This window comes from Tritonibacter litoralis (assembly GCF_009496005.1).
GTDB lineage: Bacteria > Pseudomonadota > Alphaproteobacteria > Rhodobacterales > Rhodobacteraceae > Epibacterium > Epibacterium litoralis.
This window is the reverse complement of the sequence record NZ_WIBF01000004.1, coordinates 1-54,498: the sequence shown is the minus strand read 5'-3', so window position 1 is coordinate 54,498 and position 54,498 is coordinate 1. Positions and strand designations below refer to the sequence as shown.

General features: G+C 55.8%; 62 protein-coding genes (1 of these 62 only partly in view). 14 read left to right on the top strand and 48 right to left on the bottom strand.

Going from position 1 to position 54,498, the window contains the following annotated elements; all coding sequences use genetic code 11:
- Positions 1 to 535, bottom strand: the 5' portion of a protein-coding gene (locus GFB49_RS08210; protein ID WP_153215383.1) for a YitT family protein. The gene continues 110 nt to the left of window position 1, outside the view; 535 of the gene's 645 nt are visible here — the first part of the coding sequence; its start codon is at positions 533 to 535; its stop codon lies beyond the left edge, outside the window.
- 269 nt (positions 536 to 804) lie between these two features.
- Between GFB49_RS08210 and GFB49_RS08205 the strand changes: the two genes are divergently transcribed.
- Positions 805 to 1,914 carry a glycine cleavage T C-terminal barrel domain-containing protein gene (locus GFB49_RS08205; RefSeq protein WP_153215382.1) on the top strand — a complete coding sequence of 370 codons (1,110 nt, stop codon included), beginning with the start codon at positions 805 to 807 and terminating at the stop codon, positions 1,912 to 1,914.
- Between the two features lie 18 nt (positions 1,915 to 1,932).
- Here GFB49_RS08205 and GFB49_RS08200 read toward each other — a convergent pair whose 3' ends face one another.
- The 5 genes from GFB49_RS08200 to rpsM all read right to left on the bottom strand — a co-directional run bounded on the left by GFB49_RS08200 (position 1,933) and on the right by rpsM (position 4,986).
- Positions 1,933 to 2,340 (bottom strand): hypothetical protein, encoded by a 408-nt coding sequence (locus GFB49_RS08200; RefSeq protein WP_153215381.1) that lies wholly within the window; start codon positions 2,338 to 2,340, stop codon positions 1,933 to 1,935.
- Positions 2,341 to 2,516: 176 nt separating this feature from the next.
- Complete coding sequence (gene rplQ, locus GFB49_RS08195) at positions 2,517 to 2,939, bottom strand: 50S ribosomal protein L17 (protein ID WP_153215380.1); 423 nt, start codon at positions 2,937 to 2,939, stop codon at positions 2,517 to 2,519.
- Between the two features lie 141 nt (positions 2,940 to 3,080).
- A complete protein-coding gene (locus GFB49_RS08190) occupies positions 3,081 to 4,097 on the bottom strand; it encodes a DNA-directed RNA polymerase subunit alpha (RefSeq protein WP_153215379.1) in 1,017 nt (338 codons plus the stop codon).
- A 115-nt stretch (positions 4,098 to 4,212) separates the two neighbouring features.
- A complete protein-coding gene (gene rpsK, locus GFB49_RS08185) occupies positions 4,213 to 4,602 on the bottom strand; it encodes a 30S ribosomal protein S11 (protein ID WP_153215378.1) in 390 nt (129 codons plus the stop codon).
- 15 nt (positions 4,603 to 4,617) lie between these two features.
- On the bottom strand, positions 4,618 to 4,986 hold the full coding sequence (gene rpsM / locus GFB49_RS08180; protein WP_343032517.1) for a 30S ribosomal protein S13: 369 nt from the start codon (positions 4,984 to 4,986) through the stop codon (positions 4,618 to 4,620).
- 495 nt (positions 4,987 to 5,481) lie between these two features.
- On the opposite strand from rpsM, the gene GFB49_RS08175 reads away from it, so the two are divergent.
- Positions 5,482 to 5,865, top strand: coding sequence for a BLUF domain-containing protein (locus GFB49_RS08175; protein ID WP_194269294.1), 384 nt, complete (start codon positions 5,482 to 5,484; stop codon positions 5,863 to 5,865).
- A 166-nt stretch (positions 5,866 to 6,031) separates the two neighbouring features.
- Complete coding sequence (locus tag GFB49_RS08170; protein ID WP_153215375.1) at positions 6,032 to 6,463, top strand: BLUF domain-containing protein; 432 nt, start codon at positions 6,032 to 6,034, stop codon at positions 6,461 to 6,463.
- 45 nt (positions 6,464 to 6,508) lie between these two features.
- Here GFB49_RS08170 and GFB49_RS08165 read toward each other — a convergent pair whose 3' ends face one another.
- The 3 genes from GFB49_RS08165 to rplO all read right to left on the bottom strand — a co-directional run bounded on the left by GFB49_RS08165 (position 6,509) and on the right by rplO (position 9,044).
- Positions 6,509 to 7,090 carry an adenylate kinase gene (locus tag GFB49_RS08165; protein WP_153215374.1) on the bottom strand — a complete coding sequence of 194 codons (582 nt, stop codon included), beginning with the start codon at positions 7,088 to 7,090 and terminating at the stop codon, positions 6,509 to 6,511.
- On the bottom strand, positions 7,087 to 8,451 hold the full coding sequence (secY, locus tag GFB49_RS08160) for a preprotein translocase subunit SecY (protein WP_153215373.1): 1,365 nt from the start codon (positions 8,449 to 8,451) through the stop codon (positions 7,087 to 7,089). Before secY ends, GFB49_RS08165 begins: the two co-directional genes overlap by 4 nt.
- Before the next feature lie 122 nt (positions 8,452 to 8,573).
- A complete protein-coding gene (rplO, locus tag GFB49_RS08155) occupies positions 8,574 to 9,044 on the bottom strand; it encodes a 50S ribosomal protein L15 (protein ID WP_153215372.1) in 471 nt (156 codons plus the stop codon).
- A gap of 210 nt (positions 9,045 to 9,254) precedes the next feature.
- On the opposite strand from rplO, the gene GFB49_RS08150 reads away from it, so the two are divergent.
- The gene (locus GFB49_RS08150; RefSeq protein WP_153215371.1) at positions 9,255 to 9,755 is read left to right on the top strand and encodes an SMI1/KNR4 family protein; all 501 of its coding nucleotides are present in this window, start codon (positions 9,255 to 9,257) and stop codon (positions 9,753 to 9,755) included.
- A gap of 250 nt (positions 9,756 to 10,005) precedes the next feature.
- Here GFB49_RS08150 and GFB49_RS08145 read toward each other — a convergent pair whose 3' ends face one another.
- A complete protein-coding gene (locus GFB49_RS08145) occupies positions 10,006 to 10,560 on the bottom strand; it encodes a hypothetical protein (RefSeq protein WP_153215370.1) in 555 nt (184 codons plus the stop codon).
- A 266-nt stretch (positions 10,561 to 10,826) separates the two neighbouring features.
- Complete coding sequence (locus tag GFB49_RS08140; protein ID WP_153215369.1) at positions 10,827 to 11,039, bottom strand: DUF1127 domain-containing protein; 213 nt, start codon at positions 11,037 to 11,039, stop codon at positions 10,827 to 10,829.
- A gap of 790 nt (positions 11,040 to 11,829) precedes the next feature.
- Between GFB49_RS08140 and GFB49_RS21375 the strand changes: the two genes are divergently transcribed.
- The 5 genes from GFB49_RS21375 to GFB49_RS08115 all read left to right on the top strand — a co-directional run bounded on the left by GFB49_RS21375 (position 11,830) and on the right by GFB49_RS08115 (position 18,130).
- A complete protein-coding gene (locus GFB49_RS21375; RefSeq protein WP_153215368.1) occupies positions 11,830 to 12,363 on the top strand; it encodes a calcium-binding protein in 534 nt (177 codons plus the stop codon).
- Positions 12,364 to 12,700: 337 nt separating this feature from the next.
- Positions 12,701 to 14,695, top strand: a complete 1,995-nt coding sequence (locus GFB49_RS08130; protein ID WP_153215367.1) for an acyltransferase family protein — start codon at positions 12,701 to 12,703, stop codon at positions 14,693 to 14,695.
- Between the two features lie 42 nt (positions 14,696 to 14,737).
- Positions 14,738 to 15,559: a sulfotransferase family 2 domain-containing protein gene (locus GFB49_RS08125; RefSeq protein ID WP_153215366.1), complete on the top strand. Its 822-nt coding sequence runs from the start codon at positions 14,738 to 14,740 to the stop codon at positions 15,557 to 15,559.
- Between the two features lie 32 nt (positions 15,560 to 15,591).
- A complete protein-coding gene (locus GFB49_RS08120) occupies positions 15,592 to 16,917 on the top strand; it encodes an O-antigen ligase family protein (RefSeq protein ID WP_153215365.1) in 1,326 nt (441 codons plus the stop codon).
- A 10-nt stretch (positions 16,918 to 16,927) separates the two neighbouring features.
- Complete coding sequence (locus GFB49_RS08115) at positions 16,928 to 18,130, top strand: polysaccharide biosynthesis/export family protein (protein ID WP_153215364.1); 1,203 nt, start codon at positions 16,928 to 16,930, stop codon at positions 18,128 to 18,130.
- Between the two features lie 118 nt (positions 18,131 to 18,248).
- On the opposite strand, the gene GFB49_RS08110 is transcribed toward GFB49_RS08115, so the two are convergent.
- The 8 genes from GFB49_RS08110 to GFB49_RS08075 all read right to left on the bottom strand — a co-directional run bounded on the left by GFB49_RS08110 (position 18,249) and on the right by GFB49_RS08075 (position 28,260).
- Positions 18,249 to 19,091 carry a sulfotransferase family protein gene (locus tag GFB49_RS08110; protein ID WP_153215363.1) on the bottom strand — a complete coding sequence of 281 codons (843 nt, stop codon included), beginning with the start codon at positions 19,089 to 19,091 and terminating at the stop codon, positions 18,249 to 18,251.
- A gap of 25 nt (positions 19,092 to 19,116) precedes the next feature.
- Positions 19,117 to 20,151 carry an acyltransferase family protein gene (locus GFB49_RS08105; protein WP_153215362.1) on the bottom strand — a complete coding sequence of 345 codons (1,035 nt, stop codon included), beginning with the start codon at positions 20,149 to 20,151 and terminating at the stop codon, positions 19,117 to 19,119.
- The gene (locus GFB49_RS08100; RefSeq protein ID WP_153215361.1) at positions 20,148 to 21,074 is read right to left on the bottom strand and encodes a glycosyltransferase family 2 protein; all 927 of its coding nucleotides are present in this window, start codon (positions 21,072 to 21,074) and stop codon (positions 20,148 to 20,150) included. The genes GFB49_RS08105 and GFB49_RS08100 overlap by 4 nt, the downstream gene beginning before the upstream one ends.
- On the bottom strand, positions 21,071 to 22,093 hold the full coding sequence (locus GFB49_RS08095) for a glycosyltransferase family 2 protein (protein WP_153215360.1): 1,023 nt from the start codon (positions 22,091 to 22,093) through the stop codon (positions 21,071 to 21,073). Before GFB49_RS08095 ends, GFB49_RS08100 begins: the two co-directional genes overlap by 4 nt.
- Positions 22,090 to 23,298: a glycosyltransferase gene (locus GFB49_RS08090; RefSeq protein ID WP_153215359.1), complete on the bottom strand. Its 1,209-nt coding sequence runs from the start codon at positions 23,296 to 23,298 to the stop codon at positions 22,090 to 22,092. Before GFB49_RS08090 ends, GFB49_RS08095 begins: the two co-directional genes overlap by 4 nt.
- Positions 23,285 to 24,340 (bottom strand): acyltransferase family protein, encoded by a 1,056-nt coding sequence (locus GFB49_RS08085; RefSeq protein WP_153215358.1) that lies wholly within the window; start codon positions 24,338 to 24,340, stop codon positions 23,285 to 23,287. Before GFB49_RS08085 ends, GFB49_RS08090 begins: the two co-directional genes overlap by 14 nt.
- 56 nt (positions 24,341 to 24,396) lie before the next feature.
- Positions 24,397 to 26,673, bottom strand: a complete 2,277-nt coding sequence (locus tag GFB49_RS08080; RefSeq protein WP_153215357.1) for an AAA family ATPase — start codon at positions 26,671 to 26,673, stop codon at positions 24,397 to 24,399.
- Positions 26,674 to 26,907: 234 nt separating this feature from the next.
- Entirely contained in the window at positions 26,908 to 28,260 is a 1,353-nt protein-coding gene (locus tag GFB49_RS08075; protein ID WP_194269292.1) for a lipopolysaccharide biosynthesis protein, read from the bottom strand.
- Between the two features lie 178 nt (positions 28,261 to 28,438).
- On the opposite strand from GFB49_RS08075, the gene GFB49_RS08070 reads away from it, so the two are divergent.
- Together GFB49_RS08070 and GFB49_RS08065 are read left to right on the top strand one after the other, a co-directional pair.
- Positions 28,439 to 30,445: a family 16 glycosylhydrolase gene (locus tag GFB49_RS08070; protein WP_194269291.1), complete on the top strand. Its 2,007-nt coding sequence runs from the start codon at positions 28,439 to 28,441 to the stop codon at positions 30,443 to 30,445.
- Between the two features lie 62 nt (positions 30,446 to 30,507).
- Complete coding sequence (locus tag GFB49_RS08065) at positions 30,508 to 31,359, top strand: sulfotransferase domain-containing protein (protein WP_194269290.1); 852 nt, start codon at positions 30,508 to 30,510, stop codon at positions 31,357 to 31,359.
- A gap of 88 nt (positions 31,360 to 31,447) precedes the next feature.
- On the opposite strand, the gene GFB49_RS08060 is transcribed toward GFB49_RS08065, so the two are convergent.
- From GFB49_RS08060 to rpmC, 14 genes are all read right to left on the bottom strand, one after another.
- On the bottom strand, positions 31,448 to 34,186 hold the full coding sequence (locus GFB49_RS08060; protein WP_153215353.1) for a S8 family serine peptidase: 2,739 nt from the start codon (positions 34,184 to 34,186) through the stop codon (positions 31,448 to 31,450).
- Between the two features lie 412 nt (positions 34,187 to 34,598).
- Positions 34,599 to 35,273 carry a sugar transferase gene (locus GFB49_RS08055; protein WP_153215352.1) on the bottom strand — a complete coding sequence of 225 codons (675 nt, stop codon included), beginning with the start codon at positions 35,271 to 35,273 and terminating at the stop codon, positions 34,599 to 34,601.
- 452 nt (positions 35,274 to 35,725) lie between these two features.
- The gene (locus GFB49_RS21370; RefSeq protein ID WP_153215351.1) at positions 35,726 to 38,575 is read right to left on the bottom strand and encodes a family 16 glycosylhydrolase; all 2,850 of its coding nucleotides are present in this window, start codon (positions 38,573 to 38,575) and stop codon (positions 35,726 to 35,728) included.
- 392 nt (positions 38,576 to 38,967) lie between these two features.
- Positions 38,968 to 39,156, bottom strand: coding sequence for a 50S ribosomal protein L30 (rpmD, locus tag GFB49_RS08045; RefSeq protein ID WP_008559881.1), 189 nt, complete (start codon positions 39,154 to 39,156; stop codon positions 38,968 to 38,970).
- Positions 39,157 to 39,170: 14 nt separating this feature from the next.
- Complete coding sequence (gene rpsE, locus GFB49_RS08040; RefSeq protein ID WP_153215350.1) at positions 39,171 to 39,749, bottom strand: 30S ribosomal protein S5; 579 nt, start codon at positions 39,747 to 39,749, stop codon at positions 39,171 to 39,173.
- A 151-nt stretch (positions 39,750 to 39,900) separates the two neighbouring features.
- The gene (rplR, locus tag GFB49_RS08035; protein ID WP_153215349.1) at positions 39,901 to 40,260 is read right to left on the bottom strand and encodes a 50S ribosomal protein L18; all 360 of its coding nucleotides are present in this window, start codon (positions 40,258 to 40,260) and stop codon (positions 39,901 to 39,903) included.
- 11 nt (positions 40,261 to 40,271) lie between these two features.
- Entirely contained in the window at positions 40,272 to 40,805 is a 534-nt protein-coding gene (rplF, locus tag GFB49_RS08030) for a 50S ribosomal protein L6 (RefSeq protein WP_153215348.1), read from the bottom strand.
- A gap of 11 nt (positions 40,806 to 40,816) precedes the next feature.
- The gene (gene rpsH / locus GFB49_RS08025; protein WP_153215347.1) at positions 40,817 to 41,209 is read right to left on the bottom strand and encodes a 30S ribosomal protein S8; all 393 of its coding nucleotides are present in this window, start codon (positions 41,207 to 41,209) and stop codon (positions 40,817 to 40,819) included.
- Between the two features lie 12 nt (positions 41,210 to 41,221).
- On the bottom strand, positions 41,222 to 41,527 hold the full coding sequence (gene rpsN, locus GFB49_RS08020; RefSeq protein ID WP_153215346.1) for a 30S ribosomal protein S14: 306 nt from the start codon (positions 41,525 to 41,527) through the stop codon (positions 41,222 to 41,224).
- Between the two features lie 19 nt (positions 41,528 to 41,546).
- Positions 41,547 to 42,110: a 50S ribosomal protein L5 gene (rplE, locus tag GFB49_RS08015; RefSeq protein WP_153215345.1), complete on the bottom strand. Its 564-nt coding sequence runs from the start codon at positions 42,108 to 42,110 to the stop codon at positions 41,547 to 41,549.
- Positions 42,110 to 42,415: a 50S ribosomal protein L24 gene (gene rplX / locus GFB49_RS08010; protein ID WP_153215344.1), complete on the bottom strand. Its 306-nt coding sequence runs from the start codon at positions 42,413 to 42,415 to the stop codon at positions 42,110 to 42,112. Before rplX ends, rplE begins: the two co-directional genes overlap by 1 nt.
- 2 nt (positions 42,416 to 42,417) lie before the next feature.
- Positions 42,418 to 42,786, bottom strand: a complete 369-nt coding sequence (rplN, locus tag GFB49_RS08005; RefSeq protein WP_005621870.1) for a 50S ribosomal protein L14 — start codon at positions 42,784 to 42,786, stop codon at positions 42,418 to 42,420.
- Positions 42,787 to 42,886: 100 nt separating this feature from the next.
- Positions 42,887 to 43,117 carry a 30S ribosomal protein S17 gene (gene rpsQ, locus GFB49_RS08000; protein WP_153215343.1) on the bottom strand — a complete coding sequence of 77 codons (231 nt, stop codon included), beginning with the start codon at positions 43,115 to 43,117 and terminating at the stop codon, positions 42,887 to 42,889.
- Positions 43,118 to 43,129: 12 nt separating this feature from the next.
- Positions 43,130 to 43,330, bottom strand: coding sequence for a 50S ribosomal protein L29 (gene rpmC / locus GFB49_RS07995; RefSeq protein WP_153215342.1), 201 nt, complete (start codon positions 43,328 to 43,330; stop codon positions 43,130 to 43,132).
- Positions 43,331 to 43,623: 293 nt separating this feature from the next.
- Between rpmC and GFB49_RS07990 the strand changes: the two genes are divergently transcribed.
- On the top strand, positions 43,624 to 43,953 hold the full coding sequence (locus GFB49_RS07990) for a DUF2322 family protein (RefSeq protein ID WP_153215341.1): 330 nt from the start codon (positions 43,624 to 43,626) through the stop codon (positions 43,951 to 43,953).
- A 77-nt stretch (positions 43,954 to 44,030) separates the two neighbouring features.
- On the opposite strand, the gene GFB49_RS07985 is transcribed toward GFB49_RS07990, so the two are convergent.
- Positions 44,031 to 44,651, bottom strand: coding sequence for a TIGR02466 family protein (locus GFB49_RS07985; RefSeq protein WP_153215340.1), 621 nt, complete (start codon positions 44,649 to 44,651; stop codon positions 44,031 to 44,033).
- A 157-nt stretch (positions 44,652 to 44,808) separates the two neighbouring features.
- Between GFB49_RS07985 and GFB49_RS07980 the strand changes: the two genes are divergently transcribed.
- Together GFB49_RS07980 and GFB49_RS07975 are read left to right on the top strand one after the other, a co-directional pair.
- Positions 44,809 to 45,627, top strand: coding sequence for a DUF2189 domain-containing protein (locus tag GFB49_RS07980; RefSeq protein WP_153215339.1), 819 nt, complete (start codon positions 44,809 to 44,811; stop codon positions 45,625 to 45,627).
- A 98-nt stretch (positions 45,628 to 45,725) separates the two neighbouring features.
- A complete protein-coding gene (locus GFB49_RS07975) occupies positions 45,726 to 46,193 on the top strand; it encodes a hypothetical protein (protein ID WP_194269289.1) in 468 nt (155 codons plus the stop codon).
- Positions 46,194 to 46,275: 82 nt separating this feature from the next.
- On the opposite strand, the gene rplP is transcribed toward GFB49_RS07975, so the two are convergent.
- From rplP to GFB49_RS07905, 14 genes are all read right to left on the bottom strand, one after another.
- Complete coding sequence (gene rplP / locus GFB49_RS07970) at positions 46,276 to 46,689, bottom strand: 50S ribosomal protein L16 (protein WP_153215337.1); 414 nt, start codon at positions 46,687 to 46,689, stop codon at positions 46,276 to 46,278.
- Positions 46,690 to 46,701: 12 nt separating this feature from the next.
- Positions 46,702 to 47,418 (bottom strand): 30S ribosomal protein S3, encoded by a 717-nt coding sequence (gene rpsC, locus GFB49_RS07965; RefSeq protein ID WP_153215336.1) that lies wholly within the window; start codon positions 47,416 to 47,418, stop codon positions 46,702 to 46,704.
- Positions 47,418 to 47,798 (bottom strand): 50S ribosomal protein L22, encoded by a 381-nt coding sequence (gene rplV, locus GFB49_RS07960; protein ID WP_153215335.1) that lies wholly within the window; start codon positions 47,796 to 47,798, stop codon positions 47,418 to 47,420. The genes rpsC and rplV overlap by 1 nt, the downstream gene beginning before the upstream one ends.
- 3 nt (positions 47,799 to 47,801) lie before the next feature.
- Positions 47,802 to 48,080 carry a 30S ribosomal protein S19 gene (gene rpsS / locus GFB49_RS07955; protein WP_153215334.1) on the bottom strand — a complete coding sequence of 93 codons (279 nt, stop codon included), beginning with the start codon at positions 48,078 to 48,080 and terminating at the stop codon, positions 47,802 to 47,804.
- A 3-nt stretch (positions 48,081 to 48,083) separates the two neighbouring features.
- Positions 48,084 to 48,926: a 50S ribosomal protein L2 gene (gene rplB / locus GFB49_RS07950; protein WP_153215333.1), complete on the bottom strand. Its 843-nt coding sequence runs from the start codon at positions 48,924 to 48,926 to the stop codon at positions 48,084 to 48,086.
- A 239-nt stretch (positions 48,927 to 49,165) separates the two neighbouring features.
- Complete coding sequence (locus GFB49_RS07945) at positions 49,166 to 49,588, bottom strand: SMI1/KNR4 family protein (RefSeq protein WP_153215332.1); 423 nt, start codon at positions 49,586 to 49,588, stop codon at positions 49,166 to 49,168.
- Positions 49,589 to 49,663: 75 nt separating this feature from the next.
- Complete coding sequence (locus GFB49_RS07940; RefSeq protein ID WP_194269288.1) at positions 49,664 to 49,975, bottom strand: hypothetical protein; 312 nt, start codon at positions 49,973 to 49,975, stop codon at positions 49,664 to 49,666.
- A 115-nt stretch (positions 49,976 to 50,090) separates the two neighbouring features.
- A complete protein-coding gene (locus GFB49_RS07935; protein WP_153215330.1) occupies positions 50,091 to 50,897 on the bottom strand; it encodes an alpha/beta hydrolase in 807 nt (268 codons plus the stop codon).
- 124 nt (positions 50,898 to 51,021) lie between these two features.
- Positions 51,022 to 51,228: a cold-shock protein gene (locus tag GFB49_RS07930; RefSeq protein ID WP_153215329.1), complete on the bottom strand. Its 207-nt coding sequence runs from the start codon at positions 51,226 to 51,228 to the stop codon at positions 51,022 to 51,024.
- A gap of 253 nt (positions 51,229 to 51,481) precedes the next feature.
- Entirely contained in the window at positions 51,482 to 51,778 is a 297-nt protein-coding gene (locus GFB49_RS07925) for a 50S ribosomal protein L23 (protein ID WP_153215328.1), read from the bottom strand.
- Positions 51,775 to 52,392: a 50S ribosomal protein L4 gene (gene rplD, locus GFB49_RS07920; protein ID WP_153215327.1), complete on the bottom strand. Its 618-nt coding sequence runs from the start codon at positions 52,390 to 52,392 to the stop codon at positions 51,775 to 51,777. Before rplD ends, GFB49_RS07925 begins: the two co-directional genes overlap by 4 nt.
- Positions 52,389 to 53,093, bottom strand: a complete 705-nt coding sequence (gene rplC, locus GFB49_RS07915) for a 50S ribosomal protein L3 (protein ID WP_153215326.1) — start codon at positions 53,091 to 53,093, stop codon at positions 52,389 to 52,391. Before rplC ends, rplD begins: the two co-directional genes overlap by 4 nt.
- A gap of 18 nt (positions 53,094 to 53,111) precedes the next feature.
- Positions 53,112 to 53,426, bottom strand: coding sequence for a 30S ribosomal protein S10 (gene rpsJ / locus GFB49_RS07910; RefSeq protein ID WP_008207555.1), 315 nt, complete (start codon positions 53,424 to 53,426; stop codon positions 53,112 to 53,114).
- Between the two features lie 237 nt (positions 53,427 to 53,663).
- Positions 53,664 to 54,263, bottom strand: a complete 600-nt coding sequence (locus GFB49_RS07905) for a hypothetical protein (protein ID WP_153215325.1) — start codon at positions 54,261 to 54,263, stop codon at positions 53,664 to 53,666.
- Between the last annotated feature and the right edge of the window lie 235 nt (positions 54,264 to 54,498).

Below are 54,498 nucleotides of genomic sequence, written 5' to 3'. Positions count from 1 at the left end.
CCGCCGCCACAAAGGAATAGGCCACCTGTGTGGGCTCAAGCACAAAACAGGCCGCGAGAAAGATCAGCCCATCCACCCCCAGTTGCACCCAGCCCGCCTTGATCCCGGTCTTTTGCTCGATCACCAGAGACAGGATCGACAGCCCCCCGGCCGATGCATTGTGGCGAAACACGGCCAGAACCCCAATCCCGATCAACACGCCTCCCAAAAGCGCCGCGAGAGGGCGTCCAGGGTCCGCAATCAGCACCACACGGCCCAAAGCTTCCACCGAAAGGGAAATCCCGATCACAACGATCAACGTGCGAAGGGTAAACACCGGCCCGCGACGCCCCCATGCGAGCACAAGAAACGGAGCCCCAACCGCAAAGAACAAGACCCCGAACTCCCAGGGCAAAACATAGGACAGCAACAGCGCCAACCCCGCCGCCTGCCCGGTCACCAAACCGGCCGATTTTAAGAACAAGATGCCAAGCGCACAGAGGATCACCCCGATGGTGAGCCCCTGGACGTCAAATAGTCCACGTTTTCCTGTCATGGCTGATCCTTTTGAGGAGGAGGAAAATAGGTCAGCAATACTGATCTACATACCTCGCTCCCCTGGCCAGCGCAAGCGTCCTCCGCAGGATTGCTCATCCCGTTGTGCGGCTGGGTGCCGAACAAACCTTTGCATCCCATGATCTGCCCGCATAACAGGCACTTTATTAACGCAATGAGCAGGAAACAGGCAGCGGACAACTTGCAGTTTCCCCCCACAGGTGACAGAGAACGCCCCTGACACATCAGCCCATAGAACCGGAGATCCCCATGGCTTTTGCAATCGGAATTGGCCCCAATATCCGCAAATCCGCCTATTTCGACGCCACCGTTCGCGACGGGGTACGCAGCTTCTCGGTCTATAATCACATGTATATCCCAGCGCATTTCGGTGATCCCGAGGCGGAATACGACCGGTTGATCAATGGCGTCGCCATGTGGGATGTAGCCGCCCAGCGTCAGGTGCAGATCGCCGGACCCGATGCCGGCAAGCTGGTGCAATATCTGACACCGCGCGACCTGTCGAAGACTCAAATCGGTCAGGGGCGTTACGTGCCGATCTGCGACCACGACGGGTGGCTGATCAATGATCCGGTGCTGCTGAAACTGGCCGAAGACCGTTATTGGCTCTCTGTCGCCGATTGTGACATCCACCTGTGGGCCGCTGCCATTGGCCGCGAGAAGGGCTGGGATGTCGAAGTCAGCGAACCCGATGTCTCTCCGCTGGCCATCCAGGGCCCCAAGGCGGTTGAGGTCACCGCCGCCTTGTTTGGCGACTGGGTGCGCGACATGAAATACTTTGGTTTCAAGGAATGCACGCTTGAAGGCATCCCCCTTGTTCTCGCCCGCTCCGGCTGGTCAAAACAGGGCGGGTATGAGCTCTATCTGATGGACCGCAGCCAGGGGACCACGCTTTGGGACATTGTAAAAACCGCTGGTCAGCCCTGGGACATCGGCCCCGGTGCGCCCAATGATATCGAACGCCTCGAAAGCGGCTTGGTGTCATATGGTGCGGACATCCGCTGGCAGGACCACCGCGCGACCCCTTATGAAATCGGCCTGGGGGCTCTGGTCTCTCTGGACAGCCATGATTTCATCGGTCGCGACGCCCTGCGCGCGCACGCCAGCAAAGGACCTGCCCGCCAACGGGTGGGGCTGGTGATTGCGGACAATCCCCCCCTGCCCGGCCACCCGCTGCCTTTGCTGCAAAACGGGGTCGAGGTCGGCCATGTGGCGGAATTTGCGTATTCAAAACGGTTCGGCGGAACCATCGGCCACGCCCTAATCCGCTCTGATCTGGCAGAGGCAGCCGAAGGTTTGGAAATCATCGTGGAGGACAAGACCTATACCGCCACGCTCCACGCCATTCCGTTTGTCTAACAAAGCGCTCGAAGCGGTTTACCGCTTCAGCTTTACCCCGCGCGAAATGGTCAGGAATCCAAGGCCTAGAAGCCCGTGAATGACCATCGCGCCCCAGGTGTGAAAACTGATCCATAGGGCGGGCGCAAAAAGGGCGGTAAACGCTGCCCCCGCCAGCCCGATCAGATGAAACCCGGCCAACAGAAGCGCCATCTGACGCCCTACAGGGCTGCGCACGCCCGGCCAGAAAATCACCCAGGCCCCCATCAGCCCCAACGACAGCAAAGCCGCCCCCAGAAATCGCGCCGACACCCGAACCTCGGGTGGCATTTCTGCCAGCTGCTCTGCTGACAGCGACGAAAACCCACCGGAAATCAGCGCGTTGAGGCCTAACACCGCCTCCAACACCGCGTGGATTGCAAAAACTACAAGGGCAAGGGATTTCATTGGACGACCTTTGCGACAAGACAACATGCCATTTGGGTATCCCTGATTTTGCCATCGGCCAAGCGTTTCCGCACAACTCGGACAATATGACTTACATCCAGGAACATAACACAAACGAAAAACCCCGCTCTGTTGCCAGAGCGGGGTCAAGTTCAGGTCAGTCACCTGAGATCTATTTATTCGTCAGCCGCAACTTCTTCTGCAGCCAGGCGGGCTTTGTCGGCCGCGCCTTTGGCGTCCAGATCACGATCAACAAATTCGATGATCGCCATCGGAGCCATGTCGCCATAGCGGAAGCCAGCTTTCAGGATACGGACATAGCCGCCCTGACGGTCTTTGTACCGGGGGCCCAGAACGTCGAACAGTTTCGCAACATATTGGTCCTGCTTCAGCTTGGACGCGGCCTGACGGCGGGCGTGCAGATCGCCGCGTTTTGCCAGAGTGATCATCTTTTCGATGATCGGGCGCAGTTCTTTTGCTTTGGGCAGGGTTGTTTTGATTTGCTCGTGCTCGATCAGCGAGCCGGCCATGTTCGAGAACAGGGCTTTACGGTGCTCATGAGTACGGTTCAGGCGGCGGTAACCACGTGCGTGACGCATTGTTAAAATCCTTATCTTGCGTGTTTTGCTTTGTCAGGCAGCTGATGCGTGTCAGCCACTCACCTTGGGGCAGATGCCCATATTGTCCCCGGCCAACCCCGGGAATTTGTGAAGGGGGCCATTGGCCCCCCTCGGATTGGATTAGAAGCTGTCTTCGAACTTCTTCGCCAGATCTTCGATGTTGTCCGGCGGCCAGTCCTCGACGTCCATGCCCAGGTGCAGACCCATGCCTGACAGCACTTCTTTGATTTCGTTCAAAGATTTGCGGCCAAAGTTCGGAGTGCGCAGCATCTCGGCTTCGGTCTTCTGGATCAGATCGCCAATATAGACAATATTGTCGTTCTTCAGGCAGTTTGCAGAGCGGACAGACAGTTCCAGCTCGTCCACTTTCTTGAGCAGAAGCGGGTTGAACTCGAGACCATCGTCTTCGTCGGCGCGGCCTGCGGATTCCGGCTCGTCAAAGTTGACAAAGATCGACAGCTGGTCCTGAACGATACGGGCCGCAAAGGCCAGTGCGTCATCCGGAGAGATGGAACCATCGGTTTCCACCTTCAGGGTCAGCTTGTCATAGTCCAGAACCTGACCTTCACGGGTCGGCTGAACGTCATAGGCAACCTTTTTGACCGGCGAATAGATCGCATCGATCGGGATCAGGCCGATGGGTGCGTCTTCGGGCTTGTTCTTCTCGGCAGAGACATAGCCTTTGCCGGTGTTCACAGTCAGCTCCATGAACAGATCCGCGCCATCGTCCAGGTGGCAGATCACATGTTCACGGTTCAGAACCTCGATCCCGGCGGTTTCTGCGATGTCACCTGCGGTCACAATTGCGGGACCTTTGGCCGAAATCGACAGGCGCTTGGGGCCTTCGACTTCCATGCGCAGTGAAACCTGTTTGAGGTTCAGGATAATGTCAGTCACGTCTTCACGAACGCCAGCAACGCTGGAGAACTCGTGTAGGACGTTGTCGATCTGAACGCTGGTGATGGCGGCGCCTTGCAGGCTGCTCATCAGGACGCGGCGCAGCGCGTTGCCCAGTGTCAGACCAAAGCCGCGTTCCAGCGGTTCAGCGATAATGGTGGCTTGACGTGCGGGGTCGTTGCCTGGCTTAATTTCAAGCTGCGTCGGCTTGATAAGCTCTGCCCAGTTCTTGTGGATCATGCGTTCCCTCCATTCCTGTCCGACTCCCATGTCCCAAAAGAGACGGACGCCCGAGGTTTTTGTGAAGCACGCCAAGGCCCCGCAAAACGCAGGACCTCAGCAGGTTTTTTTGTTGTTATACGCGGCGACGCTTTGGTGGGCGGCAGCCGTTGTGGGCGATCGGGGTCACATCACGGATCGAGGTGATGTTGAAACCGATGGCCGCCAGGGCGCGCAGTGCGGATTCACGGCCGGAACCGGGACCTTGCACTTCCACTTCCAGGGTCTTCACGCCATGCTCTTGCGCTTTTTTGCCTGCATCTTCTGCAGCCATCTGCGCGGCATAAGGTGTGGATTTACGCGAACCTTTGAAGCCCATGGAACCAGCCGAGGACCAGGAAATCGCGTTACCCTGAACGTCAGAGATCAGGATTTTGGTGTTGTTGAACGAAGAGTTCACATGTGCAACGCCAGAGGCGATGTTCTTGCGCTCTTTACGCTTTGTACGAGTCTTTTCACGTGCCATTGATCAAACCCTCCCTTACTTCTTCTTACCAGCGATGGCCTTTGCAGGGCCTTTGCGGGTACGAGCGTTGGTGTGGGTACGCTGACCGCGAACGGGCAGGTTACGACGGTGACGCAGACCACGGTAGCAGCCCAGGTCCATCAGACGTTTGATGTTCATCTGAACTTCACGACGCAGGTCACCTTCTACGGTGTAGGTCGCGTCGATGTGCTCACGAATGGCCAGGACTTCGGCGTCCGACAGTTCGTTTACACGACGGGTGACGTCGATGTTTACAGCTTCGCAGATGGCTTTGGCCGATGCGGGACCAATACCGGTGATATAAGTGAGGGCGATCGGAACCCGCTTTGCAGTCGGGATGTTTACGCCGGCGATACGTGCCACGTTATACGTTCCTTTTTCAGTTGCGGTTCCGTAGCTCCAGAACCTTTTTTCACAACATAAGCCCGAAAGCGTCCTGCCTTCGGGCCTAACGAATATCTTCTGGCTCTCCAAATGGATCCGAGGTGCCAGATCAAGATGATTCTCATTGAGGAATTCTGCTTAGGAGGTTCTATGATGGCCGTCAAGAGTGAACAGACAATCACGTCAGAGAACCCGTCAGACGGCAAATGCATCTTAATGCATTTGGGGTGTAGGCAGTGTATACTGCGTTTTGATCACTTGCAAATGAAGTATCCTCAACACACTCTTCAAAAATCTTAAATTAGCCCCGCCGAGCGGCCATTTTTCATTGTTAATCGGAACAACTTGAAGTAGTTCTGCGTATAATAAGTAGAAAAATTAATGATACCTCCAACAGATGGTTTTAAGGTGATAAGATCCTTTTTCAAAGCCAAGGCTCGGTTTCCTGTTTTCTCGGTCCATGATTTAGACATCATGCGCGCCGCACTTCGTAACAACGAACGCGACGGAATTACCGGTTTTTTGCTCCGCGATGGAAATACGTATTTAAACGTCGTTGAAGGGCCAAAAGACAAGGTCGAGGCGATGCTGGCGCGAGTGGCCAACGACCCGCGTGCCTTTGGGTTTGAGATCTTGTCTTTCGCCAAAACCGAAGACCGACAATACCCCGCATGGTCGATGAGCTATCACGAACACAATCAGCCAAAACCCTTGCACTGCCCCATTCAAGATTTCCTGTCTTGCCCTGAAACACATGCCGTTGATACGGCTTTGGCGGCGATGCAGTCCTTGGGATTACGGCAAATTTCAATTGACCTTCAGTCCAACAGTCAAATTCAAACCCGTCAAACCGCTTGAAACGCGGAAACGACAGGCGGCAATTTGCGCCGCGTAAAATGCTTTGCGGATTTACCCTGTCAAAATTGGCCCATCCGGCCGGTTTATCGCTCACATTACGGCAAACGACATTGAATCAGGCTACATTTGTTGCATTCTTTTGATTCAGCCAAGATTGGCACATCCAATGTTGTTTCGGCTTCTCTACCGGGCAAAGGCCAACTATCCGCCCTTTACCTTTCACGATCTGGATATCCTTAGAACCGCCACGGCGTTTAACAGCGCCAATGATGTGACCGGTTTTTTGATCCGCGATGAATATGAATACTTCCAAGTTCTGGAAGGGGAGCGGCAGGTCCTGCTGGACCTTGCCCATCGCATCGCCAAAGACGGGCGTATCTATGGCTACACTGACATCTGGTCAGGTGAAATCGAAGCGCGCCTGTTTGATCTGTGGTCAATGGGGTTTCACATCCTTGGTCAGGCCGACAATGGCCTGCCCTATCGCCTGTCACTGCTCACGCCTTGGACCACCCCGACATTGAAGCAGCGGGCCATTCGCGACATCGCCCAAGTGGCGATCGACAAATACCAAGGGGCCACCTCAGGTCATTCCTGATGGCAGCCCCTTGTTGTTCTGTGGCCTAGATGCTGTCTGGCTGGGTTACTTGCCCAGGATCCAGTCGATGGACGTCTTAACCTCGTCAATCGACGCCAGACCGTCCACGCGCTGCAGGTTGCCCTTGGCGTAGTAGTAACCGATCAGCGGCGAGGTCTTTTTGTAGTATTCCATCAAGCGGATCTTGACGCTTTCTTCGTTGTCATCAGCGCGCACCGGCTGACCCGCAGCGCGGGCTTCTTCGGCGCGGTTGACGATCCGCTGTACCAGCGTCTCATCATTCACCTGCATCTCGATGACGCTGTCGATCTTCAGCTCCATCTCGAGCATCAGCTTTTCCAACGCATCCGCCTGCGGCAGCGTGCGGGGGAAGCCATCAAAGATAAAGCCGCCCTCGGAGCCTTTTTGCATCTTCTCACGGATCAGGCCGATGACGATCTGGTCGGTGACCAGCTTGCCCTCTGCCATGATCGCCGCAACCTTCTTGCCCATTTCAGAGCCAGACGCCTGCGCCTCCCGCAGCATGTCACCAGTGGAGAGCTGCACCATGTTGCGCGACTCTACCAGGTTTTTAGCTTGCGTTCCTTTACCCGCGCCAGGCGGGCCCAAAAGAATAATATTTGTCATCGACGTGCCGGTCCCCGTCTCGTCCGTTTCTTGTTACGCCCACGCAGCTGGCTCTTTTCAATCAGGCCTTCGTATTGATGCGCAAGCAAGTGGCTCTGCACCTGTTGAATGGTGTCCATTGTAACCGAGACCACAATCAGAACCGAAGTGCCACCAAAGTAGAACGGAATTGTAAACTGGCTACGCAAAATCTCTGGCAAGAGACAAACTGCCGCAAGGTAGGCGGAGCCCAAGACCAACACGCGATTGACCACATATTCCATATATTCGGCTGTTTTTGCACCTGGGCGAATGCCCGGAACAAAGCCGTTCTGGTTCTTGAGGTTGTTCGCTACGTCTTCGGGTTTGAACGCGACATTGAACGTGTAGAAATAGGCAAAGAACACAATCATCGACACAAAGAACAGCAGGTACAGCGGCTGGCCGGGACCAAAGTTCGCCAGAAGCCAGGACATCACCGGACCAGTGGCGGCGTCGGTTGAGAAGGTTGCGATCGTTGTCGGCAACAACAGCAGCGATGATGCAAAGATCGCCGGGATCACGCCCGCTGGGTTCACCTTGATCGGCAGGTGCGAAGAGCCGCCGTCATAGACTTTCATGCCGACCTGACGACGCGGGTACTGAATGTGGATCTTGCGCAGCGCCCGCTCCATAAAGACCACAAACATAATAATCCCCACCACCATCAGGATGACGGCAACAATCACAGCAGGGCTCAGCGCGCCAGAGCGGCCAGAGGCAAAGAACTGGGCCAGAGCCGCCGGAACTTCGGCGATAATACCCACAAAGATGATGAGCGAGATACCGTTGCCGATGCCGCGGTTGGTGATCTGTTCACCCAGCCACATCAGGAACATAGTGCCGCCAACCAGGGTGATCATACAGGCCAGACGGAAGTACAGGCCCGGATCATGCGCCAGCTCACCCGACTCTAGCGAGACCGACAGGCCATAGGCCTGCACCGTCGCCAACGCCACAGTGCCGTAGCGGGTGTATTGGTTGATCTTCTTGCGACCCTGTTCGCCTTCTTTCTTGAGCTGTTCAAGCGAAGGCACCATGGAGGTCAGAAGCTGGACAATAATCGAGGCCGAGATATAGGGCATGATGCCCAGGGCAAAGATGCCCATCCGTCCCAGCGCACCACCGGTGAACATGGAAACCATGCCGCCAATGCCCGCGCCTGCGGATTCCATAAACTGACGCAATGCGTTTGCGTCGATGCCCGGGACCGGAATGAATGTGCCAAGCCGGTAGACGATCAAAAGTCCGATGGTGAACAGGATGCGATTACGCAGATCTGTGGCCTTGCCCAAGGCGGCCCAGCTGGTGTTCGCGGCCATTTGTTCAGCTGCTGATACCATGAAATTGGTCTCTTCTTGCAAAAACGCCGCCCTGAACCATTTTCCGGCTCGGACGGCGTGATGGAAAACTTAATGCCCTATGTAAGCGGCATTGCCGCCGCTCACAAGGTTCATAAGCCGGTTCACTCGGCCGCAGCCACGGTTGCCACGGTCAACGCGCCGCCTGCTTTTTCTACGGCCTCAACAGCTGCCTTGGAGGCGCCGGTGACCGAGATGGTTGCTTTGGCGGTGATTTCACCTTTGGCCAGAACGCGTACACCGTCCAGCTTGCGACGGACAACGCCGGAAGCAACCAGAGTGTCTTCGGTGATGTTTGCCGCGTCCAGCTTGCCCGCGTCGATGAACTTCTGGATCAGACCCAGGTTGATGACAGCGTATTCTTTGCGGTTCGGCTTGTTAAAGCCACGCTTTGGCAGACGTTGGTACAAAGGCATTTGGCCGCCTTCGTAACCATTGATGGCTACACCGGAACGGGATTTCTGACCTTTGATACCACGGCCACCCATTTTACCTTTGCCGGAACCCGGACCACGGCCAACACGGGTCCGTTTTGGGGAGGCGCCAGGATTGTCGCGCAATTCGTTCAGTTTCATTTCGCTTCTCCATTGCCGGATATGACCCAATGAAGCGTAAGCAGGTCAACCACGGCTTTTCTTGCTTGTTGATTCTTGTGATGCCGAAACACCACCGGGGGCGTATAGACGGGATGCGCAGGCGGATCAAGGTCTGAGAGCGGGAAAGACATTTGACCTCATTTCTGCGAGACTTACGCTGCGGTTCTATTTGAGCGAAGTGATTTGAAGATGCACACACTGGAACGACTTCAAAGAGCCTGGGGATCAAAGCTCTATCCCCCAACCTCAGTTTCTGAACGCGATTTGTCAGATCTGGAAGCCGAACTACAGTTTGGCTTCCCCAAAGGGTATCGCGCACAGGTTCTGGAATTCGGCCTCCCCGGTCCAACGGCAGAGCTTTGGGACTGGCTTACCGATCGCGAGGATGCCGCGATCGCGCGATACGGGTTCACCTTGGCCATGCTTTTCAAATCGTCCCCGCCGCATCTGAATGACTTCTTTACACCGGAAGAGATGCAGGAAGCTCTTTCATCGCGCGAGCTCGGCTTGCCCGAGCATCTTCTGCCATTTGCCAATGACAGTTCTGGAAATCTGTTTTGCTTTGACCTGACTGTTCTACGTGCGTCGCCCGGCGCAAACTCCTCTGTGTATTACTGGGATCACGACTTTCTAGAAGTCGAAAGACTGGCAAAAACATTTGACCGCTTCGTAAACCTCTACCTGCCATGACACCAACGCCCTTTACCCGCGGTTTCCCTATCGAAAACGCGGTAGCTGATGCATGATCTGTGTCTGTTTTGGGCTGGACCGCATTCTATAAAGGGTGGCGGCGCCGCCGGGTGGAAAGTGGGATGGGGTGAGCCATCGCAAAAGACGTCTTTTGACACCCCGGCGTGTCAGGCCGGGGTCCCGTATCCGGTGGTCGGGGGTGTCAGGCCCGACCGGTGTTCATGAACCCGGACAGTTTAAAACGCGCGTTTTAAAACTTGCCCAATGTGGCGCGCGCATAGCGCGCAACGGGTGCGCCAGTGGGTTGGCGCACGAGATTAAGCGCGCGTTCCTTGCAATCGGGGCACACCCGCCAGTCCGAACATTCGTGCAATTCGCTCTCCGGCTCGGCATTGTACCAGACACCGTCAATGTTGATCTTCAAACACTGTGAGCATCTGGTCAGATCCTTGGTGGTGTACGGTAAAAGCTGCGGCGCCCCACCTGGTACATCATCCGGATCATGCGACACCAGCAGACCACCCTGATGCAACGGCTCGATCCGCATTCGGAAATGGGAGGCGTCTCCCATGTTTTCCAGCTGATAGGGCAAAACAATCGGCCTGCGCTTGTTGCGCACCCAAAAGAACATAGCCCGCAGAAAACGCTGTGTTTCTTCCCCCGCTACAAAATCCCAAACAGGTAAGTATCGGATATTCTCAAAAACATTGTTTGGTGCGCCAAGCATGTCAGATGACGCATTCCAGTCTTCGCTAACCGCAACAAAACGGTCATTGATATCTAACTCATACCACATCGTCGGCATTACTCCCCTCACCGTGGCATAGAATTACACGGAAATGACAATACGCAAATACATTTGGGGTTGTTTAAGTAATCAGTTAAGCAATTTTTGGTTGAGTAACGCAAAACTCCTCGCGTTTGAGCCGACATCCTGACCGTTAAACGGGAAAAACAAAAAAAAACGCCCGGCGCGGTCGCGGGGCGTTTCTGGCGATTCTGATTTGGAACTGCAGCTCGAACAGCGGCAAAAGCCCCACATCAGCGCGTAAAAGGACAAAGATCCAGATCTTAGGATCGTTTTGCGTGGTCCCATGCGATGTCGCGGATGTCGGCGCGGCTGACACCGATGTCGTCGAGCTCGCGGGTCGACAGCGCGTTCAGTTCGCTGCAGGCCTTATAGTATGTGCGCAGTTGCGCGAAATATGTATTGGCCGCTTCAGCTGCAATGTGAATACGTGCAACAAATGCGGACGGGGTTGTGTTTGATACAGCAACGGTCATTTTGACTACCTTTCGTGTCTGGACCGGACCTATTCCGGTTCCTCGCGCCAGGCTCCCTAACTGACACGACAAAGATAGCTTTGATGTTGGGCGCTAACAATTGCCGGCTTGGACTGCCCGTTATGCACCTGCAGCATAGATAGCTATACGCTTTGTTCATACTTTACGCACTGAGCGCATCTTTTCGCCGTGTCTGTAAATGGCGCGGAAGACCCCGGGGGAAAACAGAGATAACTTGGCAAAACCACTAGGCCGGTTTTGGCCGCGCTTGCGACAAATTCGAGATGGAGCTTTGTTTCGGTTGAACCCCGTAACCACTGCAGTATGAATCACTCTTAGTAGCGAATCAAAATTACATGTGTCGGCGCCTGCGTTGATTGTTACGCGCAATTTTTGCCTCATAATCGGCAAAAAAAGTGTCCATTCAAGATTTGGGCGTGCACAAGTTGCGTTGATCACAAAATAACACATTCATGAAAACTGAATACAAACTGTGTAGAGAGCGGGAACAATCCCTTGCATTTCCCCTAGATTATCTCTAAGCAGCAGAAAATGCCGGTGGTTTACCCCTAGATTCACTGAAACCTGTGTAACATATTCCAATTTTGAAGTTTTTCTCGCCTTTTTCACTTTCACACAACGCAAAGTTATCGTTGCTTTGCGTGAACTTATATTTGTGAAAAAGCTTTACGATAGATTTTAAAGAAGATAATTGGATAATGTTATAAGTGAAATGGCGCAGATTCGCGCTTACTTGTAATCATTTTCTTGAGTTTGCTTGGGGGCAACAATGACACTTGTTACATCTGACAACGGCAACAACATTATCAACGGCAACAACGACGCAGAGTCCGTAAATGGTGCTGGCGGCGATGACGTTATTCTGGCAGCTGGCGGCGACGACTTTTCCAAAGGCGGCACCGGCAATGACTTCCTGAAAGGCGGCACTGGCGACGACACCCTGTCCGGCGGTGACGGCAACGACACCCTGTCCGGTGGCGACGGCGCTGACAAACTGGCTGGCGGTGAAGGCAACGACCGTCTGGCAGGCGGCAACGGCGAAGACACCCTGTACGGTGGCGAAGGCAACAACAAACTGTTCGGCGGCGCGGACGCTGACACATTTGTTTTCGGCGACGAATCCACTGGCGACAGCAAGATCATGGACTTCGACGTTCTGGAAGACATCATCCGTCTGGAAGATGGCGTAACCATCGACAACATCTCTGACTCCGCAAAAGGCGTTGTTCTGGAGCTGAGCACCGGTGGCGAAGTTCTGCTGACCGGTCTGGAATCTTCCGACCTGGAAGCGCTGTTCTCTTAAGAGAAACAGCCGCAGATATTCTGCGACACACAAGCCCCTCCTTGCAAAAGGGGGGGCTTTGTTGTGAACGGTTCTTTGCTCATTTTTTGCAAGATTTCAGGACCGCTTGCAGCCTTCTTCAAAGCCACGTAATTCAGCACTGCTCACGCTGACATAACATTTCTTTGGCACATGTCTTAATTTCGACAGCTTCCCACGGTATCTGGCACCAGACGGTTCAGACATACATCTATAGTGGCTCCGGAATCAGCGCTTTGGTGCCAGCCGCAACAACCCGGGTCTCTTCTTTAACCATTTCAACTTTAACCATCATGACCAACGAAACGCGTTAAACCCCATGTCTCACCCCAACCACGCTCTCGCCTATCGGCCCGAAATCGATGGCATGCGCGCCATCGCTGTGATCTCGGTGATGATCTATCACCTCAAGATTTCAATGGGCGACTCCACCCTGTTGAAGGGCGGTTTTCTGGGCGTGGATCTGTTTTTTGTATTGTCGGGCTTCCTGATCACGCAGATCCTGATCCGAGAGTTCAACACAACGGGCAAAATCAGTATTCGCCAGTTCTATTGGCGACGGGCCAAGCGGATCTTGCCGCCCTTGCTTGCGGTGATGCTGGTCTCTTTGCCCGCGGCCTGGGTGATCTTGCTGCCAAGCGAATTGGAGCGGTTTTCACTGTCTCTGCTCAGCGCGCTGGCCTTTATCAGCAATGGGTTCTGGTTCTTTGAGCTGAGCGAATATGGCGCGCAATCTGGCCTTCTGCAGCCGTTTTTGCACACGTGGAGCCTGGCGATCGAGGAACAATACTACATTGTTTTTCCACCCCTTTTGATCCTTTTGTTGCGACGTGGATCGCTGCGCATTGCCTTGTGGGTGATGGTCGGAGCCGCCCTTGTGTCGTTGATCGCCTCAGAAGCATTGACCGAGCTTCATCCCTCATTGTCATTTTATTCTCCCACCAGCCGGGCCTGGGAATTGCTGGCCGGGTCGATCCTGGCGGCGCTGACGCTGATGCGCCCTGATGGGTTGATGGGCGGTGTCTTGCAACGTGTGGTGCCAGCCCTGTCGCTGGTGGTGTTTTTTGCCTGTATCATCGCGTTTGATCTGGCCAAACTGGCCCATCCGGGCCTGGTCACCCTGCCCGTTATCCTGGCCACCTGCGGGTTGATCTGGTTCATGCGTCCGGGTGATCCGGTGACGGATGTACTTGCCTCTGGTCCGATGGTTTACATCGGCAAGCTGTCTTACTCCATTTACCTCTGGCATTTCCCGGTCTTTGCGTTTGGCCGGTTGACGACGCTGGGGTCCCCGCCGCTGGCGGATATGGTGATCTGGGTCCTGTTGACCTTTGTTCTGGCGGCAGGAAGCTATTACCTGGTCGAACGCCCCTTCCGGTTTAACGTAGCTCCCAAACGGTTTGCGATGGCGCTGGTTGCGGCGCTGGTGCCGATTGTGGGCGGTACCGCTTTGGTGGCAACCGGCAGCCTGTCCCAGACCGGACGTCTGCAGGCGATGGCCGAGCTTTATGGCAAGAACGAAATGGACAACACAATTCTGGCGCAGGCCAGCTGGGGTCCACTGGATGATGCCACCCCGGACGAAGAGATCGGATCCTGGAACGCACAACGCCCGTCAGAACATGAAAAACACGGGCTTTGGTTCAGCCGCGACGACAGCCGCAAGATGCTGATTATTGGCGACAGCCATTCCAAGGATCTGTTTAACGCGCTGACCTTGAACCAAGATCTGTTCCCAGACTTTGAATTTGCCCGGTTTAACCTGCATCGAAAATCATTGGACGACGATCTGGCGACACTGTTGGCCGCCCCAAATTTCGAAGCCGCGGACATTATCGTTTTTGCGCCGCGGTATTATCGGGAATACAAAGAGGCCACCGCTACCGTCCTGGCTGCGGTACAGCCCAGTGGAAAAGAGGTCGTTTTGATCGGTCCCGGCGCTGAGTTTGACGCAGGCGGCGCGCAGCCTTTGTTTGATTGGTATCTGCAAATGAGCGGCGGCGATGCGGATTTGTTTGACCTCAACGCTTTGGCTTTGAAGTTTGAAGAACCCACCCCAAAGGAGCGCGAAAACGTGCTGCGTCGGATCGCTCAGGACGCGCAAGTGACGTTTTACTCGCGCCGCGAGCTGGTCTGCAGTGCGGATGGCACTGCCAAGGGCTGCACCATCGTCACGCCGGATGGGTTTAAGGCCATGTATGACAGCAACCACTGGACGCTGGAGGGTGCGAAACTGTTTGGCAAGCGCGCCGCCGAGGCCGGGTGGTTTTCGACCGAATTGTCAAAACTGGACCAGACCACGGACCAAAAGTAACTCGCCCCACGGGGCATGTATCAGTAAGACAGGAACGATCACATGGCACGCAAAGCCCCGTTCAAAGAGCGCCTGAGCCGCAGGTTCTCGATCCTTGAAGGTCGCACCCGCCGCACATTGCCCAATGCGGGACCAAAGCATCCCAGCGTCTATTTCCATATGCCCAAATGCGGCGGCACCTCTTTGTCCGAGGCGATGTATGCCACCGTCCCCTTTAACCACAGGATCGGGGTGATTGATGCGGTGTCGACGCGTCGTGCGGCGGCGATCAAACATTTCGGCAAAGACGACATGTTCCTGTGCCATGAAGATGTCGAAGCAGGCCAGCTGACCTTTGACATGCGCGAGGATATGCTGTTGCAGCATATGGCCTGGGACACAATGCTGATCCACGGCCATTGTCTGTGGTCCGAGAAAGCCGACGCGCATTTTGGCGAAACCTACAAATATGTCACGCTGATGCGGGATCCCGTGGCGCGGATGATCTCGAATTTTCGCATGACGCAACGCGCGGGCCTGGTGGGCAAAGACGTGGATGAATACCTTGAAAGCGATGTCGCCCGGCGTCATGCGCAGGTGTTTCTGCGATATCTCTATGGTAAAAATGACATCGCGGCGGCGGATACAGCGGCGGCCACCGAGGTCGCAAAAGAGCGGCTGTCACGGTTTGCGCTGGTCGGTTTCCTTGACAACACGGATGCTTTTTTCTCACGCTACAAAGAGATCTTTGGCGTGACGCTCAGAATGGCCAAGCTGAACGCCGCGCCGAGCAAGAAGCCGAATTATTCGCAGGCGCAGATGGACCGGTTCCATGCGCTTTGTGCCCCGGATCAGGAGATTTTCGAGTTTGCCAAGACCCTGTGATCGCAAGCCGCACCGCAGCTGACTGACCAAGAATGAGCGTGACCTCGGATATCCTGGCACCGCCAAAACCCGCCCCCGCGCGGGTTGAAGGGCTGTTTTGGCCTGTGGTTGACATGGGGCTGCTGTTTTTGGTGATCCTGGCCAGCGCGGATGCCTTTGTGCATCTGGGCAAGGGTCAGTCGCTGATTTGGCTGTTGTGTTATGCTGTGACATTGATGCGGGTCACAATGCTGTGGCAGCCGGTGTTTGAGATGCTGATGCGCAACCGGGTGATCCTGATTTACCCGGCGGCTTGTCTGGCCTCTGTCTTGTGGTCCCATACCCCCACCGGCTCGCTGTCGGGGGCAATCCAGCTGTGTATGACCTTTTTGATCGCCGCCTTTCTGGGGTGGCGGTATTCGCTGATGACGATCACCAAGGCGCTGGGGGTGATATTGATCATCGCCATGCTGTTGTCCCTGGTCCATTGGGCAACGGGTGTGTTTCCCTGGCGCGTCTACAGCCGTGCGGGGGGATTGCTGGGGGTGTTTTCGCATAAGAACATGCTGGGGCAGCGGGCCTTGTTCTGTGTGATTGCGATTATCGCGATCCTCTTGATGCCAAGCGCGCGGGCCTCGGGGCAGGTCAAACTGTATGTGGCTGGCGGGATGATTGCCACCGTGCTGGCCTTGTTCCTGTCGCGCTCCATGACCTCGGTTTTGCTGTTGTTCCCGCTTTTTGGCATGATGATGCTGCTGTGTCGCAGCCATTTGCCAAGCACGTTTTTTGTGGTCGCATGCACCGTGGTCCTGATCGCCGTAGCGCTGGGGCCAATCATGCTGAGCCTGAACGGCATTGACCTGGTCGCCACCATCCTGGGCGCAGTCGGCAAGGATGCAACGCTGACGGGGCGCACAGAGCTGTGGCATGTTGCAATGGAAGTCAGTCGCGACCACCCTTTGTTTGGCGTGGGCTACGGATCCTTTTGGCAAGCGCCTGAATTCGCCTATGAACGGCTTTTGACCCAGCATGCCGGGGCAGAAACATCCGTCTCCTTTCATAACTTTGTGCTGGAAATCCTGGTTGGCACGGGCTGGCCGGGGGTGATTGGGATTTTGGCCTTTGTTGCTGCAAGTTTCATGCGATTGTGGCGCCATCATCGCGTCACGGGTTCGGTGGCTTCGGCCTGTGGATTGGTGTTTTGGGTGGCCGTCATCTTGACATCGCTTCTGGGCCCGTCCTTCTATCGGGGGCATGAGTTTATGTTTGTGGTGATGGTGATGTATTTCGTCTCAGCCCAAGAAGATCTGATCCTTGTCGCCGACGCTCGCCCCAAGGGTGCCGTGGCGGCGGTAACCGCCTATAGTCAGGATATCTAAGACACGCGATATGACCCATTCCCTGTTCAAAATTGCCCTGTTTGCCACCTTGGGCCTTGGTACCGCACTGTCTGCCCAGGACTACCAGCTGACCATTGGTGACCGCCTGTCGCTGGACTATAATTTCGTCGATCGACCCAAAGAAATGGTGGTCGATCTGGATGGTAATATTCGCTTGCCCGAACTGGGCAGCCTGCGGGCCAACGGGCAAAGCCTGGATCAGGTCGAAGAGCTGATCGAAAGCCGTATGCTGCAAAACGGGTTTTCCGGCATCCCCACCGTCTCGCTTGAGATCCAGGAATATGCTCCGGTGGTGGTCACTGGCCTTGCGGAAAAAGGCGGCCAGTTCCAGTTCTTCCCCGGCATGACCGTCGGTGTGGCTTTGGCGATGGCGGGCGGCAGCAACGGCCTACAAACGACAACGGGCCCGCAGGCCGAAATTGCCTCTATGGCTGCACAGCGGCGTTCGGTGGATTTTGCCAGCCAGATTGCCGCCACAGCCGTCCAGATCACCCGCCTGGAAGCCGACCGCGATAACACGGCATTACCTTTGGTGATGAGCGACGCGCTGCGCCAAAGCATTCCGGGTGCTGATGACGCCGTAATCGCCAACCATCTGCGCGGCGAAAGCGAGATTTTGGAAAATGACCGTGCAACGGCTGAAGAATTGCTGGCCAATTGGGACAAGGCATTGTCCGACAGCGCCAACCAGATTGCCCTGCTGGACGATCGCATTGACCTGAAACAAGAGCTGATCGCCCAGTTGGAGGTCGAGTTGGACAAAGCCAATGCGTTGAAACAGCAAGGTCTGTCGACAAACACACGCACCATCAATGCGGTGCAGCGACTGGCCGATGAACGCGAAGATTTTCTGGCCCTGCAAACCACCAAGCTGACCATTGCGCGGGCTGTTTCACAGACCCAGATCACCCGCACCAATTTCATCAGCAACCGCAAGCGGGATGTGCTGGAGGCGCTGCAGGCCGCGCGAATTCGGATGGACTTCCTGCAGCAAAGCTATCGCCTGACGCTGAGTGAAATTGCAATTCTGTATGGTGGGATCGAAAACCTGTCTGCTGTAACGGGCGGGCCAGGGTTGAGCTTTGCCCTAAGCGGTCCCCGCGCTGATCGGATTGCCGAAGGCGAGATCACCGAGGCTACGCCTTTGTTCCCCGGCGATATTCTGGTTGTAAAAACCGATATCGGCAGCTGAGGGACAAGGCCAAAGAGAAAAAGAGCGCCGGATCGCGGCGCTCTTTTTGGCAGTGTCGGCTAAAATGTGTCAGCTTTCGTGTGTCAGCCTTGATGCATCAGCGGTTTTGAACTGCCCATCACAGCTTCCAGCCCGCAAACGCCATGCCTGTCAGCGCGCGAAAGCGGCTCACATCCTCTTGGAGATCTGCGGCCATAGCCTCTACCAATGTGTCCGGAAAGCTGGGCGGCGTGCGTTGTTTGCCACGTGCCAAAGCGCCACGCACCTTGTCCCGTGTTTCACGTGACACCAGTGATGCCAGTTGCTTGCCCAGCGGAGATTGCACAAATCGCAGGATCGGAGCGGGAATTTTCGACAGCTCGTTGCTGTCGTTTTGCGCGCCCGAATTGGTGATTTCCAGATGGTCCACGCCAATGTGGTCAAAGACCCGGTTCATCACCCCTTGGGGGTCGGTGATCAGATCGTCAAAGTCCAGAACCAGCACCGCCTCTTTGGGGAAGTGTTCATAATACGCCTCCAGCTGGCGGGCATAATGGCTGGCATCCATGATATGGTTGTATTCATGGGTTCCATGAAACGTTGCCGGATCCGCGTCCAATGTCCCCAGAATGAAAGAGTGTTTAAACTGGGAGACCGCCCGTTTCACCGGATCCCGCACGATATAGATCAGCTTGGCATCCGGCACGTGCTGCGCCATCCGCTCTGGCACGCCTGCAAAGTCGCGCAGTTTGGTATAGTTTGGGCTGGCCTCACCGCGCACCTTGTCTTCGCCTGTGAACTGCGCGCAGTACCAATCCAGCCCGTTTTTCCAGGTCTTTTCAGCGACAAAGAAATCGGTCTCTTTGTCCCGCGACATGTCCACATCGGGGTGCAGGTCCAAATAGCGGTACAGCGTTGTCGTGCCAGATTTCATGGCACCGATGATGATAAAATGCGGCAGGGTCAAAGAAGAGTCGGTCATTTCACAGGTCTCACAGCTAAACGCGTCACGTTGCAACACGCGCCGCTTGTTTCCGCTTGAACGCGTTCATCAAAGGTTTTTCGACAAAGGCATGTAGAATCACACCCGCCACGGTGATGATGCCCGTGATGAGCACCAGCATCGCCAGCGGCGGCAGCATTCCATGCACGCCCAATTTGCGCAGAAGAACAGCGGCAATGGCCATGGTCGGCATGTGCACCAGATAGATCGAGTATGACGCATCCCCAAGGTAGGTCAGCCAGCGCGGCGCAGGCAGTTCGCCTTTGGCAAGGCCCAGGATCACCAGGGTTGCCGACAGCCCGTACCCCAGCGGGATCGCATTTTTGGGCAAGGTCAGATGGGCAAGTGTTTCCAACATGCCCTGCCCCAGGAAGGTGGCGACGCCAATCCAGAAACACAGAACCGCCGTGGTACGTGTGACCTTGGGCAGAATTTTTGCAGCCACAATACCAAAGACAAACAACAAGTTATGCGATTTGAACACCATATCAAGCGGGAAGCTTTGCAAGCCCCCCGTGAGCAACGCATAGACACAACCCAGCCCCCACAAGGCGCAGAGCGCGATCCCCAGACGAATATTCAGAAGGAGGACCGAGAAGATGAGATAAAACAACATCTCATGCTGCAGCGTCCAGGCCACCCGCAGGATCGGATCCTCGCCCGGCAGCGGCACCAGGAGATAGGACGCCAGGATCGACTGGCCATCGCGGGCATTTTCCGGACCACTGCCGGGTGACGCAAAATACAGCAAGATCAGCCCCGTCAAAACCACCCAGTAGATCGGGTAGATACGGATGATCCGCTTTTTCAGGAAGGTCACGGTTTGGGCGGGTTGCCCAAAATCCTTGTCGTGGACATACATCATGATGAAGCCCGACAGCACAAAGAAGAACTCTACCCCTGCATATCCAAAGTTAAAGATCGCCCCCGCGCCCTGCCCGTCATAGAATTTGGCAGGCAGCAGGAACAGATTGGCGTGAAAAATTGCCACCATCAGGGCGGCAACAGCGCGCCCGCATTGAAGTCCATCCAGCTTCACAGCGCTTCCTCCTGCTTGACCGTCGTTTGCGACGTGCTACCGCCATAAAGTGCGCGTTGGCGCATGCCGATACATCCGGCGCAGACACCTGCGTGCATGGTGCCACGCATCAGCCAGAACGCTTTGCGATCCGCTTTGGGCCAGGCCGCCAGCGCGCGCAGGAACGAATAGGCAGACTTGACGGACGCCAGCGCAAACAGTTTGACACGGGCCGGCACAGAGGTCGCATGTGCGGAATAGCTTTGGCCGATCCGAAACCGGCGCCGCAGCAGCCATTGAAGGGTGAGCCGGTTTTCCGGCACCTCTTCGTGAACAATCGAGTCGTCGGCAATCGCAAACTGCGCGCCCAAGGCCCGCATCCGAAAGAAGAATTCGGTATCCTCTCCGCCCGACTTTCCGCGCGCCAGATCAAAGCGCACCATCTGCCACGGCGTGTCAGACCAGCGCACCAGCGCGTTGCAGGTATGACCGGTTTCAACTTCGCCACCGCGCATGACTGCAAATTGAGAGTGGAAATCCCCTTGGACAATCCAATCGGGCGCAGTGTCGTCATAATCCGCGCGGCTGTGGCCAAAGATGGCATCCGCGCCGGTCGCCTGCTGGCGGGAAAAGAGGTTCACCAACCAATCGGGCGTGACCAGCTCATCATCATCCAGGAACGCGACCCATTCTGCGGTGGCCGTCTCAAGCCCTGCATTGCGCGCGATTGAGATGTTTCGGCCAGGCACATGTTGGTACAGCACCGGGATTTGCATGGACTTGGCCGTCTCTTGGACAAGATGTTGCGCGCTGGGGGTGTCGTCATTGTCGGTGACAATAATGCGCACATCGTGGCCGGTCGGCATCTGGGCTGCGTCAATGGACAAGATCGTCTTGGCGATATGGTCACGGCGGAACGTGCAGATGCAGATATCAATGCTCATGACTGCCCCCTGTGGCCGATCATATGCGACAGGAACCCAGCGCCCCAAGCCTGGTGCATGGCCAAAAGCGCAGGCCCTGCCCAAAGCGCACAAAGGCTTTTGTGTTTGGCCACCAGCGCAGCGGATGTTGCAGCCAGCAGCCCCACATAGGCCAATGGCAACAGCAGGAACACAGGCAAGAGCGGTGCTAGCAGGAGGGACAGCAGATTGACCACCAAGATCACAGGTGGGATCATCTGGCGCGGGCGCGGCTTCATCTTGTGGCGCAGGATGTTTTGCGCGCGCCCTTTGCCATAGCGCCAGTATTGTTTGGACAGTTTGCCCAGCGAGCCTCGCATCACATAATCCATGCGGATGGTCGCATCGAGCCAGATCCGCCCGCCCGCCTGATTGATCCGGTGGTCCAGCTCGGCGTCTTCATTCGCCACAAAGCTGGTGTCATAGCCGCCAACCTTGCGATACATCGCCAGATCAAAACCCGCGTGATGGCCGTGATCCACATAGCCCGAGGTGGTGCCGCCGCGATGCCCGGAGCCACCCGAACCGATCTTGGTCTCCATCGCCCAGGCCGAGCCTTTTTGAAAACAGGTGGTCCCAACCGAATCCATCACCGTTGCCAGCCCCGAAGCCGCGTGTGCAACCAGGCTTTGGGCCACTTTCAGCACGTAATCGGCCGGGTAATGCGCATGGGCATCCACCCGCACCATGATCGTGTGATGCGGCTCGGCACAGTCTGCGACGATCTTGTTGATGGCCGCCGCCTGGATTTTGTCGGGGTTGTTGATCAGGTGGATATTGGGGTGCGTCTGGGCCATGTCCTGAACGATGGCGCAGGTCCGGTCGGTGCTGCCGCCATCTGCCACCACGATTTTCACCGTTTTCATCTCAGGATTATCGCCAAGTATCGCGGTAAGCGTTGCGGCGATATGCGCCTCTTCATTGAGGGTTGGGATGGCAACGAGAATACTTGAGGCATCCACCGCCGGATTATTTTGCAGGTCACGTTCAGGCGCGGTCATGGGGCCACGGGCTCCTTAAGTGCGGAAACAGGGGAGGCTTGGGAAACGGCGTCGATCACGGTCTGGATCTCCGCGAGAGATTGGACAAAATCCGTGTCGGGCCGGTCCAGCAGCTCTTGTCCTTTGGCGGTGATCTGATCTGCGGTCAGGCTGGTGATCAACGCTGTCAAAGCCTCTGCTGTGGGCTCTGCCACAACCCAGCCCAGCCCGTCTTCCTCGATCCGGCGGCCGGTTTCGGTCGCGGCCACAGCGATGCTGGGACAACCGGCCCAGCTGGCTTCGTAGATCCGGTTCGGCAAAAGCCAGTCAGAATTGTTTCCGCGCTGCCACAGATCCTGCGCCCAGACCACATCGCAGTCCTGGTAGATCCGCGCCAAATCGTCTGGATAGGCATAGCCACCGCTGTAATGGATATTGTCATGGGCGGCGATCTGATCATCAAAACCATCGATGGCATGATGGTGGACAATCCCATGGATCACAATTTCCACCCGGTCGCGCAATTGGGCTGCGACGCCCATCAGGATTTTGAGGCTGGCCTCACAGCGGATTGTGCCCACCCAACCGATACGGATCCTGCGATCTTGGGATATGGGCGCGCGGGTCTGTGGGCGCTCCGGCAGGCGGCTGCCTGCGGCCAGTTTGTTTTCCCACAGCGCGGTGGGGCCCGTGTACCCTTGGGTCGGGGCAAAGAATTCGCGGATAAAACCGGGTGATGACACCACCAACATCTGGATCCGACGCAACAAGAACCGTTCGGCCGCGCGCATCAGATCGCCTTTCTTGCCAGGTCGACACAGCGACCCGTTGATATCAAGGCATTCATAGACCAATGGCGTTGATTGCGCGCCCGCCAGAACGCGCGCGGCCCAGGCGATGGCCAGCATATCCAGATTGCGCGCAAAGATCGCATCGGCCTCTTTGATTTTTGCACGGTGGCCGATCATCTTGACGATGGATTTCAACACAACAGCCGCGCGTTTCGGCAGGTTCTCATTCTCTGTCATATAGAGATGCGTGTTGGGCCATTCCGGCTGGAAATCCTGGTTCATATTGTCCCGCCGCATGGTGAAACTGTGAACGTGATGACCCAGCGCGCTCATGGCGCGGATCCGGCGGATTTGTGAGATTTCGGCTACGTCAAAGCCAAACACCACGATATTGCGCGGCGCCGCAACCGGTGGGTTGGGGTTATCGTTTGGCATAAGCGCCCCCTTTAGAGACTGGTGAGATGGCCGCCATCAGGCTGCGGTGCAGAGGTTGTTCAACGTATCGGAACAACCAAAGCCCTACGGCGCTGATGACACAGAGGAAGGCGACAATGAACACAGCCGCCGTCAGCGGCGAATGGATTGCGGGCAGTTTCACCCAGACCTGCGTCACCGCGCTGAGGACGAGAATGTGGAACAGGTAAATGGCAAAGCTTGCGTCCCCCAGCCGCTCCAACAGCGGCCAATGTGGGATCACCGGGCTGAGCCCAATGGTGCCCATCAGCACAAGCGCCGCCGGCAGGCCAAAGCCAAGCACCCGGCTGAGCGGTTCTGCCTCATCCACGTGGGGGCCAAGCAAGATAAAGCCCAAGATGCCAGCGACCAAAATCGCCGCATTGCGCAACAGACCACCAGGACGGCGGCGCCAGAGTTCTGCCACCAGACAGCCGGAACAAAACTCCAACAACAGCGGGCTGGTGTAGGTTTTGGCCACGGCCCCTTCGGGTGCAAGAACCAGCCCGGCGGCGACCAGGATCAACAAGGCCAAACACATTCCGGGCAGTCGAACCCCTTTGGGCAAACCGAGGCTAAGCGCAAAGAGCAGGTAAAAGAACATCTCATAGTTCAAGGTCCAGCCCGGCACCAATACCGGCCAAACATGATCCGGGAAGGTTGCGCTGAAATGTGGAATGAACAAAAGAGATTGCGCCACTTTTACCGGATCCAGTGTCATCCAGGTAAAACCGGCGGCAATGGCAAAGGCCGCCCAAGACAGGCTGGCCATCCAATAGAGCGGCGCAACCCGCAGAAACCGGCGGGCAAAGAACTGGATGGGCGACTGCGACGTCTCGCGCCCGATGTACCACATGATAAAGCCGCTGATCACAAAGAACAGATCAACGCCTGCGTGGCCCAGGTGGAGCGCGTCAACCACTCCGGCGGGCAACAGATCAGTGACGCGATTGCTGGCATGCAGCGCCACCACCGACAAAGCCGCCAAAGCGCGCAGATATTGGATGGAATAAAGTCGCTGCATGCGCTGCTGTACCCTCAAATCATCATTAACCGCCTGCCGCAGCAGGCAAAACCAGATCAATAGGTGTAAGTGTCGTGCCCATTGTGGTTTTCATAAGATTTCACCCGCACCTGCGAGAAGATCGCACCCACAAATTTGCTGCGCGCGCCTTCCAGCTGTTTGAGCGCCGATGCGACCTGTGGCCGGCGTGTATGGCCCCAACGGATGACAAACACCAAACCATCGCAAATTTTGCCCAGGAACTGCGTTTCTGCCACGCCATGGACCGGCGGCAGATCAACCACCACATAGTCGAACTGTTGCGACAGGGTGACTAGCGCATGGGCAATTGCATAAGAATGCTGCGGGCCCACGTTGGCCAGATCCTCAAAATTGCCAACAACCGTCAGGTTCGGTGTATTGGTCACCGGCTGCAACGTTGGCACAACCGTGGTCGGATCCTCCAGAACTTTGCGCAGGCCATTTTCCGGGTTCAAGGTCGGCTTCAGCGCACGAGATGTACCCCGGGCGATGATGTCGAGATCCACCAGAACCGTTTTCTTACCCTGGCTGGCCAGAAAAGTAGCATAGTTGATTGCGGTGCTGGTTTTGCCTTCTTCTTTAACAGAAGACGTGATGCCAACCACATATCCGCGCCCCTCGTTCGGGCGTTGGTCGCGGCCCATTGTCATATTCACATGGATCGAACGCATCGTCTCGGCGAAATAAGACACCGGGTTGGACGCGGCAAAATCCAGCCATTGGCCGTTTTTACCCAATTTGGCCCACGGCGCGCCGCGCAGGCTCAGCGGTTGCCAGCCCGAAGCCCGCAGGCGTGATTTTTTATCCGAGCCAAAGACCGGCGAAATACCAAGGAAGGTGAGCCCCAGTTCGCGCGAAATATCGGAATGCATGCGGAAGGTGTCGTCCAAAGCCTCCAAGAGGACAATCAACGCAATGGCCATCACGACGCCGGCAAATACTGCCAGGATCACTGTCTGTTTCGACTTGGGGGCGGATTTGGTGTCCGGCGGAACCGCCCAGGCAATCACCCGTGCAGAGGTGGCGTCAAAGCTCACCAGCTGAGAGGCGCTGTTATATTGCGCCAGGAGGTGCTCATATTGCTCCCGCGTAGCATCCGCTTCCAGCTCAAGCCCGCGCAGTTCCACGGTCTTCTGGGCGTCTGTACCCAGCTCTGCCTCAAGCTCATCCTTGACCATCTCGGTCGCTTGGACCTGCCGTTGAAACGCCGCACTTTGTGAGCGCAGCCGTTCCAGGATCTGGCCGTATTCTGCAATAATCAGATCTTGAATTTGCGCCATTTGATTGCGCAGATTTTGCACCACAGGAGAGGTTTCGCTGCGGCTGACCAAGGCTTCCAGAACCTGTTGCTGCAGCGCGTCATAGCTTTCTTCGAGCTGGTCAAGCGTATTGGTGCGGTCTTCCGGCGCGACCTGAACCACATCTGGGTTGCCAGAACGGATGCCTTCTTCCAGCTGTTGGATCTGCACATCCAAAGCCAAGGATTCACTGCGCAGGTCAACCAGTTGATTGATCGCCGAGGTCAACGCGACTTCGGAGGGCAAGGCAGAGCCTTCGGGCACCAACAGATTGTTGGTCTGGCGGAACTCGGCCACGGCAGTTTGGGCATTGCGCATATTCTGGCGCAGCTCATTGATACGACCCGACAGCCAATCCAGGTTGCGCTCCACCTTGGTCACATGTTCTTCGCGCGACAGCGACAGATATTCCTGAATGATCGTATTCACTGCCTTCGCTGAAAATTCGATATTCGGCGAGGTATAGGCAATATCGATCACAAAACTATCGCCAGAGCGCTGGATCTTGAGCCCACGCACAAAGGATTTGCGCAACACCTCAAGACGGCGTTGCTCCGCCGCGTCCTCTGACAGCGCGGACGGCGCCGCGTCGGTTTCTTCTGACGTATCGCTGCCGCCCGTTACCATGGATTTGACCCGTTGCAGCAAAGACGGGTCACTTGCAGGCTTGGGTTCGATTTCCAGAACCTGCACCACACGTTTGGTCAGCTCGCGAGAGGCCATTACGCGCAATTCACTGTCAACGGTGAGCGCATCCGACATCAAAAGCCCCGGCATCAGCTGGCTTGTCTGGTCCGGGTTCTGCCCGTACCGCGGGTCGATCAACAAGGATCCGTTCGCCGTGTACTGGGGCGTCGCGGTCGCCACGTAATAAATAGATGCAAGCGCCGTCACACAGACTGCGATGGCCAACAAATGCCACCGGCGACGGATTTTTTGCCAGATGTCCCGAATAACATCTCCAAGTTTTACTTCGGGCAAGAAACGGTCACGCTCTGTTACTTCAAGGCGCACAATGGCTCTCCACCAAGTTAATATTTAAAATCCGATATTGCACCAAAGCACATCCGCCATAGGACAGGTTTGCTACAACACTGCAACGGCGGATAAGTTAACGTATCGCAACATGCATTTTTTATCTCATTGCCCCGCATTAGCCAAACTGTTAACCGCAAAATTATCGGCGGACCGCCTCTGTGCGCTGGAAATTAAGCGCGTTGTTGCTTGTTCAAACATCTTGCGAACGGCTCATGCATTTTGCGCATTGGACGGGCCTGGGCGCAACAGACCCAGGATCGAGGTCTGAACACCCACCGCCCGGTTTGCAATCAAACACAAAATCCCCTGTTGCATCATATAGGCAAGCCCGGCACCGGCTGCAGCGCCGACGGCACCCGCCAGCCAGCCCCCAACCGCCGTCGCCCCCACCAGAACTGCGGTGCTGAGCCCCGCGACGGCGAAAATCTTGCGCTGTTGACCACTGACGTTCAGCACAATCTGAGCAGGTCCCCAAATGGCATCCGCCGCCGGGATCAACAAAACCGCCATCATCGGCGCCCAGGCCGCAGTATAGTCGCTGCCAAACAGTCCCAAGAGCCAGGTCCCAGCGGCGGCGAGCATCAAAATTCCCGCGGTGACAACAGCCAGTTTCAGTTTTGCGGCCACCTTGATCAGCTGAGCAACTCGGGGTTTGTTGTCGTTTTGGCATGCGCTCGACAGCTGCGGAGACAGTGAAATATCAACTGCTTTTACCGCAAAATAGAGCAAACTCATGATCGAGAGGCCCAAGGCCACCAGGCCTACATCTTCGGCCGCCAGAGCCAGACCTGCGCTTGCGACGATCACATGTTTCAGATTGTCCCGGATCACCAGCAACGGTGCCATCATCACACCCGTTTCAATCCATTTGAGCCGATCTGAAAAATCCCGTTCCGCACCTTTGAGGAAGGAAAACGTGTCGCGCAGCAGCCAGTACTGCAGCAGCGCCGTGGCGACAAACCCAACCAGGATCAGCGCCAAGAGCTGCACGGCCGTGGCTTGAATGCCCAAAAGCCAGACCACGCCGACCAGGACAAAAATGACAGCCGGACGGGCAAACATAATGGGCACACCGCCACGCAGCACCTGCCCCAAGGCAGTGGCATGGCGCGCATACACACGGGTCAGAGCCACAATTGGCGCGGCAACAGAGGCCAGGATGAAAATCTGGAACCATTGGGCCGTCCAATCGACCAGCCCGGCCCCCACAACGGTCACCAAACCCACGGCCAGAACCACCGAGACGGCGGTTATGATTATCCTGTTGAAGCGAACAAAACCGGCGGCCAGCGCGGTTTGTTCATTTTCACGATATTTGACAAGGAATCTGATCGATCCTGATTCGACATTGAGCGCAAACCCAATGGACAACAGCATCGCCCAGGAGAACCCTGACATCACCAGGCCGAACTCGGCCGGTGTCGCCAGCCTGGACAGGATCAACGTATAGGCAAGTGTCAAAACATTGCCCGCAACCCGTGCGCCCAAGAGAGAAACGGCCTTTTTAAAAAGTGACTTAAACAACGACCCGCCGGTCCCGGTCGCGCGGTTTTTCGCCTGCATCGTCAAACCCAATCCGATTATTACACTCAGCGCGCACCCGTCTAATGACAGAGCGGCAGAGCCAATGCTAGTGGTTTGAATGGGATTCTTATCGCAAAGAAGCGTTCCCGGGTCGGGCATAGGTTTTTGAGCAAAAAACCGACCATTCTCGACATCAAAAGGGCATAAAGGGTGCACTGTGTTTATTCGGTTTTTCTTATATTTGGCGCTGTTTGCTGCGCCCCCGGCAATGGCGGCACCCAATTGGGACCGCACGATTCCAATCCTCGAGGAGCGTTTTGAAGACGGGCTGAACCGCTATGACGGGACCAGCGGTCTTTGGTCGACATTGCCCCGCCGGGGTCAGTTGATGACCAACGCGGCTCAAACTGTGTTTCTGGACTATGGGGTTCTTGGCGCAGCAGTAGACCAGCATCTGCCCAAACTGCATGAGGTCACGCCCGATGGCTTGCTGTTGCGCAGCGCCCGCTTGCCCGATGCCGCTTTGGGGCCGGTGCGCGAATATATGGCTCAGACAGGACAAGGCAGGCGCGCGGACAAGATCCGTTTTGCGACGGGCGAGATTACAACCGCCCACACGTGGTCACAGGCCTATGGCTATTTCGAAGTCGAGGCCCGCATCCCCCGCGGCAAAGGGCGTTGGCCTGCGTTTTGGATGACCTTTGCAGGCATCGGCTGGCCACCAGAGATCGATGTGATGGAGGCCTTTGGGGCCGGGATCAATGTCCCCACCAAAAGGGATAATGCGGTCAACACCGCCGTCTATTTCGACCGCTTAGATCGCAACCGCGCGCCCGTTCATGAGGTAGAGATCACCAACCCCTTTGGTCGCACGCCCGAGGAGATCATCCCAAAATCAAAGGTTCGCGGTAAGAACACAGTTTATAACTTCAAACGCACCTTTGATGCCAATGGGGAATATGGCAGCAATATCTATGACGATTTTCACACCTATGCCGCCCTTTGGACGCCGGAACATGTGATTTTCTACTTTGGCAAGGACCGCGACAGTCTGGTCGAAGTCTATCGCACCCCGACACCCGACGATGTGCATGAACCGATGTTTGTGATTGCCAATGACCAGTTTACCGCGCGCGGTGGTTTCTGGTCTCCGCGTGAAGATGCGTTGGATGCGGTGCTGGACCCCGAGAACGCATATCGTATTCGCAGCATCACCGTGCGGGCTTTTGAGCCCGAGTTGGTTTTGGACCTCAAATCCGGTGATACAAGTTTTGATGCAAATGGCAGTGTGATCCATGACACCAAAGGCGCTGATGTGATCGCACCCGGTGCCGGTTTTGACATTATCCATCTCAGCGGCGGAGCGGATCGTATTCTGTTGACCCGCGGCAAAGAGCATAAAATCATCTCTGGTTTTGACCGCAACGACCGCTTGGTCCTTGAAGGGTATCCGTTCTCAACCGCCAAGGACGCTTTGGCACGGCTTACCCAGGTTGGCGATGACGTCTGGCTGCCAACCGGAGCAGATCCGGCCTGGCCGCATACGATCATTTTCCGCGATGCCCGCGTGGGGGATTTCCGCGCCAAACAGTTCGAGGTCAAATGGCCCGTGGCCCGTGACATCTGGCGCGCCGAAGCCGGGAGGCTCAATCGTCCGCAACTGGATCAGGACGGCGACGGCGCGCTGACGCCCGATCAACCGGGGGCCTGGTTAAACGATCGCGCCAAGCCTGTGCGCATGACCGGCAGCGAATTGGAGGATCGGTTTGTGGTAGCCCATGGGCGCAGCATCATTGCTGAACCTAAAAACGGCGGTGTGGACACCTTGTGGGCGCGCACGAATTACACCGTGCCGGAACCCATCGAAGTCGGCATTCAGCAAAAGCCCAAGGCGACCTTGCGGGCGTCAAACCGGGGGGCGCGTCTGGAAGCCGCTGCGAATTTTGTCATTCTGGAGGGCAAGGCCGGGGATGACCTGTTTGTCATCCACCCGGACAGCCGCAATTGCGCGATCAAGATCAACGCGCGGGGCGGTCACGACCAGCTGCGCGGTTTTCATGACGGGCATCGCCTGACCTTGGCGCCGGATCTTTTGGCCACCCGGACCGCGTGGCAGCTCAAGACGGTTCCCAACGGGACGCTGATCCAATTTTCAGCCAACCACAGCTTGCTGATCGAAGGCCTGCCTTTGCGGGACGTTGAACAGATTTTAAACGGCGGTTGACGAAGCTCCTCTCCGCTTCGTTGGACGCCTTTTGACCGAAACAACACCGAATGGAACAAGATATGCGAGATTTTCAAGCAACCTTCATCGGGATCGGCGCACAGAAATGTGCCTCTACTTGGCTATATGGCGTGCTACAGCAATGTGCGGCCGTCAAAGTCAGCGATATCAAAGAGGTGGATTTTTTCAGCTATTATTTCGACCGCGGATATGAATGGTACGAACGCAATTTCCACGACGCCCCCGAAGCCACCCATCGCGGTGATATCTCACCCTCTTACTTCATTCATCCAGACGCGGCAGCGCGCGCGGCGGCCTATAACCCGGACATGCAGGTCTTTGTCACGCTACGCGATCCGGTCAAACGGGCGTTTTCCAATCACCTGCACGAGGTCCGCAAGGAACATATCTCGGGCGACAATCTGGTGTTTGAAACCGCGATGGCGAACAATCCGCTCTACAAAGATCAGGGGCGTTATGCGCATCATCTGGCGCGGTGGTACGACCATTTCCCGACCGAGCAGATCCACCTGTGGTTCCAGGAGGAAATCCACGTGGACCGCGAAGCATCGGCGTTGCGGGTCACCCAGGCTTTGGGGTTACCGCAGTTGGAGGATTTTCTGGACCTGCGCGCCAATGAAAGCGTGCGCTACCGCAATGCGGCCGTGGGTGAGACCCTGTGGAAAATTGGGAATTTTGCGCGTCAAAACGGCATGGGCCGATTGATTGAAACCGTCAAAGGCGCCCCAGGTGTAAAGCAGCTGCGTGATGCCAACCGCGAGCCGGTCCGCGATGTGGTGGCCCCAATGACCGCCGATACCGAGGCGGCGCTGACCGATTTTTATGCCGATGATGTAGCTGAACTGGCAAAACTGATCGACCGGACCCCGCCATGGGAGCGTTTCGCATCCTAAGTGCTGCGCCCTGGGCGTGAATTCCTGGACATGAAAAAAGCCTGCCCGAACTAGATCGGGCAAGCTTTTTTGTTCTGATGGGGGGCGATCAGTACAAGAATGCGGATCCATCCGCCTGCATATCAACCGTCAGAGCATCCTCTTCAAAGTTGACAAGCTTTGCCAGGCGGGTGGTCTCACCGTCGATCTCTGCCTGAAGGAACACGCTGCCATTGTCTTTGAAAAGCAGGTCAAAGCTTACGGCTGCGTCCTCTTCGAGGCCTTGAACAACAATCGTGTCACCTTCGGTCGCGCTGAAGCCAAAGAGCACATCCAATTGATCTGCCTCAGTGAGGTCAAAGACATAGGTATCCGCACCGTCACCGCCGCGCAGAACATCCCGGCCCGACCCGCCGATCAGAGTATCGTTGCCCTCGTGGCCGATCAGCTTGTCGTTGTCCGCGCCGCCTTCCAGCAGGTCGTCGCCCATGCCACCGAACAAGGCATCGGTTCCGCTGTCACCGCGAAGGCTGTCGTTGTCGTCACCACCTTTGATCCTGTCGTTGCCGTCGCCCCCTTCCAGGAGGTCGTCCCCCGCAAAGCCAAAGACTGTATCATTGCCCTCGGCACTTGTCAGATGGTCGCGCAGGCTGCTGCCGCGCAACGCATCCGCTGCTGCGGTGCCGATCTGAACTTCGTCAAAGGTAACCGGCGGTTCCACCGGGTCGGCAGGCGTATCGTCCACTGGCTGCTCTTCCGGCTCATCCTCGACCGGATCAGGATCAATTGAGTCTGTCGTATCCGGATCGTCTGGTGTATCCGCGTCGTCTGGGGTGTCCGGGGTCTCATTCGGCGTGTCTGTGCCGTTGCCCAGACGGTTGGTCAATTCGGCCAGGGAATAGGTCACATCGTAGAATTCAAAACTCTCGACGCCAGACACCGTGGCCAGGCCATAGTCCACCACGCCCAGGAGCAGGGTTTGCGCCTCGGTCAGATAGCCGTAGACCTCGCTGAAGTTGAACTCAAACCGCAGCGTATCGATCCCCGCGCCGCCTGCCAGTACGTCTTCGCCTGCGCTGAATTGTAACGTATCATCGCCACGGCCCGCACGCAGATGGTTGTCGGCTTCGCTGCCAATCACCGTGTCATTCCCGTCACCGGCATAGGCGTTTTCAATATTGGACGGGGTATCCATCTCAACCGTGACGCCCGCAATCGTCGTATTCTTACCACCGCTGAGGTCGATCACGCTGTCGGTGGTGACCGCCGCCGCATTGAGCGTATCGACACCGCCGTCGCTGTCTTGCAACATGTGGCGTGCCGTTTCATCTGCATAAAGCGACCCGAACTCGTCGGTGTAGAAATAGGTGTCATCCTCCAGCCCATCGGCCTCACCATGAAGGGTCAGGGTCGCGCTATTGAGCACACCGGTCATCGCAGACCCGTCGCCGCTGGCGGCATCGGGATCACGGTTATAGATATCGATGGTCCATTCACCGCTGGACAGCTCGCCCATGGTGGCCACAGAAGTCAGGGTAAAGTTGCGCAAGCCACCAATATAGCTTGTGCCCTCGGCATCATACACCAGACGAACAGTGGTCCCATCCGGGCTAGTCAAATAGACATCCAGATCGCCGTTGTTCTTCCAGTTCAGATCCAAAGCAAGGCGGACGTGTTCGACCATAACGGTCTCGTCCATCTCAAAGGTTGCTTGAATGTGATCCTTGGTGCCGGCTTCCAGAGCCAGATAAAAGTCTTCTTCAACAACAACAGTATCCAGATTGGCTGCAGTCTGTTGTTTGTCCCATGTCTCGGCCAGGCGGACGGCGTTGCGGACGTTCAGGAACCCATAGCCAAAGGCATCGCTGTAATGCATGCCGCCGCCGTTAAAGTTGTCGGCACCGTTGGTCAGCCACCCATCGCCAACCAGCGGCGTGTCGGACAGACCTTCACGCGTTGAACTCAGCGCAAGGATTTGCTGGATGTCGCGATATCCAAGGTCGGGATTGGCCTCAAGCATCAATGCAATGGCACCCGCCACCTGAGGCGCCGCAAAAGACGTGCCGGACGGCAAAGCATAGCGGTCGTTCGAATAGGTTGTAACCGCCTGATGACCTGCGGCGGACAACAAGACGTTGGCACCTGTATTGCTGTTTTCCCAGACATCACCAAACCGCTCGACCGCGCCCACCGCGATTGAGTAAGGCGAGTTCTGGAAGTTGTGATAGTTGGACGCCCCTTCGATACCCCCGTTGCCGGCGGAAAACACAACGGATGTCCCCAGCCCGTCACGTCCGTTGGTCGCCAGGTTTTCCAGCGCTGCGCTGTGGTCTGCATAGCTGGACAGGCGGAAGTTGTCGCGGAAATTGGCGGAAAAGCTCCAGCTGTTGTTGACGACATCCAGATCCACGGCTGCGTTCAGCGCCTGAACCACCTGATTGCTGATGTCCGGGCTGCTGTAATTGATCGCAAGCCCAACCAAGGTGGCGTCCGGAGAGATACCGACGCTGCCCACATCATTGCCACCCTCTGCGGCAATCATACCTGCCACCATCGTACCGTGGTGATCTGTGATGTATTTTGAGTTTATGCTGATGTCACCGGTGTCACGATCAAAGTCGTAATCCTGAGTCTCATCATAGGCGCGCGACAGATCCTTGTGATGATAGTCGATCTGGGAGTCGATGACCCCAACAGTCACATCCTGCCCGGTGTATTCTTCCCACACACCTTCAATATCGATGCTCAACGCCGATCTGGTAGAACTGTCCAAGTACCAGCTGTCGTTGATCCTCGGATCTTCGAGAAATTCCTGCACGCGGTTCGAATTTGGTGCAACCTGCGACATATTTAAACCCTTTAGACTTCTACGCACACACCGACTGAGTGCGGTCCCGTCGCAGTGACAAGAACCACCTGGCAGCGCCAATGTGCCGTGAAAATACCCCAGTAATCTTCGTTAACTGTTTGCCAAGGAATTGGGGCCGAGATGTGTCACGTTTCCAGCAATTGCATGACCGGCCATGCAATTTTTATCTTCTTTAACGATGTCTTAATGAAGTTGAAGGGCGCGAATTTCGGGTTAAGCTCATGATTTTGAAAAACTTTTCTTGAAACTTGATATCCAAACCAATGGAAACATCCACCGTCGGTCCGCCGCGCGGATGACCGATAGATTCGGTTTATGTAAACGTAAAAAAGCCGCCGGTTTTCACCCGCGGCCTTTTTGCGATTGGTTTGTGATCTAAACCAGTGTGATGTTACTTGCCGGTTTTATCCAGAACCGCCAAACCGGTTTTTGCGATAATCTTGAGGTCCAGCATCAAGGAGCGTGTGTGCAGATAGATCACATCCAGCTCGACCCGTTCGTCATATGAGATGTCATTGCGCCCAGAGACCTGCCACAGGCCCGTGATGCCAGGTTTTTGCTGCAAATAGCTGGAGACAGAAGGGCCGTATTTCTCAAGCTCGGCAACCACCACCGGGCGTGGACCTACAAATGTCATCTCGCCTTTCAGGACATTCCAGATCTGCGGCAGCTCATCCAGGCTGGTAGCCCGCAGGATGTGGCCAATTTTGTTGATGCGCGGATCATTGGTCAGTTTGTGATCCCGCGCCCACTCGGCTGCGGCGGCTGGGTTGTCTGCCAGATAGGCCTGCAACTTCGCCTCGGCGTCGACCACCATGGTTCTGACTTTCCAGCATTTGAATGTCTTTCCATTCAAACCCACCCGAGTGTGTCCAAAGAAGCTTGGACCGCCATCCCGACGCACCAAAATTGCCAAGACTGCAATAACCGGAAGCAAGATCGGCAAGATCAAAACCGCCAAGCACAGGTCGAATAGACGCTTGCCGAAGCCGATGTAAAACCCGTTATTCTGAGGTTCGACTGCCGTCGCGTTCAAGTGTACGGAGTCCGCTGCATAATGCTGCATAGCAAAAGTACCCTTATTAAACTTAATACATGAATGGACCGCAATCGCGTCGTCTTGCTGTTGGGCCGCCCCGTCCTAAAATCCTTTTTAATGATAATTTTCTACAGTAAAACCTATGTCTTGGGGGAATTACATGAAAGCAGCAGCAAGAAACCGCCAAACAGCTGTAAGGCACGGAAATTAAACAAAATTATTTATTAATCACATGCGCCAAACCGCATAAAATGGATTGCAGCAAATGGACAATCGCGCAATCACAAGGTCTTTATGGACGCTGCGTCAACAATAAATGGAAAGTTGCTAGGTAGATGGTTAGAATCACTTAGCCAAACGGGTAGGCTCGTGTCCCAAAAGTGATGCTGCAGAGCAGAATATTGACGATGCAGCGCAGCATTTTCCTATCATATAAAGGAGATTGCATGCAAGTACAAGCACCGTAAAAGTTGATTACCTTACAGGAGATCAACATCATTCAAAGTTACGTTATGTGCAAAAATCTCAACCGTCTCGTTGCTGACCGTGTGTTGAATTTTGATCAAATCAGACGATAGGGAAATGCTATACTCAGACGGATCATGGTCGACATGGACTTCGATCTGGTCGCCTGCCTCAAAGTCACGAATGACGTCCCGTTCGATTTCGCTGAAAGCAAAGACAAAGACATCATCACCTTCGCCACCGATATGAATGTCGCGCCCGGCTCCGCCGTTGATGCGGTCCGCGCCGTTGCCCCCATGCAGCGTATCAGCACCCGCATCACCCGACAGGCTGTCCGCGCCCAACCCGCCGATCAGACGATCGCGATCATCTCCTCCAGACAGGGTGTCGTTGCCTTCAGCCCCTTTGACCATATCATTGCCCGCACCACCAGAGGCCAGGTCGTCGCCACCCGCCGCAAGGAGCGTGTCATCACCTGCACCGCCGTCCAGCGTGTCAGCCGCGCCGCGACCGCGCAGATAATCCGCATCATCGCCGCCATCCAGGTTATCCCCGTCTGAACTGGCAAACAGGCTGTCACGCCCTGCTCCACCGAACAAGAAGTCAAGGCCACGGCCAGCCTGCAGCACATCATGGCCAGCTTCGCCCATTAGACGATCGTCGCCTTCTGAACCACTGTCGCGCAGGGTGTCATTGCCGTTCCAGCCATACAGATCATCCACGCCGTCACCGCCGTCGATATCGTCGTCACCATCCATACCGATCAGCGTATCATCGCCGCCGGCCCCCAGAATGGTGTCATTGTACCGGCTGCCAGAGCTGACATTATCCATGTCATCGCCATGCAAGAACAGCGCGCCGGTCATATCCCACACGGTGCCGTCGCCAAATTCAACGCGTTCGATGTAGCTGCCGACGTCATTGCCACCAATCCCTGGTGTGGCCTTGATCGAGATATACTGTGTGCCAGTGTCACTTTCAAAAACGATGTGCCAGCGGGCCCAGTCCATAACTGTGCGCACATCTGTTGGCACAAAGTCCGGCAGATACAACGTGTCGTAGCCCTGATTGGGCTGTTCCAAGATCAATTCAAACGCACGTGTTGCAGACCCGTCGTTGCGACGGATGATATACGTGTCGTCGCCGAGCCCCCCGACCAATGTGTCCTGACCGGTGCCGCCTTCCAACACGTCGTTGCCGTCTTCGCCGATCAGATAATCATCACCGCCATTGCCGGATAAGGTGTCATTGCCTGCCTTCCCATTGATGACAGTGCCCTCGTCGTTGCCGGTCAGTTCGTTGTCAAACTGATTGCCGACCAATGTCGCGGTGCTTGCGGCCTCAAGCGGAGCCAATACAGCAGCAGGATCGTCAGCCAGGCGGCGGACGTCATCTCCGTAAAGGTCCAGCTGATCGAACTCGTTGATGTTCAGAACCCCGTTTTCAACATCTGCGTAATCGCTGAAGTCCGTGTTGCGCGGCAGGGCCTCAATGCCTGGAATTTGATAGGCACGTACGTAATCCACATCCAGACTGCCGCCATCCGGGGTGTCTGCATTGGGATCGCCGTCCCATCCACCCAAGGCGAGGTTCAGACGAATCGCATGGGGGCTGTGCATATCCGGAGGGGTTGGCACCTCCATCATCACGCGCCCGTCAAAGGTGTAGATCAGTTTTTCCGGTGTCCACAACAGCCCATAGGTGTGGAAATCAGCCGAGGTATCGGGAACCAACCAGGACTCAGCCGCTGTGACCTTGTCCCCCCAAAGCTCAGTATGGGTCGCTGCGCGGTAGATATCGGGGCGACTGCCAAGGATCTCGAGGATATCGGCTTCGGGCGGCCAGGAGAAGTCAGCAGGCATCAGCCAGAACGCAGGCCAAAACCCCTGGCCCTCGGGTGTTCTGGCGCGCACTTCGAAATACCCATAGGTCTGTTCAAATGTGCCATGTGTTTCCAAAAGGCCCGACAGCCATGGCTCCAGTTCATCCGTCAAATGATCCGGCGTCCGGGTTGCGGAAATCGACAACACGCCATCCGTGACGCTGAAGGGGTTGTATCCAATTTCTTCGCCTTCGGGAGTTTGGGAGTTTTCATCTACATATGTATGAAACCGGCTTCCCCGTGCGGCAGCCGCCGCAACTGGGTGACCGTTGCTGGGCGTGGTGTTCCATTGACCGTTGGTCAATGAGTCTTCACTGTCAAAGGAGTCTTCGAACGTCAGAACCGCCCCATCAAGCAGATCGCTTGGCATCTCTGACAGCGGCAGATCCGCATCCGACAAGTCATCGCCGCGCACGCCTTTCAACAGCACCGATTGCTCGGCGCTGAAGGTGATCAAATAGCCATCATCGGTGTCCGTGCCCAAAGCCATCAAATCGGTCAAACTGGTCACACCCAAGGACCAAAAGGCCAGATCATCCTCGCCGGGCGTGTAATCCATGATCGTGTCGTGACCATCACCAAGCCCGAACACAAAGCTGTCGCGCCCACCGCCACCAATCAACGTGTCATTGCCGCCAGCTCCGCGAATGGCCTGTTCGCCATCCCCGGCCGAAATCATGTTGTCCAGATCATTGCCCCGGATAGCATGCCATTTCGCAACCCGCTTAAACACCAGATCCTCGACATGATCGGGCATTGTCACATGATCATAAGCCCAGATGGTGTCATGGCCGCCGTCGGCCTCCTCGATGATTGTTGTATCGCTGGAAAACAGCCGATACTGATCATTCCCTGAACCGCCAATCAGCGTGGTTCCATCAGCGTTATTGAAAATAAAATCGTTGCCACCGAAGCCATAAACCACATCACCGGGTTGCTCGGCGCGCAAAGTATCCCTATCGTTGGTGCCTTCAATCGTCATCGCAAAAAATCACTTTCTACTTCAGACACGACGGCCCAGCGGCAGTCGAAGTTACCGTGAAAATCACTCATTAATGCAGATGAGGTGAATCATCGGTTTGTTTTTTACATTTACTTTTCAACTAAAAGTTAACAATTTGCGGATGACTAATCCATAAAACGCTCTGAAAACACCTGGACCCCAAAGCGGTAGCTTGGCGTGGCTCCTAACCTTATGTTTTTTATTTAAACTTTTAAGGCATAGGTTGCTCGGAAACGCCATTGTCGCAAAATGAAGAAGAAACTGTTTCTCAAGCGGCGGATATGTGCCTGTAAAATTAGCAAAATCAGCAAAAAAACACCCCTCACCAAAGGGCAAGGGGTGCTCATTTTGTTGTCTATCTTCGAAAACGCTTAGTCGCGCTCTTCGATGATCTCAACCAGATGCGGGATCTTGTTGACCATACCGCGGACTGAAGGAGTATCTTCCAGCTCGCGGGTTTTGTGCATCTTGTTCAGGCCCAGACCTACCAGAGTAGCGCGCTGGTCGGCGGGGCGACGGATCGGGGAACCGATCTGCTTGACGACGATGGTTTTAGCCATGGTTCAAACTCTCCTTACGCTTCAGCGGTTTCAGCAGCGGCTTCCGCCGGTGCTTCGTCGCGCTTACCCAGGATATCGGCAACTTTTTTGCCACGACGCTGAGCGACCGAGCGCGGGCTCGATTCTTTCTTCAGACCGTCGATGGTTGCGCGGATCATGTTGTAAGGGTTCTGAGTGCCGATCGACTTAGAAACCACGTCTTTGATGCCCAGCATCTCAAACACGGCACGCATCGGACCACCGGCGATGATACCAGTACCTTCAGGCGCGGTGCGCATAACAACGCGGCCAGCACCGTGACGACCTTCCATGTCGTGGTGCAGGGTACGGCCCTCTTTCAGAGGCACACGAACCATTTGGCGCTTCGCTTGCTCAGTCGCTTTGCGGATCGCCTCAGGCACTTCTTTCGCTTTACCTTTGCCGAAGCCAACGCGGCCTTTTTGGTCGCCAACAACAACCAAAGCTGCGAAACCAAAGCGCTTACCGCCTTTTACGGTTTTGGACACGCGGTTGATCGCAACCAAGCGATCTGCAAATTCCGGTGTCTCTTCTTCGCGGCGGCCACGGCCACGGCGATTTTCACGTTCTGCCATTTGGCATTCCTTTCAGAACGTGGATGTGATGGATCACATCCAAATTTATCCAATCCTAGTGCAAGGATACCCCTGCCCGGATCATCGGGGGTGGCTTGCGCCTTCCCACATTCAAAATGTCCGGGCGCCCCAATCGGAGCGCCCGAAAGCATTAGATCTTCAGACCACCTTCACGCGCAGCGTCGGCCAGAGCCTTCACTTTGCCGTGGAAGAGGAAACCACCGCGGTCGAAGTAGGCTTCGGATACGCCAGCCGCTTTTGCGCGCTCTGCGATCACTGCGCCCACTTTGGTCGCTGCTTCGATGTTGTTCTTGCCAACAAAACCCAGATCTTTTTCCAGGGTCGAAGCTGCGGCCAGTGTCACGCCACGTACGTCGTCGATCAGCTGAACAGAGATGTTCTTGTTCGAACGATGTACGGACAGACGCGGACGGCCTGCGTTGACTTTGCGAAGTTTGTTCCGAACGCGCAGGCGGCGTTTCAGAAACAGTGTGCGTTTGCTGTTTGCCATGATGAGCGTCCTTACTTCTTCTTACCTTCTTTGCGGAAGATAAACTCGTCCTTGTACTTGATGCCTTTGCCTTTGTAGGGCTCAGGTGCACGCCATTTGCGGATGTTTGCCGCAACTTGGCCAACAAGCTGTTGGTCGATACCTTCCACAACGATTTCAGTCTGCTTCGGCGCGGTGATGGTGATGCCATCAGGCGCGGTGAAGTCGACATCGTGGCTGTAACCAAGGTTCAGTTTCAGGGTGTTGCCCTGCATCTGAGCCCGGTAACCAACACCGTTGATTTCCAACTCTTTTTTGAAGCCGGTGGTGACACCAACAACACAGTTTTCGATCATGGTGCGGGCCATGCCCCACTGCTGACGGGCACGTTTGGACATGCCACGTGGGTCAATTTTGACCACGTTTTCTTCAACAGACAGGGTGACGTCGTCGGTTGCAGTGAAGGAGCGGGCGCCTTTCGGGCCTTTCACTTCAATGGTCTGGCCGGACACAGAGGCGGTAACGCCGCTGGGCAGAGCCACTGGTTTTTTACCAATACGAGACATCGAATACCTCCTTAGAAGACGGTGCAGAGCACTTCGCCGCCAACGTTGGCTGCGCGTGCGTTTGCATCCGACATCACACCCTTGGGGGTGGAGACAATCGACACGCCCAGGCCCTGACGGACCGACGGGATGTCACTGACGCCCATGTATACGCGACGACCGGGTTTGGAGACCCGCTTCAGTTCGCGAATAACAGGTTCGCCTTCGTAGTACTTCAGGCTGATTTCAATCGCCGGATGACCATCAGTTGTGGTGGTCTTCTCGTAACCGCGAATGTAGCCCTCGTCCGCCAGCACATCCAGAACCCATGCGCGCAGTTTCGACGCAGGCGTTTCAACAACGGATTTGCCACGCATTTGTGCGTTGCGGATACGGGTCAGCATATCACCGATAGGATCGTTCATAATGCTCTCTCCTTACCAGCTGGATTTGACCATGCCGGGGATCTGACCTGCAGAACCCAGCTCGCGCAGCGCAATACGGCTGATCTTCAGCTTACGATAGTAAGCGTGCGGACGGCCGGTCAGCTGGCAACGGTTGTGAAGACGAGTTGCGGAAGAGTTCCGCGGCAGCTTCGCCAGTTTCAGACGCGCTTTGAAACGCTCTTCCATCGGCTTGCTCTCGTCGTTTGCGATTTCTTTCAGCTCGGCGCGTTTGGCAGCGTATTTGGCCACCAGGCGCTCACGCTTTTTCTCGCGTGCGATCATGCTTTTCTTAGCCATGTCTCTATCCTTCCCGCGCTTAGCTGTTGAAGGGCATGTTGAAAGCTTTCAACAGTGCCTTTGCTTCAGCGTCGGTTTTCGCTGTGGTGGCGATTACGATGTCCATGCCCCAGGGCTCGTCGATCTTGTCAAAGTCGATTTCCGGGAACACCATGTGTTCTTTCAGGCCCATGGCATAGTTGCCACGACCATCAAAAGACGTGCCGGATACGCCACGGAAGTCGCGGATACGCGGCATCGCGATGGTGATCAGACGGTCCAGGAATTCGTACATACGCTCACCGCGCAGTGTAACCTTGGCACCCATCGGCATGCCTTCACGAACGCGGAAACCAGCGATCGAGTTTTTGGCAACGGTGGTCAGCGCTTTCTGGCCCGCAATTGCGGTCAGGTCAGCCTGTGCGGATTTCGCTTTTTTGCTGTCTTTAACAGCAGCGCGGCCGCAACCGATGTTCAGAACGATCTTCTCCAACTTGGGGATCTGCATCTCGTTCTTATAGCCGAACTCTTCTTTCAGGGACGCACGAATGCTGTCCACATAAAGAGTCTTCAGGCGCGGGGTGTAGTTTGCATCATCCAGCATCAGACAGTCTCCCCGGTGGTTTTGGCGAAACGGACTTTCTTGCCGTCTTCCTCACGGAAGCCAACGCGGGTCGCTTTGCCGTTGGAGTCCAGCAGCGCAATGTTCGACAGTTGGATCGGCTGAGCCTTGGGCAGGCGGCCACCTTGTGACGTTTGCGTCTGACGGGTGTGGCGGATGGCGATATTGATGCCTTCGACCACAGCTTTGCCGGCTTTGGGGTCAACAGAGGCGATGGTGCCTTCTTTGCCCTTATCTTTGCCAGCCAGGACGATCACTTTATCGCCTTTGCGGAGTTTAGCAGCCATGATTACAGCACCTCCGGAGCCAGCGAGATGATTTTCATGAAGTTCTTCGCGCGCAGTTCACGAACAACCGGGCCAAAGATACGGGTACCAACCGGCTCGTTGTTGTTGTTCAGGATTACGGCAGCGTTGCGATCAAAACGGATCGCTGTGCCGTCTTCGCGACGTACTTCTTTGGCGGTGCGGACGACAACGGCCTTACGGACGTCACCTTTTTTCACGCGGCCGCGCGGGATGGCTTCTTTAACCGAGACAACGATAATGTCGCCAACGGAAGCGTATTTACGCTTGGAGCCACCCAGAACCTTGATGCACTGAACTCGGCGAGCGCCGGAGTTGTCAGCAACATCCAGGTTTGTTTGCATCTGGATCATGTGGTTTCTCCCGACCTATGGGGCAGCGATGCGTGCTGAGATCCCCAGGGTTTCGACTAACTGTTAAGTTTAGTCGCCAGGAGTCTGAAGGTTCAGACTCTTAGGCTTCCAGAACTTCCCAGCGTTTTGTTTTCGACTTCGGTGCGCATTCGATGATGCGGACTTTGTCGCCAACCTTGAATGTGTTCTGCTCATCGTGGGCCCGGTATTTCTTGGACTTACGGATGGTTTTCTTCAGAACGGGGTGCGTAAAGCGACGTTCAACCGATACGGTGACGGTCTGAGCGTTTGCGTCGGAGGTCACGACGCCTTGCAGGATACGTTTGGGCATCTTTGAAGCTCCTTATTCAGCTGCTGCTGCAGCTTTTTCGTTCAGGATGGTGTTCACACGGGCGGCGTTGCGGCGTGCCGCACGGATACCCGAAGTGTTTTCCAACTGACCGGTTGCCTGCTGAAAACGCAGGTTGAAGCTCTCTTTTTTATAAGAAGCGAGCAGATCGCGGAGCTCATCCACGGTCTTATCGCGAAGATCCTTGGCGTTCATCGCCTTTCGTTCCTTTCCTTGGCACCAGAGAGCCCCTTATGGCGGGTAACTCATTCACCTGGTGGGTTATGTAAATTCCGGAGCCGTACCAAAGGTTTAGCCCCGAAAAAAGATATCGCCCAAAGGGATTCGCAGAAGGAACCCCATGAGCGATAGGCTCCTATAAGGGTTTAAGGGGTTGGAGGCAAGGAAAAGATTGGTGGCGCTTGCTGGAACCTATCGGGCTAGACAACATAGCGCCGCACTTTATTGCCTGCTACATAGCACTGGATGACCCACCTAGGAACAAGACCATGATCCAGCCCACCAGTGCGTTCAAAGACAACCTCGCCCTCCTGCCCTCCATCGACGCGCTGGCGCGGATCGAGCTGCTGGATGCAAGCGGGGCGACTGTGGCCAGCATTGAAAACAAACCGGGCAAACAGGGATCGCTCGCGGTCTATCAATACCTTGCGCAGAGCTTTGAGCAACTGGACGCCACCGCCGCCGCGCATGGGGTGGAGGTCTTTGGTGAACATACCGAGGATGCCAAAAGCCGCCCCGGCGCGCATCCCAATATTGATCTGTTGCTGGCGATCATCAACGGGGCAGCGCCGCTGTCGATCCGGGTGATTGCAACCTAATCAGTCGCGCAGCGGCGCCTTGGGCTCCGCCCGTTCGCGAGCGAAACGCTCCCCCGGAGCGTTTCCAGCAAGCTCGCTCACTCCCAGCGATAGTTGAACGAGACGGAGATCCGCTCATCCTCGGCCATGTTCAACGGCACCTCGTGGCGAATGAAGCTTTCCCACAGGAGCACATCACCCACTTTGGGCGACTGGTAGACAAAGCTGCGCAGCTCTTGGCGTGCGTCTTTGATGCGCGGGGGATGGGCCATCATCATGGCGTGGCGCGGGTCTTCCAGCTTTAACGCCGACGCGCCATCGGGCATCGACACATAGGTGGTGCCGGAGATCACCGAATGCGGGTGGATGTGGCTGGCATGAGTGCCGCCCTCGGGCAGGATGTTGATCCACAGGTCTTCCAGAACCAGCGCGCGCCCATCCAGGTCCAGCTCCAAATCCTTGGCAAAAGCCGCAACATGGGCATCCAAAGATGTCTTCAGATCCTCAAAAATCGGGAACCGCCACGGCAGATCCGTCAACGACGCATAGGAGGTATAGCCGGGGTAGCCGTTCTCCTCGCACCAGTCCTGACCGGCCTCATCATCTTCGGCGATGACCAAGCAGGAGTTTTCAAGCTCTGCTGCATCGATCTTGGGACCGTGCTCTGACAGGCTTGCGCGATAGAAGCGGGTGACAAAAAGGGAATCGATCTGTGCCATGCGCCTGTCTTAGCGAAAGCCGTCGCCGCTGACGAGGGGCGTTAAACATGCAGTGAAACTGCATAAATCTTGCGCCTGCCCGTCGACAGATCCCGGTTCCGTGTTAAGCTCATCCTTGGAAACGTGCGCTGGATCTCTTGAGGAGGAGGAAACAGCGATGCAATGGCAACCACAACGTCTCCCGGAACCCGGTGTGCCGGATCTTGCCCCCGTGACCCCTGCAGTGCTGCGCGAGGCGCTGCGGCGCGGTTGGCAAGACATGACCCGCGCACCGCTTTTTGCGCTGGCCATCGCCGGGGTCTATGTGCTGATCGGCTGGGCCATGGTCTGGGTCACCCGCGCCACGGGCCAAAGCTATTGGCTGGTGCTGGCGGCCGTGGGGTTCCCGCTGTTCTCCCCCTTTGCCGCAGTGGCCTTTTACGACGTCAGCCGTCGATTTGCCCGCGGTGCGCCGATGGATATGAACAAGACGCTGACGGTGGTCTTTCGGCAATCCAAACGGCAATTGCCATCCATCTGCGCCATCATTGTGGTGATGTTCCTGTTCTGGTTCTTTCTGGCGCATATGATCTTTGCGCTGTTTCTAGGCCATTCGGCGATGACCAATATCTCCTCTTCGCTTGAGGTCTATAGCACGATGCAAGGGATCAAGATGTTGGGCTTTGGCACTGTGATCGGCGCGGCCTTTGCGCTGCTGTTGTATATGATCACGGTGCTCGCCCTGCCCTTGTTGCTGGATCGTGAGATCGACTTTGTCACCGCGATGATCACCAGCTTTACCTATGTACAGCTGTATCCGGGCGTTATGATCCCCTGGGCTGCCTTTATTGGTGTGGTGACGCTGGTGTCGATGTTGCCGGGTTTTTTAGGTCTGTTCATCACTCTGCCCCTGCTTGGCCACGCGACCTGGCATCTGTATGACATGCTGGCCTATGGTGTCCCAACCGCAGACGCGAAACAGCCCGCGCACCCCTGATCATATGGTTAAATCGACCCAATAATCCATTTCTGGTATTTTAACGTATCGGCTGCGGGGAGGCCGCCGCCAGAAACGGGGGAAGACAGATGTGCTGGATGCGAAACGGCCTTGCGGCGGTGATGATTGTCACGGGAACCACGGCCCTTGCGGAGACCTTTGACGTCGCGGGGATCGGATTGGGAGAGACGCAATCGGTCATCCGCCAGGTCACACCGCGACTGACCTTGGTCGACATTCACACCGAGTATTCAGGATTTGAAGGGCGCGACCCCGGCAATCCATTGGCCCTAGTCACCGGCCCCTGTACCGGCGCAGTGGTCATCCATTCCGGCAGCCCGACGGGAACCGGTGTCTGCCATTACACGGATCTGGACAGCGAAGAGGTTGTGATCACCTGGCAAGCCAGATCCATGACCGCTAACGGGCGGATGCAGGGCACCTGGATTGTGGAAGGTGGCACCGGCAAATGGCAAGAGGCCCGCGGCGGCGGCGCGTTTGATTCAGGGGTGGACGGCAATGGCGTCTATACCAACATCGTAAGCGGCGCGCTGACGCTAAAATAGGGCAGCGCCCTCAAAGGAAAAGAAAACCCCCGCCAGTTTCCCGGCGGGGGTTCTTGTTCATTCCCAGTATGGGCGCAAAGACTTACCAGTCTTCGCGAACCACAACGCGGGTTTTGATCGGCAGTTTCATCGCCGCCAGGCGCAGAGCCTCGCGCGCGATTTCTTCGTCGACACCGTCGATTTCGAACATCACGCGGCCCGGCTTCACCTTGCACGCCCAATAGTCAACGGAACCTTTACCTTTACCCATACGAACTTCGGTCGGCTTCGAGGTGACCGGAGTGTCAGGGAAGATACGGATCCACACACGACCTTGACGTTTCATGTGACGGGTCATTGCACGACGTGCCGCTTCGATCTGACGCGCGGTCACACGCTCAGGCTGAAGCGCTTTCAGACCGAATGTGCCGAAGTTCAGATCAGAGCCGCCTTTTGCCAGACCGGAGATCCGGCCTTTGTGCATTTTGCGGAATTTTGTACGCTTTGGCTGAAGCATTGTATCTTCTCCTTAGCGGTCGCGACGGTTGCCGCCTGCACCACGAGGTGCCGGGCCGTCTTGGACTTCTTGGGATTTGCGATCACGCGCCTGCGGATCGTGCTCCATGATTTCGCCTTTGAAGATCCATGTCTTGATCCCGATGATACCATAGGGGGTCATGGCTTCAGAGTGTGCGTAATCGATGTCAGCACGCAGAGTGTGCAAGGGCACGCGGCCTTCACGGTACCATTCGGTACGCGCGATTTCAGCACCACCCAGACGGCCAGCGACGTTCACCCGGATACCCAGGGCGCCCATGCGCATTGCGTTCTGAACGGCACGCTTCATTGCGCGACGGAAGGACACACGACGTTCCAGCTGCTGAGCGATGGACTCGCCAACCAGCTGTGCGTCGAGCTCGGGCTTGCGAACTTCAACAATGTTGAGGTGCAGTTCAGAGTCGGTCATCGCGGCAAGTTTCTTGCGCAGAACTTCAATGTCTGCACCTTTCTTACCAATGATAACACCTGGACGTGCGGTGTGGATCGTAACGCGGCACTTCTTGTGCGGACGTTCGATGATCACACGTGCAACACCAGCTTGTTTGCACTCAGCTTTGATGAAGTCACGGATCTTGATGTCTTCGAGCAGAAGATCACCGTAATCCTTGCTATCGGCGTACCAGCGGCTGTCCCAGGTGCGGTTGACCTGGAGGCGCATGCCGATCGGATTGACTTTATGTCCCATTAGGCTTGCTCCTCAACTTGACGCACCTTGATGGTGAGTTCCGAGAACGGCTTCAGGATTTTCCCGTACCGACCACGTGCACGCGGGCGACCGCGCTTCATGACCAGGTTCTTGCCCACATAGGCCTCGGCAACGATCAGCTCGTCGACGTCCAGGTTGTGGTTGTTCTCAGCATTCGCAATTGCGGACTGAAGGCATTTCTTCACGTCCTGTGCGACCCGCTTGTTCGAGAAAGTCAGGTCGGTCAACGCCTTCTCAACTTTCTTGCCACGGATCATTGCGGCGACCAGATTCAGCTTTTGCGGGGAGGTCCGAAGCATGCGCAGTTTTGCCATTGCTTCATTGTCTGCCACGCGGCGGGGATTCTTTTCCTTACCCATGACTTACTTCCGCTTCGCTTTTTTGTCTGCTGCGTGACCGTAATAGGTGCGAGTCGGCGCATATTCACCGAACTTCTGACCAATCATGTCCTCAGAGACGTTGACGGGAATGTGCTTCTGGCCGTTGTACACACCAAAGGTCAGACCCACAAATTGGGGCAGAATGGTGGAACGACGCGACCAGATTTTGATGACTTCGTTGCGGCCCGATTCACGCGCAGCTTCGGCCTTTTTCAGGACGTAGCTGTCAACAAAAGGACCCTTCCAAACAGAGCGAGACATAGATTACCGCCCTTTCTTCTTGGCGTGGCGCGAGCGGATGATAAGCTTTTGCGACGCTTTGTTTTTGTTACGGGTACGCGTACCTTTGGTGTCCTTACCCCAAGGTGTAACCGGAGTACGACCACCCGAGGTCCGACCTTCACCACCACCGTGCGGGTGGTCGATCGGGTTCATCGCAACACCACGAACCGCAGGACGCTTGCCTTTATGGCGCATACGACCGGCTTTACCGTAGTCTTGGTTTGAGTTGTCGGGGTTGGAAACCGCACCAACGGTTGCCATGCATTCCTGACGCACCATGCGCAGTTCGCCCGAGGACAGGCGGATCTGAGCGTAGCCACCATCGCGACCCACGAATTGTGCGTAGGTACCGGCTGCACGGGCGATCTGGCCGCCTTTGCCCGGTTTAATCTCGATGTTGTGAACGATGGTACCGATCGGCATGCCCGAGAACGGCATTGCGTTGCCCGGCTTGATGTCGGCCTTGCTGGAGGCGATGACCTGATCACCAACTGCCAGACGCTGCGGAGCCAGGATGTATGCCTGCTCGCCGTCTTCATACTTCACCAATGCGATGAAGGCAGTCCGGTTGGGGTCATATTCGATGCGCTCAACAGTTGCGGCGACATCAAACTTGTTCCGTTTGAAGTCAACGATCCGGTAGAGACGCTTTGCGCCACCGCCGCGGCGGCGTGAAGTGATCCGTCCGGTGTTGTTCCGGCCGCCCGATTTGGTCAAACCCTCAGTGAGAGATTTAACCGGACGCCCTTTCCAAAGCTCCGAACGGTCGATCAGAACCAGCCCACGCTGGCCCGGCGTCGTCGGTTTATACGACTTGAGTGCCATGCTTTCTGTCTTCCGTTTAGCGTGCGATACCCGGGGAAGAACTGGATACCGCTATGTGAAAGCCCCCTGCCTTGCTGCGCCTTAATCGTGGTGCGACGGGTTCAGGTGACCAAGTATATAGGGCCCCGAAGGTCCCCGATTCCAAAATATCAGAGGCCCCGGAACGAATCCGAGGCCACAGAATGAGCGGGATATAGCGGAAAGGTGGATGGGTGGCAACGGGGAAGGACTAACAAATCCTAGTCTTCTTCCAGCCAAACTTCCTTAATCCAGACAGCTAGACTTTCCCATTTCTCCGTAGAAGCTCCGTTGTGGTCCCAAAAACGCACCTCTCCGCTACTCAAAAGGCAGTAGTAGTCTCCATTATCTTCGCAAAACGGAAGCCATTCAGAAGGTACTCCGAATTCGCGAGCGTTACTTACCCCGTCTAGAAGCTCCCCAGGTGAAGAAACCATACATTCGTCCAACCTCAATGGAGAAAGATAACCGACGAAAGATTGGCTTACCTTTAGCAAGAATTGCTTGTAATCTTCGCAAAATTCCAAGCCAAGCTCGCGCTCATAACGCGCAATAAGTTCACGAGTTACCGCAAAGCGTTTGCCAACTGATATATCATCCTGTTTTAGGACATCCTTTATTGCATCATCGACTGAATAGGGCATAGCGTTCAAATCCCTTAGTCCAGTACCCTCGGCACCAACGTCTGTATTGATATCAATTTAGCCCAGAACAACCCTTCATTCAGGTTGCATCAAACTATTGAGGTAAGCTTGGTATAAGGCATGCAACCAAAAATTATCCCCTTCTTCAGGCTCTTCCTCTGGATACGGTGTAGGGGATGTTTCGATCAAATGCACCAACGTCCACGCCAAACCATAGCAGTCATCCTCGCCGAAGCTCCAAAGCAAAGCGAATGCTTCCTCGTCGGTCAAAGGAGGCTGTATCTGTTCCAAAGCATTTTGAAATTTCCACACTTCCTCTTCGTCAAGGCTTGCGGTCGGAAGGGGGCCTAATTTTAAGAAATTCGCAACCTCGTTTCTTATCATCATTTCCTCATCACATCTGGAAAGTTAGAACGATAGTGCTCGATCACATCACGCAAGCCTTTAACACAACCGGAAATTGCGCAGCCATAAATTTCCCTCCCACACCAACTCCGTTGCGTTACGGCAGCTGAACTCGGTCCAACCACGCATCCACTGCGTCCGTATAACGCCCCTTTCGTCCCAACCGCCCATTGATCGCTCGGTGTGCTAGTGGCGCGGGGAGAACGTCGACTTGGGAGAAGGGCTGCGCAAAGCGCTCGGCCATTGGGCAGGGCCAGCTGCGGGTGCTGGAGCAGACGATCAGCAGGGGTGGATCCTCGGCGTCGATGTAGGTCACGGGTGAGGCCGCCTGCCACTGGGTCTGATCCTCTCCAAACACCGGTCCCAGCCAGCGCCGCGCCACGCCTGACATGCCTTGGGCCACGTCAAGGGCGGCGGTATCCAGTGAGACCACAGCCATTGGCGCACGCACCCCTGCGGCCTGCAGTAGATCCTGCCGCAGCGCCAAGAGGGTCGCCACATGCGCGCCAGAGGAATGGCCCATCAAGATGATCCGTTCGGGATCGCCGCCCCACTTGTGCGCATTCTCCTCCACATAGGCCAGCGCGCGGGCCAGATCCTGCACCTGCTCCAATGGATGCGCCTCTGGCATCAGCCGGGTGTTGGTGGAGACAAAGACATAGCCCTGGGACGTATAATGACGGGATTTATTAAACCAGACATTTGGCACCCGCTTGCTGCCAGTCTGCCAGCCACCGCCGTGCAGCATCAAGATCACCGGCGCGCCCTCGGCCCCTTTGGGGACATAGACATCCAACCGATGCTTGGGATGCGGCCCATAGGCGTGTTCGTCAAAGATCTGCGCGTAGGCGAAACCGGCCAGGCCCAATAAAGCCAGCGTCAAAATCAAAAGTCGTTTCAGCATCGCCCTGCCCGCTTTCTTCTTCACCGGGAGCCTAAAGCAAAACCGTTTCCCCAAAACAAAAAAACCCCTGCAATTGCAGAGGTTTTCCCAAGACCGGCCCAGGGGCCAGCAACTGGATAAAAGCTTATGCCAGTTCCAGGTTGGTGGCGCTTTCGCGACCGTCCCGGCCAGCTTCGATGTCGAAGGTGACTTTTTGGTTGTCTGCCAGACCGGTCAGACCAGAACGTTCAACCGCAGAGATGTGCACAAAGATATCTTTGCCGCCATCTTCGGGTGCGATAAAACCAAAACCTTTGGTGGAGTTGAACCATTTTACGGTGCCAGAAGCCATTCCGTGTATCCTTTTCAATATGGGGCTGCCCGCAAAATGCGACAGCACGGCCGCGTCGAGGCAACATCGATACCTATCGCCGCGAGGCCAGAAAAGAGTCGAGAAACGAAAACGTAGCACGCGCTGAATGAGGCCCGCAGGCTCTGGAGTCAATCGAAATCCTCATAAAACTGGAGTTCTTTGACCATTTCCCCATAAAAAAAGCCCCCCGCCGGTGGCGAGGGGCTCTTTGATTGTCTTCAGAAGGCCGATCTTACAGACCGGTGGACACGTCGATGGTGTTGCCTTCTTCCAGGGTCACATAGGCTTTTTTCACGTCTTTACGCTTGCCCAACTGGCCGCGGAAACGCTTGACCTTACCCTTGGTGATGGTGGTGTTCACCGCTTTGACCTTCACACCAAAGAGCGCTTCAACAGCTTCTTTGATCTGTGGTTTGGCCGCATCGATCGAGACTTCGAAAACCACAGCGCCGTTTTCGGACGCCAGAGTGGATTTCTCGGTGATGATCGGCTTGCGGATCACGTCGTAATGTTCTGCCTTGGCACTCATTTCAGGCGAGCCTCCAGTGCTTCGACACCTGCTTTGGTGATCACCAGCGTGTCACGCTTCAGGATGTCATAGACGTTTGCACCCATCGTCGGCAGGATATCCAGACCTTCGATGTTGCGCGATGCCTTCAGGAAGTCCTCATTCACGGACGCACCATCGATGACCAGCGCGCGTTTCCAGCCCAGGTTCTTGACCTGTTTTGCCAGAGCAGCGGTTTTGCCTTCGGATGCAGCATCTTCGATGATGACCAGTTCACCCGCTTTTGCTTTTGCGGACAGCGCGTGGCGCAGACCCAGCTTGCGGAACTTCTTCGGCAGGTCGTGACCGTGCGAACGCGGGGTCGGACCTTTGTAGATGCCACCTTTGCGGAAGATCGGCGCGTTACGGTCACCGTGACGTGCGCCACCGGTGCCTTTTTGGCGATAGATCTTCTTGGTCGAGTAGCTGGTTTCCGAACGGGTCAGAACCTTGTGGGTCCCGGCCTGTGCGTTGTTGCGCTGCCAGCGAACCACACGGTGCAGAATGTCTGCGCGCGGCTCCAGACCAAACAGGTCTTCGGACAGCTCAATATCGCCAGCTTTGGCACCGTCGAGTTTGATCACGTCAAGTTTCATGCTTCACCACCTTCCGCGGGAGCTTCCGCAGTTTTCAGAGCGGCCGGGAACGGCAGACCCTCGGGGGCTTTCTTCTTCACGGCGTCTTTGACGGTGACCCAGCCGGATTTCGGACCAGGTACGGCGCCTTTGATGAAGACCAGACCACGATCGGCGTCGGTTTTCACAACTTCAAGGTTCTGGGTGGTGACACGGGCTGCACCCATGTGACCGGCCATTTTCTTGCCTTTGAAAACTTTGCCCGGATCCTGACACTGACCAGTCGAACCGTGCGAACGGTGTGAGATCGAAACACCGTGCGATGCACGCAGACCGCCAAAGTTGTGGCGCTTCATCGCACCTGCGAAACCTTTACCAATGGAGGTACCGGTGACGTCAACTTTTTGACCTTCCAGGAAGTGCTCGGCAGAGATTTCTGCGCCAACTTCGATCAGGCCATCGGCAGGAACGCGGAATTCAACCAGCTTACGCTTGGGTTCAACCTTGGCAGCAGCAAAGTGACCACGCATCGCTTGGGATACGCGCTTAACCTTTGCGGAACCTGCACCCAGCTGAACTGCGGTGTAGCCGTCTTTGTCTTCGGTGCGTTGTGCAACAACCTGCAGACCGTCCAGCGAAAGAACGGTTACAGGGATCTGCTTGCCGTCTTCCATGAACAAGCGGGTCATGCCCACTTTCTTTGCGATAATACCAGAGCGCATATAAATTACCCTCCGACCTTACGACTGCAGCTTGATTTCGACGTCAACACCAGCGGCGAGGTCGAGCTTCATCAGCGCGTCCACGGTCTGGGGAGTCGGATCAACGATGTCGAGCATACGCTTGTGCGTACGGATCTCGAACTGGTCACGGGATTTCTTGTCAACGTGGGGACCACGCAGAACGGTGAATTTCTCGATCTTGTTCGGCAGCGGGATCGGACCACGAACGGTGGCGCCGGTGCGCTTGGCAGTGTTGACGATCTCTTGCGTGCTGGCGTCCAGAACGCGATAGTCAAATGCCTTCAGCCGGATACGGATGTTTTGGCTTTGCATAAGTATGCCTTTTTATCCAGGCGTTGGAGTTGAGAGGAGGGCATGTGACCATCACGAACCCTCATCGAACCCAAAAGGCGGGAATCACCCCGCCTTTGCCCCGCAGAGCGGGATGGCGCTCTTTACGCCTGAAATGGTCATGTGGCAAGAGGGTTTCGCAGCGAAACGCGTTGCGTGAGAGGAGCGCGGTGGATTTAGGGTTTGTTTAGTTGTCTCAGCCAATCGTTGAACCGCAAGTCAAACAAGTTTTGCGGCCGCTTCAATCATCCGACATGAAAGTTTCAGTGCAAGGCGTGTTTTGTCTGTAATGGTGCTATCGGAATACCTTTTGGGTCTGACCAGATCCATCAAGCAGAACTTTGAGTTACCATATTGCGTACCCTTGAACGCATCTAGCAGGATTAGTGTCCCTATGTTTGCATTTCGCTGCTCCAACTGAGGATTCTGAGTTGCCCAAACCAAGTGTAAATGGCTCTGCCCCTTCTCAAAGGTTCTAAACCAAGGACCCACCTTCAATTCTAAGCCGAACTGATGAATGGGATATGAGTGCTCATCGTTTACGACCTCAATCTGTTTTACCTTACCGAATCTGTCTATGAAGCACTGAAAGGCTTGTCGATTGTACTTCACTTCAGCTTCCTTGCTCGGAGAATCGAGAATACTATCAATCTCAGCTTGTGATGCCCCTTCAATGTGGCTGTGAATTGCCTTTTTCAAAGACCAATGAAAGTTATGGCCCTTGCCACTTTTGTTAAGCTTTTCATCTAGAGCGGTGACCAGTTCAGTCTGGTCCAGATGACAGTACTTGATAAAGGTCTGAAGGCGCATTCTGAGCATTTGATTCTCCTATTAGGTGCATCGTAACAACATCCCAAACGGTTAGAATTGTAAAGGAAACCACCCTTCTTTTCTGAGAACCATCTGGAGAGCAGCGCTTTGGTGAACCCGCCTGTACGCCCCGCGTTCGGGCCACGCACAGCAAAAAGGGCGCCCCGTGGGGCGCCCTTTCCGTAAGTCAAATCAGACGAGTTGATTACTCGATGATTTTGGAGACAACGCCCGCGCCGACGGT

What these genes read in the sequence shown, in the direction of transcription:
- GFB49_RS08205 (WP_153215382.1), top strand. Translation starts at nt 805, where the DNA reads ATGGCTTTTGCAATCGGAATTGGCCCCAATATCCGCAAATCCGCCTAT.
- GFB49_RS08200 (WP_153215381.1), bottom strand. Translation starts at nt 2,340, where the DNA reads ATGAAATCCCTTGCCCTTGTAGTTTTTGCAATCCACGCGGTGTTGGAG.
- rplQ (WP_153215380.1), bottom strand. Translation starts at nt 2,939, where the DNA reads ATGCGTCACGCACGTGGTTACCGCCGCCTGAACCGTACTCATGAGCAC.
- GFB49_RS08190 (WP_153215379.1), bottom strand. Translation starts at nt 4,097, where the DNA reads ATGATCCACAAGAACTGGGCAGAGCTTATCAAGCCGACGCAGCTTGAA.
- rpsK (WP_153215378.1), bottom strand. Translation starts at nt 4,602, where the DNA reads ATGGCACGTGAAAAGACTCGTACAAAGCGTAAAGAGCGCAAGAACATC.
- GFB49_RS08175 (WP_194269294.1), top strand. Translation starts at nt 5,482, where the DNA reads ATGCGCGCCGCACTTCGTAACAACGAACGCGACGGAATTACCGGTTTT.
- GFB49_RS08170 (WP_153215375.1), top strand. Translation starts at nt 6,032, where the DNA reads ATGTTGTTTCGGCTTCTCTACCGGGCAAAGGCCAACTATCCGCCCTTT.
- GFB49_RS08165 (WP_153215374.1), bottom strand. Translation starts at nt 7,090, where the DNA reads ATGACAAATATTATTCTTTTGGGCCCGCCTGGCGCGGGTAAAGGAACG.
- secY (WP_153215373.1), bottom strand. Translation starts at nt 8,451, where the DNA reads ATGGTATCAGCAGCTGAACAAATGGCCGCGAACACCAGCTGGGCCGCC.
- rplO (WP_153215372.1), bottom strand. Translation starts at nt 9,044, where the DNA reads ATGAAACTGAACGAATTGCGCGACAATCCTGGCGCCTCCCCAAAACGG.
- GFB49_RS08150 (WP_153215371.1), top strand. Translation starts at nt 9,255, where the DNA reads ATGCACACACTGGAACGACTTCAAAGAGCCTGGGGATCAAAGCTCTAT.
- GFB49_RS08145 (WP_153215370.1), bottom strand. Translation starts at nt 10,560, where the DNA reads ATGCCGACGATGTGGTATGAGTTAGATATCAATGACCGTTTTGTTGCG.
- GFB49_RS08140 (WP_153215369.1), bottom strand. Translation starts at nt 11,039, where the DNA reads ATGACCGTTGCTGTATCAAACACAACCCCGTCCGCATTTGTTGCACGT.
- GFB49_RS21375 (WP_153215368.1), top strand. Translation starts at nt 11,830, where the DNA reads ATGACACTTGTTACATCTGACAACGGCAACAACATTATCAACGGCAAC.
- GFB49_RS08130 (WP_153215367.1), top strand. Translation starts at nt 12,701, where the DNA reads ATGTCTCACCCCAACCACGCTCTCGCCTATCGGCCCGAAATCGATGGC.
- GFB49_RS08125 (WP_153215366.1), top strand. Translation starts at nt 14,738, where the DNA reads ATGGCACGCAAAGCCCCGTTCAAAGAGCGCCTGAGCCGCAGGTTCTCG.
- GFB49_RS08120 (WP_153215365.1), top strand. Translation starts at nt 15,592, where the DNA reads ATGAGCGTGACCTCGGATATCCTGGCACCGCCAAAACCCGCCCCCGCG.
- GFB49_RS08115 (WP_153215364.1), top strand. Translation starts at nt 16,928, where the DNA reads ATGACCCATTCCCTGTTCAAAATTGCCCTGTTTGCCACCTTGGGCCTT.
- GFB49_RS08110 (WP_153215363.1), bottom strand. Translation starts at nt 19,091, where the DNA reads ATGACCGACTCTTCTTTGACCCTGCCGCATTTTATCATCATCGGTGCC.
- GFB49_RS08100 (WP_153215361.1), bottom strand. Translation starts at nt 21,074, where the DNA reads ATGAGCATTGATATCTGCATCTGCACGTTCCGCCGTGACCATATCGCC.
- GFB49_RS08095 (WP_153215360.1), bottom strand. Translation starts at nt 22,093, where the DNA reads ATGACCGCGCCTGAACGTGACCTGCAAAATAATCCGGCGGTGGATGCC.
- GFB49_RS08090 (WP_153215359.1), bottom strand. Translation starts at nt 23,298, where the DNA reads ATGCCAAACGATAACCCCAACCCACCGGTTGCGGCGCCGCGCAATATC.
- GFB49_RS08085 (WP_153215358.1), bottom strand. Translation starts at nt 24,340, where the DNA reads ATGCAGCGACTTTATTCCATCCAATATCTGCGCGCTTTGGCGGCTTTG.
- GFB49_RS08075 (WP_194269292.1), bottom strand. Translation starts at nt 28,260, where the DNA reads ATGCAGGCGAAAAACCGCGCGACCGGGACCGGCGGGTCGTTGTTTAAG.
- GFB49_RS08065 (WP_194269290.1), top strand. Translation starts at nt 30,508, where the DNA reads ATGCGAGATTTTCAAGCAACCTTCATCGGGATCGGCGCACAGAAATGT.
- GFB49_RS08060 (WP_153215353.1), bottom strand. Translation starts at nt 34,186, where the DNA reads ATGTCGCAGGTTGCACCAAATTCGAACCGCGTGCAGGAATTTCTCGAA.
- GFB49_RS08055 (WP_153215352.1), bottom strand. Translation starts at nt 35,273, where the DNA reads ATGCAGCATTATGCAGCGGACTCCGTACACTTGAACGCGACGGCAGTC.
- GFB49_RS21370 (WP_153215351.1), bottom strand. Translation starts at nt 38,575, where the DNA reads ATGACGATTGAAGGCACCAACGATAGGGATACTTTGCGCGCCGAGCAA.
- rpmD (WP_008559881.1), bottom strand. Translation starts at nt 39,156, where the DNA reads ATGGCTAAAACCATCGTCGTCAAGCAGATCGGTTCCCCGATCCGTCGC.
- rpsE (WP_153215350.1), bottom strand. Translation starts at nt 39,749, where the DNA reads ATGGCAGAACGTGAAAATCGCCGTGGCCGTGGCCGCCGCGAAGAAGAG.
- rplR (WP_153215349.1), bottom strand. Translation starts at nt 40,260, where the DNA reads ATGGCAAACAGCAAACGCACACTGTTTCTGAAACGCCGCCTGCGCGTT.
- rplF (WP_153215348.1), bottom strand. Translation starts at nt 40,805, where the DNA reads ATGTCTCGTATTGGTAAAAAACCAGTGGCTCTGCCCAGCGGCGTTACC.
- rpsH (WP_153215347.1), bottom strand. Translation starts at nt 41,209, where the DNA reads ATGAACGATCCTATCGGTGATATGCTGACCCGTATCCGCAACGCACAA.
- rpsN (WP_153215346.1), bottom strand. Translation starts at nt 41,527, where the DNA reads ATGGCTAAGAAAAGCATGATCGCACGCGAGAAAAAGCGTGAGCGCCTG.
- rplE (WP_153215345.1), bottom strand. Translation starts at nt 42,110, where the DNA reads ATGCTGGATGATGCAAACTACACCCCGCGCCTGAAGACTCTTTATGTG.
- rplX (WP_153215344.1), bottom strand. Translation starts at nt 42,415, where the DNA reads ATGGCTGCTAAACTCCGCAAAGGCGATAAAGTGATCGTCCTGGCTGGC.
- rplN (WP_005621870.1), bottom strand. Translation starts at nt 42,786, where the DNA reads ATGATCCAGATGCAAACAAACCTGGATGTTGCTGACAACTCCGGCGCT.
- rpsQ (WP_153215343.1), bottom strand. Translation starts at nt 43,117, where the DNA reads ATGCCCAAACGTATCCTGCAAGGCGTCGTGACCTCCGACGCAAACGCT.
- rpmC (WP_153215342.1), bottom strand. Translation starts at nt 43,330, where the DNA reads ATGAACGCCAAGGATCTTCGCGATAAGACCGTGGATGAGCTCCGCGAT.
- GFB49_RS07990 (WP_153215341.1), top strand. Translation starts at nt 43,624, where the DNA reads ATGATCCAGCCCACCAGTGCGTTCAAAGACAACCTCGCCCTCCTGCCC.
- GFB49_RS07985 (WP_153215340.1), bottom strand. Translation starts at nt 44,651, where the DNA reads ATGGCACAGATCGATTCCCTTTTTGTCACCCGCTTCTATCGCGCAAGC.
- GFB49_RS07980 (WP_153215339.1), top strand. Translation starts at nt 44,809, where the DNA reads ATGCAATGGCAACCACAACGTCTCCCGGAACCCGGTGTGCCGGATCTT.
- GFB49_RS07975 (WP_194269289.1), top strand. Translation starts at nt 45,726, where the DNA reads ATGCGAAACGGCCTTGCGGCGGTGATGATTGTCACGGGAACCACGGCC.
- rplP (WP_153215337.1), bottom strand. Translation starts at nt 46,689, where the DNA reads ATGCTTCAGCCAAAGCGTACAAAATTCCGCAAAATGCACAAAGGCCGG.
- rpsC (WP_153215336.1), bottom strand. Translation starts at nt 47,418, where the DNA reads ATGGGACATAAAGTCAATCCGATCGGCATGCGCCTCCAGGTCAACCGC.
- rplV (WP_153215335.1), bottom strand. Translation starts at nt 47,798, where the DNA reads ATGGGTAAGGAAAAGAATCCCCGCCGCGTGGCAGACAATGAAGCAATG.
- rpsS (WP_153215334.1), bottom strand. Translation starts at nt 48,080, where the DNA reads ATGTCTCGCTCTGTTTGGAAGGGTCCTTTTGTTGACAGCTACGTCCTG.
- rplB (WP_153215333.1), bottom strand. Translation starts at nt 48,926, where the DNA reads ATGGCACTCAAGTCGTATAAACCGACGACGCCGGGCCAGCGTGGGCTG.
- GFB49_RS07945 (WP_153215332.1), bottom strand. Translation starts at nt 49,588, where the DNA reads ATGCCCTATTCAGTCGATGATGCAATAAAGGATGTCCTAAAACAGGAT.
- GFB49_RS07940 (WP_194269288.1), bottom strand. Translation starts at nt 49,975, where the DNA reads ATGATGATAAGAAACGAGGTTGCGAATTTCTTAAAATTAGGCCCCCTT.
- GFB49_RS07935 (WP_153215330.1), bottom strand. Translation starts at nt 50,897, where the DNA reads ATGCTGAAACGACTTTTGATTTTGACGCTGGCTTTATTGGGCCTGGCC.
- GFB49_RS07930 (WP_153215329.1), bottom strand. Translation starts at nt 51,228, where the DNA reads ATGGCTTCTGGCACCGTAAAATGGTTCAACTCCACCAAAGGTTTTGGT.
- GFB49_RS07925 (WP_153215328.1), bottom strand. Translation starts at nt 51,778, where the DNA reads ATGAGTGCCAAGGCAGAACATTACGACGTGATCCGCAAGCCGATCATC.
- rplD (WP_153215327.1), bottom strand. Translation starts at nt 52,392, where the DNA reads ATGAAACTTGACGTGATCAAACTCGACGGTGCCAAAGCTGGCGATATT.
- rplC (WP_153215326.1), bottom strand. Translation starts at nt 53,093, where the DNA reads ATGCGCTCTGGTATTATCGCAAAGAAAGTGGGCATGACCCGCTTGTTC.
- rpsJ (WP_008207555.1), bottom strand. Translation starts at nt 53,426, where the DNA reads ATGCAAAGCCAAAACATCCGTATCCGGCTGAAGGCATTTGACTATCGC.
- GFB49_RS07905 (WP_153215325.1), bottom strand. Translation starts at nt 54,263, where the DNA reads ATGCTCAGAATGCGCCTTCAGACCTTTATCAAGTACTGTCATCTGGAC.